We start from the raw sequence: 54,799 nt of genomic DNA on the forward strand, positions 1-54,799 counted from the left end.
GCCTGTTAGGATAATTTAACGCCCCTCAGGCATCGGTGGCGGGTCATCGAGCATACAAAGCCAGGATTGAGCATATCGCGCATCTCCATCCACGGTTTTAACCATCTCAAATCCAGTTAACATAAACCGCTGCTCATTCATCCATAGTACATGGCAATCAAGCAAAACTTGATTGCTGACCATTTGTCCCTCAGGGATGAAATAAGCGCGAATTGAATTTCTATGGGTGCCATTATCCGTGGAATCACCAATCTGCAACGTACCGAACGGCGGGCGATTGAATCGATCATAGAGCATGCTCTTTTTGAGTTCGATTCCATTCCGCATCATTCTTACCAAGTGAACTTTCATTGCTGCCTGCCTACTAATGATCTGTCAGTTCTCGAAGCAACTTTGCGTTGCGTCGCTGTCGAGCCATCGCCAGAGCCTTGAACTCCGCAATATCGTCTGTTCCCAGCCCATCCATAAGCGACAACCACTCACTTTCATCGTCTGAAAGTACCCTTGGCACTTCTGCATCGGGATTGAGCAAGTCTGTCTCACGAAGATCACTCACTGACATACCAAAAAAATCAGCAATGGGCTTTAACGTGCTGCAGCGCGGCTCAGCCGTATCACCTTTCATCAGTCTATGTATGGAAGGTTGAGGTATTCCAGTGGCAATTGCCAGGGCATTCCTGGTCATATTGCGTTTATCAATTAAATATTGAATGTTTGTACGGGTATGCATAACTCACCTCAAAAATACTGTATATGCAATCAGTATAATTTAAGATTTTCAGCATAGACAACCACTTTATCGCTAGGCGCGCTTGTCCAATCAATTATTTAAACAAAAATGTTTAAATAATGCTTGATTGTTTAAACATTTTTGTTTAAACTGTATTCATCGTCAACAACACAAGGAGGTGCGGTGAAACAGAGCGAGTTTGTAAGATGGTTGAAAAACCAAGGTGTAGTAGTTAAGAATGGCACGAAGCATTTAAAACTGTACGCAAATGGAACCCAATCAACCTTAAACAGACATCCATCGGAAGAATTAAAAACTGGAACGGTGGAAGCGATTAAGAAACAACTCAAACTGAAATAGGAGGCAACCCCGAAAGGGGTTGTACTCAACCGCACCTCCATAGATAAGGAATTTTTTATGCAATATCCAGCTACTTTTGCGCCCGATCCATCTGGCGGATTTGTCGTTACTTTTAGAGATATACCGGAAGCGATTACGCAGGGTGAAACAGTTGAAGAGGCACGCCAGGCGGCGCAGGACGCGTTAGTTACAGCGATGGAGTTCTACTTCGAGGACAAGCGCCCTGTTCCGCATCCGTCTGCCGTGGATCCTGGGGACGTTGGTATAGACTTACCACTTTCAATTACTGCCAAAGTGCATTTATTGAATGAAATGTTGGCACAGAAGGTATCCGCATCGGAACTGGCTCGCCGGTTAAACACGTCCCCCCAGGCAGTAAATCGCCTGGTGGACTTGAAGCACGCAACGAAGATTGATGCAATTCAAAGTGCGATGCAAACACTTGGCAGAAAGCTATCTGTGCAAGTACTATAGGACAAACAAGCAAACTGCCAGAAAACCAAATAGATGACTGTCGAAATTGATAAAAGGTTGCTCCCACCACATGAAGTAGAGCAAATGTTGAGTATGTTCTCAGCTGGTCGCCATGAGGAACTGGAAGCGATTTCAAGGACGCGAATCAATGCGTTCCCAAAGTCCGGCTTTTTGTGGAAGATATTAGGTGCAAGCTTGCAACTTCAGGGCAAGGAGTCCTTGTCCGCTCTGCTGAAGGCTGTTGAACTGTCGCCTGGTGATTCCAATGCACATAGTACGCTTGGGAATACCTGGCAGAATCTGGGAGAGTATGCGAAGGCGGCAGCAAGTCACCGGCAAGCGCTCGCGCTCAATCCTGTCGATGCGGGAGCATATTGCAACTTAGGGAATGCACTGAAGGCTCTTGGTCAGCATGACCAGGCCTTGAATGCTTATATGCAAGCTCTGGGAATTAACCCGAACCTGTCACAAGCGCACCAGAATTTAGGAGCAATTTTTCTTGACGCTGGAATGTATAAGGACGCTGCTCTGGCGGCATCCAACGCGATCAAGATCAATCCGAATTATGCAGAGGCGTATGATTGTCTGGCGATTGCATTGGTAGAGGTTGGACAAGTCCAGGAGGCTCTAGACGCTTTAGAGCGTGCACTATGTATCAATCCGGCTTTTGCTGATGCACATTATCATCGAGCATTCACAGCCCTTTATGCCGGCGACCATGCGACTGCTATTGCTGAGTTTATTTGGGTGATTACGAACGGCCCGGACAATCTAAAGTTAGAAGCTTCTGTTTATGCTGCTGTGCTTCGCTATACTGCAGGCGATTTACAAAGCTGCAATCACTTGTTGAATCTGTCGGCATCGATTTTGAATCTGGAAAGCGAACATAAGAATGCCTGCGTCTACTGGCGATATTTGACGCTCTTGCTTTCAGAATTTCCAGGCATCCCAGCTCCAAGTCTCCCGACACTGCATGTTATTGGTGACAGCCACAGCCTCAGCGCTGCGCATACGATTCTCAATTACGAGGGCAAGCAACTCAGAAGCCAAACAGAATGGATAATCGGCTGTAAGGCCTGGCACCTTGGAAATGAGCATGCGAACAGATACAAGTTTCAGTTTGAAGATGCTATGGCTCGTCTGCCTAAAGGCTCAACCGTCTTGCTGATGTTTGGAGAGATCGATTGTAGAGTGGACGAGGGCATTCTTAACACTTGGAGGAAGAATCGTGACCAAGATATCAGTGCCTTAGTCTCCAATACAGTGACCAGGTATTTCGAATACGTGTCATCGGTTGGCGGCAAACATGGGCACAGCCTTATTTTTGCTGGAGTTCCCTGCCCAGCAATTGACCTCGCAACTATACCGCAAGAGGAAGCTGACAAATTGATTTTGACAATTCGTAAATATAACCAGCAATTAAAACATAGGTGCCTAGTCCGTGATTCTACATTTCTTGACTTCCACGGAATGACTGATGCAGGCAATGGCATGTCAAACGGCAAGTGGCACCTTGACCTGTATCATTTAACCCCAGGCATGTTCACATCCATAAAAATTTAAGTAAGAACGGAGAATTAAAATTGAGCAAATCACACTTTTCTTTCGACGCCCCATTCACTGAAGCGATGCATGGTTACATGCGAAACGCAAAAATATCTTTTGCGATAGCAGTCATTGCCTGTCTTGCAGCTATTGCAATTCGCTTTTTGGGATCAGAACATCGTGGCATTTATGGGCCACTTATCGAGCAATTCCAGTCCTTTGTCTCGGTCGGCCTAATGGGAATAACTGCAATATGCACTTTTATCGCGGCGTTTTTTCTTGCATGTATTAAGTACTACCAAACATGGCCAGCTCGATTCTAAATGGACATATCTCACTCAATTTATTAAACCTCTGGCAAGGCTGATGGGCGGTCATTATCCTGTACTGCTGCCCGTGCCATATCATCGGCCACAAAGATTAACTTGCTAAAATTACTGTCGAAATTTGCGTTGAACTTTATGGGATCCCAAATTTCTACGTTGAGCTCCGGGTCTTCAGTGCCATATTCAATACTCACACTAGCGCATTTCGCACCCACTGCTCGGGCTTTCTCAATTGGGCGTTCTGCCGCCTCCAAGACCTTGTAACGAACGACTTTCTTGATGCTATTGATGACATCATTTACTGCCACATCGCTGCCAATAAAATGTTGAATTGAGATAAATACCTTTGCTTGCCGTATCGAAACTATAGGTTTCGACTCGACACACCTGTCCCTTACCACCAAGTTAGTGATAATATTCTTCACGTTACGTCCTTTTTTTGAAATTTAGGATTCGACAGGCCCCGTCCTTGCCGCCACAGCTGTTCGGGGTTTTTTATTGTCCAATACTTTATATTGCCATCTCGGTTTTCTTCTATAAACCACAACTTTTTCAAGAAGTTGTGAATGCCAGTTGACGCCCTGATAAAACTATACAGCAGTTTTTTCGCCGGTCCATATGCAATAAATAGCGAAAAATGGGCTATTTAGTGCAATTTTCAATGTTTTTGTCAGAAAACTTAAACGACACGGATTTGTCGCAAAAAAACATTAGCTTTCGCATCTTCGCAAACCGTCCACAACGCACGTAAATTGTTGATTTCCAAGGAAACACTGATTTGCGTACTTCAAAACTTACAAAACAGTTTCCATAAAAATTTATGTAATGATTTATGGAAACAATTAACGAGTTTCCACAAAACGCAATCGCAATTTCTCGAAATCGTGACATCGATTTTAGGTATTTCGCAATTGCGTTTTGATGCAAAAATTTTTAATTCTTTTTGATTTTTCGTTGCGCTCCTGCCACAAACGCATAAAAATTGTACCAACTCCGCCAGTGAGCCTCGCATCAAAACCTATTCGATTTTTGCTGCGTTTCATTTGTGCCGCCGTACCAAGAACACACTCCTACAGCGCAAGCACTTGTTCTTAAATACAAAAGCAATCGAGGTCTCATTTTCACGCCAAGGGAAAAAGCAATTATTCAGGATTGCAGAATCGGTCTCTACCGCACGCGCAGCACTTGCCTGCGAAACCTCGGTAACAAATCTACTGCTTTATTCAATGGCTACTTAGGCCAGGCTTGCACTACCTTGCGGTGCCTGGCTGCACATTCCCCATACGCCAGCAAGACGCTATTCTGTAGCCAAAGCTGCCAGGCATCGTAATCTGCTACGTCCGGCACGATCAATACTTTGCAGGGTTCCGCGAGGCTACTGTCCAGCAGCGGCACTGTTTGTAGCACTAATGGCGGCTTCGAGACTGCGCACCCGCAGATCATCAGGCTTGCAATCGTGAGGCAGAGGGTTTTTAGTTTGTGCATTTTTTAAGTCCTTTGAGATTCCGTCCAACTTCCCAGACAGGTTGAGTTTGATACCGGTCAACTCAGTGGCAGCCTCGTGCATCTTCTGGCTGCCCTCCTTCATATCCTTGACGGCCTTTTCTGCGACTGCTACCTGGTCGTTAGATTGCTTCAATTCGATAGCAGCAATATCTGCATCTTTACGCCAGCCCTGAACAGTCCACCCCGTGCCGAAACATGCGGCGGCCACGGCCAGGGCAATCCCCCATTTTAAAAAGTCCGTCATGCTGGTCCATTCAGGCAAAGTTGTTGCTCTGCGCCGCGCCTAGTAGTCAGGCCAGGCAATTCCACCAATACGCCAAGAATCGTTGACTTGTTCCAGCGCGGCAGCTGGTTGCAGGCCTCGATCAACTTACCAGCATGCAGGTATCGCGCTGCAGTTGAGTTTTTCAGGTCACAGGCCACCTTTGGCCCGATATTGAATGCTGCGTCACTGAATGCCACAAGGACATTCACCGGCAGACCTGGCTGGCAAGCTTCCACCTGGTTGATTGCTTTGAGCATGTCCTTGCTAAGTAGCCCTTTGCACTCTGGCAGTGAGTACAACCTGCCTTTTTGCACGTCGGGTCCAGTATGGCCGTAGCACACTGTCAAAATGCCTGGCGGGTCGTAATACGCATACTGTCTCAGCCCTTCTGCTGGCACAGCAAGAGCCGTTGCAAGTGCCAAGGCCATTTTCATCCTGTTATCGTCTGCCATTTTTTCGTCCTTTCAACCAACCTTGCACTGTCTTGGTTTCATAAATCCTGATCACTGTCCAGATCAGCGATGCCGCAGCGGCCATAGCAGGTAACCAGCCAGCCAACGTGGCCAGTACTGTACCTATTGAGATTGCATCTACCCATGCTGGCAGGTGATTTTCCGGCATCGCTTTTCCTTTTCTTAAGACGTAAAAAAATCCGCATTTGCGGATCTGTGGTTAATACTGATTTCTTACTTCAAATAGTGACTTAATTAATCTGTTAGACGTGCGCAAATACCGATATCGTTGCCGCTGGCAGTGAAAGCGCCACCACTTTTCAGTGTGATTGTCGCTGTCCAGAAACCACCGCCAAAAGTCGTGTAATCACACTTTGCCTTGCGAATCGCCTTGTAAGATACTTTGCGCTGCGCATTGCTGCCGTATTGCGGTGCCCAATACCAATCAGCACCCTGCGCACGACTGCCAGTAACAAAGTTGTCAAAAACAGCGCTGGCATCGGCCAATACTGTGAAAGTCCAATTTTCCACAGTCACACCATCAGCGTATGTGATAGAAACCGTTTTTGTAGATGGACTGAAGTCTATCAAGGCCACTTCGATAGGATTTACAGAATTGGCTTGTGCCAGGGTGAGATTGTTATAAACAGGTTGATCTGTGACGAACTTGCCATTTTGCGCAAATGCTGATGCGGTCAAAAAGCAGAGTGAAGCCAAAACAAGTTTGATGATTTTCATGGTATTTCCTTTATTAAAATGTGCACAGTTAAATGTATCCAGTTTTGCACACGACTGAATTGATTTGATCGACGCCGCAGCGGCCATAATTAGCTAGTAATTTCCTGGCATCGCTCTTCCTATTCTCAGGACGAGAAAAAAATCCGCACTGCCGGACTTATTTTGAATTTTTACGGTACTACTGTTTTCTTACTTCAAACTTCAATTCCAGCATCTCTGCCATCTCACCTGGCGAAATGATGCGACTGCATCGAGGCCAGCCAGCCTCTTCATAGATTGCGACACACAAACCCGAACAAACCAGGATATTTCTCCAGTTGATTTGCTGCTTGATCTGGAAGAAGTTTCGCAGGCCAATGACTATGAACGCCAGGTAGCCGTAATCGATAGGCAACCGAACCCATTTGATGATTGCCGCCCGGATGTCGACCAGTCCATCTGGCTTGGCGTACACATCAAAGTCCAGGCCTTGAAGTTGTGAGAGCGGAGTGTAATGATTGCGGCCACCATTAAGCTCAGCGATGCAGAGCATGTCACCAATCCAGATCGCGGTACCGGTGTGAATGTATTTTTTACGAGTGAAGAACTTGGTCAAATGACCTAAAAAGCTATGCGGTGTAATAACGTCGATAAGATCGCCGTCGTTGATTTGATTCCGTGCTATTTCGTAGGTCAATGCCATGTCTACTCCTCAATTATGAAAAGTACAGCTTCCTTAAAGCCAGGTTTTCTTCAGGGGCTACAGGTGTCGTCAAGATGCTTGTCTTAAGCAAATTTGTCAGCAATGGGACTTTAGTCATGATGTAGTCGATAGCTGTCGGCACGCTAGGATTCTGAAGGTCAATCCATTTTCTGACCTTTGTATCCTCAATAATGGCTCGCACACCTACATCGGAAGATGTCAGCACTGCCATCTTCGCTGAGCCAAACCGATCAAAGAATGGGCCGACGTCGATGTACCAGTCATGCGCCGCAGGCTGGGAAACCAGTGCGGCGGGCTGAGCAAAAGTACTGCCGTTATACAGCCAACCAGCTGACACTTGCGAGCCATCAGGCAAAGCAACTGGTGTCAGATCCTCTAAGCCTGCGACGAACTCTGCATCTGCGATGATTACATTCTCAACTACGCCATTTTTTACTACTGCATACTTAGTCATTAAATTATCTCCGTAACTATGCAAACGCCATTCCCACCGACACCACCTGCCCCAGATGTCCCTGTAGACACGGCACCACCACCACCGCCGCCAGCCCCCAGTCCTCCGGCACCACCTGAGCCACCAGTCCCCGATGTTACTGACCCTCCACCTCCACCACCGTGACCAGCAATAGAATCCGTCGGCTGCGTCCCGGCAGATCCAGCGACTCCAGACGCGCCGCCAGCACCACCACCACCAGTGTTGTTTGTGAGTGCGGATGCGTTGCGGCCGGTAGCCCCACCAGCTCCTCCAGCATAGGGATTCAGTGCACCGTCAATTGCGCCACCACTACCACCACCACCGCCACCGCGAAGCGATCTATAGCCGGGAATGCCTGTGGTAGAAGAAAGATTGCCACCGAAAGCTCCTGCAGCGTCTGTGCCCACATCAAAATTTGACGATATCGTGCCGTGACCAGTCAGCCAAATTGCGCCCGTTGGTTTCGCACTGGCAATCGTCAGACCTCCACCAAGACCAGGGCTACTGCTTCCTCCGCCGCCTCCTGCCGCAGCTTTAACCAAAGTACCAAAGGTAGTTTGCCCACCGTTAGATCCTGGTGCTGGAGAATTGCTAGATGTTCGTGCAGGCCCGCCTGCGCCACCGGCGCCAATCGTTACCGTGGTTACTGTCCCAGCAGATACCCCTTTGATCCACCCCTCCAAATACTCTCCCCCGCCACCTCCTGGCCCGCCCTGGCCATTTGATCCTGATGTGTAATAACCGCTCGCACCACCACCAGCCCCGCCCAAAGCCTGCACAAAACAGGTCGCAATGCCAGGTGGCCAGGTATGAAAACCTGAACTGGAGAATGTTCTGGCACCCGCGCGCAGTGGAATAGATGTCAGGTTCGTGCCATCACATTGGAACAAACGAACTGCTCCTGGGTACATTACCCAGTTCGATACTCCATCACTTGCGGCGATCGTGATGTCACCAGTACCGTTGTTTGCGTACCAGACGAACCAGCCCGCGCCAAGATTTGCAGCGGAGTCAAATGTCTGCGTGAACGTAGTTGACGCAGTGACATATTTGCCGCTGTCTGCGGCAGCCAGCATCGTATTGGACGTTCGTGTGAGCTTATTCAGAGCTGCCGAGCTCATCAGCAGCGCAATACCTCGCTTATCAGTGAAAGAAGTAATTGCGCCTCCAGAGGTAACCGCTACTCCGATAGGGAAATACCCAGGGGTAAAACCTGTCGTGTTGGCGGAGACGCCAGAAGCATTTACCTGCACATAGTTGGTAGCATTATTCGTTAGCGCCGTTGTCGTCGCGTTGATATGCGTAGTCGTTGCATCTGCACGAAGATCACCAGCCTTGGTACCAATGTTCAGGCCAGATGAAGTTGCTGGGTCATAGGCAAAGTCAGAGACCGTTTGTAACGCGCCAACGGAACCTGTGGGGCCGACCAGCCCACGTGGTCCGCCGACGCTGATCACCCAGCTTGAGCACGAACCACTACCATTGGCGTCCGTAGCGTTGGCTACAGTCATTGACAGCGTAGTGCCTGAATAAGTGCAGTATCCAAATACCCACCGGTTGGCATCGCCACTGTCTGTGGCTTGTACCCAAGTGTTATTGAACTGCTTTCCTGACTGGGTAGTGAACGTCTTTGTACCGGTGCCTATGGTCACCGCAGTAGTGCTTGTGCCCTGTAACCCGCCTGCTGCACTGGCCGCGGCAACAGCTGAAGCGAGGGCTGCACCAGCATAGTTACTTGCATTGTTTTCACTAGTGGCTGCTGCTTGCTGACTACTGTAAGCCGCATTCTTGTATCCCAGAACCGTCGCCACAGTTGCAGCAAGATCTGTGAACAGATTGCCCATCGCCGGAATGTACTCGTAGCCTGCGAATTTATAGCCGTATGGCAGGCCACTTGTCGGATCGTTCGTATAAGTATTGCCATTGATCGTGAAGTTGAAATATGCCATGGCGTCCTAAAATGTTTGAGAAATTTCAAAGTCCATTGAATTGAGGTCAATGCGTGTCTGTGATGGTGGGGTGATGTTTTCGAGTGTGCACATGAACGATTGCTTCATCAGAATCGCAGCATGAGCGTCCGAGTCATAGATAAAAAACAATGGCTTGCTAACGCCGTATTGCCTCATCATTTCGTAAATCTGCCCATACGTCTCAGCGTCACTCAAGTAATCAAGCCGCATCCTGGTCGCCAGATATTTTTTTTGTTTGTCCGAGAATTGCACCCCACCCTTTGAGCGCTGCTTTGTACTTGGGTCTTTCAGGTACGGAACGGCGACACCAAAAGACACGTTATAAACAGGAGAGACGGCAGGAGAAACGACGATCTGCCCTATATCTACAAATCCATCTGTGTTGGTGGAAAAGTTGAGTGATACTTCGACATATCTGCCAAGAACCTCGCCAGGTGCTAGGTACATCCAAGCTGGCACTTGACCAGCGATCTGCTCACTTGTTGGATGACCGTCAACCCAGCACGGGTGACCCCAAAGCAAAGAACCGTATGGGTAGATTTCGCCCCAGAACTCTTTCCAGCCGCTGTCGGCCACAACATCCGTAAAGCCTGAATCAGTCGCAAAGCGGATGCGGCCCATGTCACCGAGTTGGGCATTGTTAAACGGAATTGCAAAGACGCTTGCCCCGCGTATGGTGCCCAGATCGATCACAAATTTAGTGTTGGTCGGATTGACGCCTGGGTACCGTGCCATTTCCGACAGTACATCACCTGACAAGTTGGTAAGACTTAACCAACCTGATCCAGTAACGACTGGGGTAATGGTGGCAGTTGGCAGAGTATGGTTCGGGAAACAAAATTTCGGATTCGCCACACTACCCCCATAATGTTAATTCGGTCTTACCGGTGTATCGATCCACCTGCACACCAGCAACCCGCATCAACTTCCCATTCGCATAATCCCAACGGTCATCTTTTACCGACACTACGGTTCCGCTCCTGACCACATTGATGAGATCTGGCGAAAGCCACTGTGATAATTTCGTCATATCTCTCTGTACTTTAAAAAGCGCCAACTGCATGTCAGCAAAGTTCTGCGCCTGCGTTTGGTCTGCCAGCATTGACCTTAATTTGATTTCTACAGCATTCGGATGCGGTGTTTTGACTGAGGCGTCAGTTGATGATGCCTTGCGGTACTCGCTTGCAAGCCATGCACGCGCCACAACCCAGGCGCGGCCACCAGGAGCTCGGACAGTATCTGTATTTACTGTTTTATCACCGGCAAGAGCACTGTCATCCTGGCGCGTCCAATTGCGCCCCCATTCCAATGTCACCAAGTATGCGGGAGCTACTTCACCATTACCCACAGGGTCTGCAATCTCAATACTGTCTGTACGCAAGTTCGTCAGAGTGGCAACTGGCGAACCTGTCGGTGCGGTCCATTGCAGTATCCTGTGCACACCGCTGGCATCGCCATACCACGCGCAACCCGCGCTTTCAGCTACTTCGCGGATGGCATCAATGGCGGTGACCTCGTCCATGTACACGCATTCGATTTCGCCAGGCATCGCTGTATCAAGAGTGGTAATGTCGCTTGACGATACCGAGCCTCCTGAAACTCCTGCGTAGGCAAGAAGGCGCTGCCAAACCTGAGCATGAGTGCGATGTGCAGTGGTTGTGCCATATACGGCATCGCAGGTAATCTGACCTGCAGGTGGTATGTTCAGCCTGAAAAAGCAGCCATCAGTTGTATTTGACAAAACTCTGTAAGTGCCAGCTCCAGGTGCATTGGCGATCATATCGGCCATGTTCGTGTAAGCAGCGCCCGCAGTAATCGGGACACCTTTATCCCGGACAGCCGATATCGTTACTGCCTGACTGCCGACTGGGATTGAAGCCTGGTAGATCTGCTTGCTGGTATTGACTTGAACCGGCGACATATTCGAGCCCAACGCCAGCACGATTGGCTTCACCTGGCCTTTGATGTCATCGACACCTTCAATACCCAGAGGCAGGGCATTACTTCCAGCATACCGAACCGACTGCAGTGGCTTATCCAGTGATTCTGTCAGGTCAGATGGATGAAAGGTAATCTCTGTCCTGCCGAATACCGGCGAGCCGGCCATGGTGCCATTCAATGTCACCACATATCCGGACGGATAGGCCGCACCACGGTCACCGATACGCTGGATGATGCTACGTCCGTCAAACGCATATCCCTTAAGCAAAGTGCCAAGTGCGCCGCTCTGGTCAAACAGCACTACCTCGCCTGGCGTGTTGTGCCCGTATTGCCCAGGCCTGCTATAGACATCTACCCTCGACCAGCCAGGATCTTTAAGGAATGGTCGATACAAGGTGTTCGCCGGGGATTCAGATGGCCTGGTACGGTAGGCAAGACCATCACAAAACCGCAGAACCTCGACCGTGGATGTAGCGAGGTTGTATGCAGTGATTTCAGTAAGTACGATTTGATCAGGCATTTGCCACCGCCTTTTGACTAATCGCCTTACCCAAGTACTGCTTCAATGACCTTCTTTCTTCAGTGTTCAGATCTTGGCCAGTTAACGTTGCAGCCAGCAAGTCAGCCAAGGCTTTATTCTGCTCCTCTAGAAGCCGATTATTTCGTTCGGCTTCTTGGAGTTGCCGTTTTTGAATTTCGATTTGCTCCTTGTCCTTACCAGCGCTACCGCCATAACTGCGAATTCCAAGGCCTTTAGGTCCTTGTGCCAGAGGCATAATTCCTTCGGGGCCAGCTTCTCCCATCTCGCCAATATCGAAGCGAGTTGGTTGAGACACGATCCCGTTGGTGAACACGCCACCCATCGCGAACTTTGGCAAGCGGGATGCGGTCGGCAAATCCGGATTCGCAAACAAACCCAACTCACGGGCAAATTTTTCAAACGCTGCCTGCGTGTAGTATTTGTCATTGAGACCCATGTAATACTGATTATCCACACCACCACTCTGCGCGGCCTTCAAATCCACTTGAAGCAATTGATCCATGTAGGCTTGGACCTTTGCAGTATTTGCAGCTTCGTCCTGGAGCGCCTTCATCCGTTTTTGCTGATTGTCGCCCTCACCTGCCAAGCCACCATAAATCTGATCTGGAGTAAGACCAGCTTTTGTGCTGATGGTGCCATTCTTTGCAGCGTTCGCTGCATTGGCGGCATTGACATTGCCCAGTGTGACCTGAGTAAGGGCGTTGATCGCGTCCACCACCGCCTGAGCACTGTCAGTTGTAGCGTCTTTGATATCGATCAATCCAGATACAGACTGATTCAGCGCTGTCAACTGTGCTTTTGCTACATCAGCCTGAGACATCGCTGTCTTGTCAGCTTTCTCCAAAATGGACTGGACAGTATCAAACTCCTCAACAAATACGCCATTGCTGGCGTTATATGCTCTGGACAATTCAATAAACTGCTGTAGCTCCGGCAATGCTGAAGAATCTTGCGCATTTGCCCGCGCTGTCAGGTCGCCCAGGCTGCTCTTTGCGCGCAAGTACTTGGCTTCAGTGCCCAATGTGGAGTTGGCACCATAGATAAGGCTGTCGCGCATGTCCAAGGCAGCCTTGCCGAATGCCCCCATTTTATCAATCAGCGATTGGAGCTCGCCAGCGCGCCTCTGATAGGCAGACGAAAGGTTGCTTTGCGCTTTGGACAAGGCAGACTCGTACTCCTGCCTGGCTTTTTCTTGCGCTTGCTGTACTCTTTGCGCTTCAGCCTCGGCGCTCGCCTTGGCTTTGGCAATGGCTTCCTGAGCAGCGTTTGCCGCCCATATTTGCTGCTTCATACCCTTACTGAAATCATCCAAACCGACAAGTGATTCCGCACGCTCGGCAGCAAGTGCACCTTCCTCATTACCCAAAGCACGCATCAATTCAATCTCAAGAGCTCGATGTTGCTTTGCCACTTCCAACGCTGCATTTTCAAGTCCGAGCTGGTAGATGCGCTCTGCCTGTGGCTTGAGGCCATCTTCCGTCGCTGCCATTTCCAACTTGTGTTTCAACGCGGCCGCTTCAGAAGCTTTACCTTCCAGTTGCAAAATCTGAACCATCATTTCAGATTGGCGGGTAGCCAGTTCACGCTCAGCCTTTTCACGCAATGCAACGTCGAGTTTTTCAGACAATGCGCGAGTCTCAGCATCCATCAGCATGAGTTCGGTTTGACGCTTCAGATTCAACGCCTGCTGGCCAAGCCCCTGCGCCTCCATAATCTGCAGCATGATGTCTGACTTTTGAGCGACTTTGTCATCAGCAGGCTTCTTGATATCTTGCAAAGCTGAGAAAGCTCCAGAGAGCTGCATCAACGCTACATACGTTTTATCACCCGCCTCTGTGCCGAGATCCTTTGCAGCCTCGATCCACTTCCGTAATTGCGCCAAGGATTCCGGCAAAACGTAACCAACAGACTTGAATTCGTCTGTCAGATTGCCAGTGACTATGGCTGCTTTCTCCGTGTCGCTGTAATAGTCCTGGTAGTACGCAGCGGACACGGATTTCATATTGTCCAGACCACCGTAGAGGTTCACCAGGCTGTCTGATGCCTTAATACCTGCCTTTGTCAATTCGAGGGAAGTCAGGCCAAGGCTTTTCAGAATCCCATTCACACTCGTGAAATTCAGCGACAGGCGCGCTAACGTGTCAGATGCCGATTCTTCATCTTTTGCCAGGCTGCTTAAGGCTAGGCCTGAGCTGTCACCCAGATTAAGAATCTCTTTGCTGATGTCCCGCATGATGTCGGAAAACAGTTTCTCAACATTCGCCTTGTTTTCCGCATCGTCTTTACCCAGATCAAAACTGATATTTTGGGTGCGGGTCTTCAAATAGTCGGCATTGACACCCAAGGACGTGGCAAATATAGACGTGGCGGCTGTAATAGCTTCGTACTGTTTGGTCAGAGACTTTGTGAAGTCTTTGTCCAGTGCGGCACTTTGTGTGCCTGTTTTGTCGCTTGAGAACCAGCCACCTTTAGACAGCCAATCCGCGTTGTTTTGACCTGAGAATCCGTCGCCACCAAAAGTGCCGGTGACATATCGGCGCGTTACCTCTGGATTCTTGTTGCCGAAGAGGGACGAAATCAACGAGGATCCAGTCAGCAAGGATGCCAACTGCGAACCCATGCCCAGTTTTTGTAACAAGGCATCGGAATTCTTAACCATGCCTATTGGTCCAAGCCAAGAGGCCAGGCCATTCATAGGCATACCCATGTTCACCAGGCGAGATGCAGAGTTATCCTGTAACCCGTTTTTAATATCCCAGCCCTTCTGATACAAGCTGTTGTTGTATGACATGGCCGCTAAGACTGCTGCAGCAATACCACCAGCAAAGGCGTAGTTACCGACCGATCCACCTGCTTGCGCGCTAGTGGTCAAGTTGCCAGCTGTTTCCGCAGATTTGTACATCGCTGCCAGACCGGAATCCATGCCACTCGTCGCGGCGAAACCGCTTGAAAAGCCAGACCAAAGGGTTTTACCCGCTGAGAACAAGTTGCCCATGCTTCCCAGCAAAGAGCTTCCCCCTCCCGAAGCGCCTCCTGCAACAGCATTTACAGCGCCGCCCAAGATGCTGTCACCTGTAGACGTACCAATATTGATAATCCACTTCTTGGCAGTCATCTGCCACAACCACTCGAAGAATCCATTTCTAAAAGTGTCGCGCAAACGTGATACAAAATCCTTGCTGCCGTTGGTGATACTTATAAATGTATCGTGTGCAGTGCTGCCAAATGATTCCCAAAACTTCTTGTTTTCATCCAGTTGCGGCTTCCGGCTCTGGTTCTGGTACCAGATATCGAATTCTTCTTGCAGCTTTTTCTGGGCGTCAGTGCCCTCGCCTGCAAGTTGAATGCGTTGTCGCCACGATTCAGAGTCAATTTCAAGAGTTGCCCTGGCGCGCTCTTTCTCGTCCAGGATGTATTCCAAGCCGAAACGTTTGTTCTGCTCATGCAACTCAGCGGCACCTGACAAAGCCTGACTCTCACCCATGATCGCTGCAATGTTTGCCTTGCGAGCATTCGCCTCGAGTATGAGCAATGCAATCTCATCGGGCATGAGAGTGTGTTTCTTTTTCTTTTCTTCGACGAGGAACGCCTCGAGTTCAGCCTCAATTTTGATTTGTGCAGCGGCGATCTTCCTGGCTTCTCCGACTTTGCCAAACAGCTTGTACTCTTCGTCAAGTAGATCCTGTGCTGATCGCGTAGCAATCTGCCACTTCTCTATCTCGGCAGTAACGTCTGCAGTAGCTGCCGCACGCAGTTTTTCTGCTTTCTCGATTTCCTCGTGCGCCTTCTTGATCGCTGGCTGTTGATTCAGGAGGCGCGCTTGTGCCTCGATCAATCCATCGAGAGTTACAGTTCCAGACTTATACGCACCATTGAGCATGGCCCAGTCGTCAGAAAACGAACGTGTCAGCCCTGACGTTTTCAGCAACAGTTCTGCCAGGCGCTCTTCTTCATTGCCAGCTTCTTTGGAAGATTTGGCAGCCTCCTTACCAGCCTTCGACTTGTTGTAAGTCTCTGTCGCAAGTTGCGATGTGAGCTTGATATACTCCTGTTCGCCTATTGCCCCTTTTTCACGCGCTGCGTTCAGCTTGGTCAGGTCGTCAAGATATTGCTTATTAACACCCAGCAGGCGCTCACGAACTTCAACCAGGTCAGTTGCAACTTTACCGGTTGCATCAAATTTCTTTTGCTCTTCATTTACGCTTTGGATCTTGGCATACAAGGTTCCGTATTGAGCGCCGATTTTTTGCAGCAGTTCCGTGCGGATATCAAGTTGCACATCCTTGTAACTGCCCGTGCCTTTTTCCAAATCGGTCATTTCGGCACGTAGGCGCGCCAGCTCTTTAACCGATTCAGTTTCTTGCTTAGCCATACCACCAAGCTGCGCTGCCAGAGCATTGCGCTCCTTCAACTTTGCAATCTGCTTATCGAGATCAGCGATAATTTCGACGGTACTCTTCCCCACGACGGAAGTGGCCGCTTTCTCAGACTCACGAGAGGCATTGCTCCAAGCCATCCAGGCGGTGACGCCGACACCCAATAGAAGAGATATCGCGCCGATAGGTCCACCAAGCAGGCCCAATGCCTTGCTGGCAAGCCCACCGGCAACGCCGCCTGCAGTCATTGCGCCATTCAATGCGACCTGGGACGCAGTCTGTGCAGCATTGGCTGCGGCAATTTCAGCCGACACCCTCACCTGCTGCTGTCCGAGTATGGCAAGTTCGGCAAGGGCTACGCTGCGAGCCTGTGTGGCCGCAGTCAATGCGACCTCGCCCTGGGTGAGACTTGCCATTGCGAACGATAGTGCGCCTGCCGCGCGGGATGCAGCAATTTGCGCCTCTGCCGAAACCAAAGATGCATTTGCGGACGCGAGTTGCGCCACTGCCTCCTCTCTTGAAACCACAACTGCGGCCTGGGTCATTGCCAGCCGTTCGCCAGTAGCGACTGCCGCTGCGGCTTCTGCTTGTGCAGATGCCAAAGCTGCCGCCCTTTGCGCTGTTTGTGCTTCGGCGTACTGAATAGTGCTGGCAGTACTTTGAATGACCGACGCACCTATACCTGCAACTATTTCCGCAATCTTTGCTGCAGCCATGCCGGAGGCCGCAGCGGCGACCAATCCAAGATTGTCCGCAAGCAGGCCAATACCGCCAGCGATAAGCTTTACTGTTCCATTAGCCTCTGCTTGAGTACCAATGAATTCAAGCACATTGTTCTTCAGAACTGTGAACGCACCACCAATAGTCTGGACAGATTCGGCTTCTTTGCGCAGATCGCCAAGTGCTTTAGGCAGGACATTGGCCATTACTTCAGAGGTGATCTTTCCCTCAGAGGCCATGTTCTTCAGTGCGCCAACCGGCACGCCAATGCCATCGGCCAATGCTTTCATCAGGCGTGGTGCTGCCTCATTGACAGCATTGAACTCTTCACCGCGCAGCGTGCCAGATGCAAAAGACTGCGAAAGTTGCAGTTGTGCAGATGCAGCCTCGGCAGTGGTTGCCCCACTTACCTTCAATGCCAGATTCACTACTTCTGTGATATCTGCGACCTTTTTCTGCGAGATACCAAGTTCACGGGTACCGTTGGCGATACGGGCGTATAAAACACCAGTACCAGCCAGGTCAGCCTGGGCATCCTTGGAAATGCGCCGAACGTCGTTCAAGGCATTCCCCAATTCGGTCTGACTGGTAGTTGCCAGTTTCAGTTGTGCTGTGTACTTCGTGTATTGATCAATCTGGCTAATCAGTTGAGCACCACCAAAAGCAGCAGTGGCCATCCCCATGACCTTGTTCAAGGTCGACGTTGTTTCCGACAGCAACTTTGCCTGGCGCTCGGCAGTTGATGCTGAGTCTCCAAACTGTTTGAAGTTCCGAGACCCGGCGGCACCTACTTTATCCGCAGCGTCGGCTGTTCTATTGGCGGATTGTTCGGTTTCTTTGAGCGCACGCTGGCCTGCCAACATGCCAGAGGTGTCAAACCCGATACCAATCGTTTCAATATCAACAGTCATTTATTTTCTCGTGTGCTTTCAAGCGCGATGATGTCAAGTGCTCTGATGACATCGATTTGCCATAATTCAGGGCGTATTCTTCGGTTTTGAAAGAAACAACCGATTTCACTTTCAGTGATGGGAGACGGTTCCATACCCGTTTGACGACTGGCGTTCAGTGACAGGAACCAGCTCCACTCTTCGGCCAGTACAAGAGGAAACTCAACGGGATTGATGCCTTCTGCTGGCATCCTTCCCGTCATGCGCTCGACTACTTCGAGCGTTTCTCTCAGGCTTTTGCCGTCGCTGTCTCGCTTTGAGAGTCGGTACTCGTGTCTTGCAAATTCGGCGAGTTCGGCAACGGCTTCTTGGTAAAATTTCCAACGTTTTCCGAGAAATTATTGATTTGACTGATCCAATGCGGATTACGTGTCAAAGCACGCTTCAGCGTGTCCTGGGAAAAGTCTTGTTTGACACCTTTCCAGCCAGTGACGCGCACTGCAGCGCCATCGACTTCACTGGCAGTGCTGTTTTCAATCAAGTTTTGAGCAAACTCGATTTCCTTCTTCTGTTTCTTGGCGATTTCGCTGCCTGCAACATATTTCTTTGTCTTGCCCTTAAAGAATGTGACCACCCTTTCGGCATGCGCACCCAGCACCAGGACGCGGATGCCCGTAGAGACAACCATGTCAGCGCTCATCAGCTCCAGTTCTTGTGGGACTTCACAATCAGCAACTGTGTCCAGTGCATCTAAATCAACCAGATTGTTTTGTGTTTGAGTTGTCATAATTTACTTTCGCAGAGAATAAAAAGCCCGTGCTCGCCCGATGCTCCCTGCGAAGGAAGACATCGAACGAGTCGGTGCAAGTGAATGGCTTTCGCCAAAGAGGATTTAGGCGTTATGCCTGGGAGTCTTGAACCATCAGGGTGGTAGCGTGGTTCGCGGTACCGGCGCCGCCGACCCTGTTGCGCTGTGCTGTGTAGTTGTAGGTGCGTTTCAAGCCGGTCTGATTATCGTCAGGCGTGCTGGAAGTGAGCTTTACAGCTGTCAGCGTCAATGTCATTACGTCAGCACTGGCATCGGCACCCGCAGTCAGCGCAGACACGATACTTGTCAGCGTTTCGTTGCGATACAGATCAGGAACGGTGCCGCCTTCGAAATATGCAGTGAACGAACCAGATACCATGACGATGCCCCGGAAAACATCAGGACGGACATCTGAACCAACCACGCCATCGGCGACTGCACCTTTACCGTCAATATTGATGGAAAGGTCAGTGACAGTTGCGATCGCGGTACCATCGACCAGAAGGGCGCCGTTCGCCGCAGCAAGTGCGTCGGTAGTTGTTTCTGCCGTTGGTGCGGTGAAATAAGCAGTCGTATCAGATGTTTGATCCAGCCCCAACGCCGTGAATTTGATCTTAGCGTTGCCAGAACCTGGCAGAGATAAATCTGCTTTGGTATATTTGACATCGAGGTTGCGCTCAGAGACGCCAGCTGTCGGGTACCATTCTTCAACTGTGTAATAAACATCGGTGTGCCCAGAAACAGGCACATAGGTCACTTTACCCGGCACGGAAATAGTTGCCGAAGCAATTGGGCCTTCCGCCGTCAACGAAAGTTTGTTCAGCACAATGCCTGTCAGTACCAGGGCCGTAACTCCCGTCACCAGGATATTCTTGTTCAGATTGCCAGCGGCGAATGCACCGGCAGTCAGTCGAACGACCATACCGATTTTGATACCATCTGTAAGATAGGAACCGGCAGCACGGGTAAGCGTGTAACCAGAGCCACTACTTGCAATAGTAATTGATGCGCCAGTGATCGCAGACACAGCAGCAAAGTCTTTGCGCATGACAGCAGACAGCAAATCGCTGTATGTGCCCGGCGACAAAATGCCATCAATATTTGCATTGATAGTTTTTGGCCCGTGACGGACGCTTGTCAATTGTTGCGAACTGGTTATTTCACTTTCAGTGGTGTACGTTTCCTTGGCCATTTCAGTCTTGGAATTTTCACGGCGCATAATCTGGCCGCCTGAAGGACCTGCCAGAGCACCTTTTGCGGTTTGACGTTTAACTCGCGTTTGTTTAAAGACACCTTGTTCGATTGCCATTTTTTACACCTCAATTAAAAATAGCCCGCAAGGCGAGCCAATAAAAAAGCCCGCTGATTAGGCGGGCTGCTTGTCCGGGTAAGCCGGTTATCCTTTGACGTACACTGACCAGGGTATTGAGACGGGGATTACCCACCTGTCACCATCTGTAAAGCCAGTGGCAATCGTCGCGGTGTTGACAACATCCACTCGAGTGCCACCCTCAGTAATACTCAGCGGTGGTTTGAATAGCGCCTTGATACGCTCTGCGTACAATTCAGCGTCAGCAGTTCCGTCTCCCTGGGGGTAAAAAAGCGACACCTGGCAGATGCCTTGCAGTTGCGTAAGCGTCCGCCCCATCACCAGGTCGGCGGGAGCTGCACGAAGGATGGCTATCCGTTGATAAGGCACTCCAGCCTCTGGCGTGAAAGCGACGTTCTCATATGCAGTAGCCAGTGGCGAAACCATGGCCGCCAGTGTTTTCTCGAACGCTCGCCTTATGTTGATATCGTCGCTCATGTAATCTGCTCTGCAACTTTTTTGATAATTTGTTGATATTCAAGGACGGTCAGTCTGACGACGCCAGCGCTTGCCTGGCGCGACCACGAGTTGTATTCAATTCTTCTGGAGTACGGCAGCGAGTTCGTCAGAAATACCTGCGCGCCCATGGGGAAACCGTTTATTGTTCCCGCGCCTCGAGTCATCGCACTGGCTCCAGACTTATCCGGAGCTGCGCCGGTACCATAATTAATGGAGCCAACGGCCACTTGCCAATTAGCCTTGAACCTGCCGCCAACATATCCCTTTGGCGCTGGCCCTTTCCACATTGACGGATCACCGACTGGTGAGCGCTCAATTACTCGTTTGAGCAGTTCCATGGCGGCAGCGCGCACAACAGTTTCTGACTTTGCACCAGCGCGCTCAAGTACTTTGGCAAAGTTGCGCTTGAATTCCGCGTTGCTCATTTGCGCAGTAAAACTTCATACAGGACTGGAATGCCTGCCGGTGCAAGCGTCTTGGTCGCCACGACATGCCATGTGATTGTCCCGATCACGACGAAAGAACCAGGCTGCGGCTCCGTTATACCGACTGGTGAAAGTAATAGCTGCTTGTCACCGGCAACGATTAGCGTTCCCGGTTGAAACGCGGTACCAGACAGATGCAGAGCAAAATCAAAAACCGCGCCTGTGCCCGGCTGGTCTTGACTGCTGCTACTTGCCTTGCCGGTCGCGGGGTTGTACGTCGGAGCGGTTACCGTTCGTAATGTTACCGGGCCACCAAACTCTTTCAGCGTAGCATCGACATCTTGGGCTGTGCCTGCGTAATCAAATGTCATACAAACACAATTTCCACTGTGCCCTGGACTGTCTCGACAGTGACACCACCAGCACCATCAGGAACTATTCCACCATTGACATCTATTGCGTACCGCACCACTTCCCCCTTCTCATCATCAGCAACAATCGCGTTCTTTTGCACAATTCCATCCAATAGAATCTGAACCGATGCATAGCCCGTGTGGAAAGCGGCATCATTTTTATTGGCTGATATTCTCATTTTCAAGCTCCAAAGTATCAATGCCCATACCGCAATAAACATCCAAAATACAGGCCACTTCAACCGCCTCACGTGCACTCTTGCCTAAGTGCAGTGCAGCTAATGCATAGTCACGACCTGAGCCGCGCGCAAAGTACTTAGATGCAACCTTTTCAGGGAAGGCAATTTTGCTGTCGTAAAGGAGCAATTCGCCGGCATTAGTCACCAGCAGTGAACCGGCACCATCGTCATACGTCGCCTCTGTTGGATAGCTCCTTGGGTCCATATCGCCTTGGAACCAATTCAGCAACGCAGCCGCATGTGTTGAATTCCCACTAAACGCGACGATCCCGCTTGGGACGCGGTGAATTTTAGTTACGGCATATGCATATCCTGCTGCAGTACTTTGCTTATCCGCAGCAAGCGTCTTTCCATCCCATGCTATGACTGTCATGCTCTACTCACCCTCAATGTACTGCTGCCGCCACCATTCAAATACGGTGCCAGCATCCGGTCAACGGCTAGATATTGCGTATGCCGTGGCGATTTGTCGTCATAGACAGTCTCGATAGGGCCGACCTTCTTGCTTTTGACACCTTGGGTAAGATCAGTCACCAGTGGGCCGTTGATTGCTTTCAAGGCCAGTTCAGCGCAAGCATTCTTGACATCGACCGGGACGATATTGCTCGCAAGCCAGTAGTCATTGACCTCAACGTCATAGCGCGGCCAGTCAAGTGCCTGGGTGGATTTGGTCGGCTTCCCCTGCCATGCCATGCGATACAACTGGCGCATGAAATTTGTGGCCTTGCGTAGATTCTGTTCACGCAGCGTGTCACTGGCCAGGCTTGCCCATGCTTGGTTACCTAGAGCCGCGTGATACGCGTTGGCTTCAGCCACAGAGCAATAGCTCTCTGCATCAGCCAGGCCTGTGCCATCTTCGACGATCAGAGACATAGTTATACAGCCGGATTCAGCAATGCCAGCAATTCAGCCTTGTTTGCGCCAGCAGGTATTTCAATGCCTTTGGCTGTCAAAGCATCTTTGATCTGCGGAACAGTCATGTGTGCAGTGACATCGTTACCCTTGGCTTCCAGGCTTGCAGCCAATGCTTCCAAGCGCTGACGCTCTGCCACTTGTTCAATCTGGATGCCATTCTGTTTTTCAGCCTGGTCATTCAGTTCTGCAGCACGGGCATCAAGACGATCGCGTTCTTCAGCAAACGTGATACGCACGCGCTCAACTTCTGCATCGAATTCTGCGCGCATCTGTTCGATCGATAGCACGCCGCCCGGGACCATGTCGATAGCAATTCTGGGCGCGTCCTGTAACGCGGCAATATCTTCTTCTGAAAATGGCTCATGCAGGCCAATGACGAAGTCGGCAACGTCAATAGTGACAAACGGGCCTTGCGAGGCTTGGTCACTTGACACTATTCGGAGAGTTTTCATGTTGTTCCTTGAATGGCCCGGCAACGCCGTAGCGGGCCGGGCTGGTTGCAGGATTAGCCGCCGATCAGATGCCCACCGAGGTGCGGGTTCGGCGCGGCAGTGCCCCATGCGAGATTGACCTCGTAGCGGTTTTGACGCTTTTGGCGATAGATACAGAACTCGTAGGTAATGCCCGAGATCGGATCTGTCACCATCATCACGTCGTCCGCAGAATCGCCGCCTTCTGGCATAGCGGGTGCGCGGGTTGCGAGCTGGATCGCTGCACGCTGGAAGAAAGCATTGCGCACAGTTGCTGCAATCAGTGTGATACCGGTTGCTGCAGCCGGAATGGCTTGGCGCAGTCCTGGCGCTTGCAACGTGATCGAACCGCCGTTGGACGTGTCGCTGTCGCCCGTTGCCAAAACGTATTGGTTCGGGTCAGCGGCAAATTTAACGATGTCACCTGCAATGAACGTGCCGGTACCTGCTGAAGCGAGGTTGATGACAGTCGCGCCTTTTGCGTAACCAGCATTATTGGTAGTCGCGCCTGCAGCTGTACCCGCAGTAATCAGATCGCCAATCGCACCGGAATTGTGCAGATCGAATCCTTGGACCACACTAACTGCGCCGCGACGCAGCAGATCATCGGTACCAGCTTCGTTCACACGGAACAGGCCAGCTTGCTTCCCTTCTACATTCGCCATCGCACCGGAACCCAAGACCATATGCAAGTCAGACAACGGTGCCCCATTGTCTTTCAATATCTTCTTCGGTTGCGCGAAGTCAGACAGGTCGCCAGAAGTGCCGAATGGGACGGTACCGACAGTTCCATAGGCACGGCTCAAATTGCGACTGGTCGTTGCCAGGTCCGATTCGACTTCATTAGTCAGGGTGCGCAAGGCTTGCGCGATGCGTTGCTGATTGATATTAGCGTATGTGCCAGCGTTTTGCAGGCGCATAGTGTCGTCGCCATTAATGCCGAACGGCACCGAGCGCTGCTTCGAGATCGTCATGTCCACGTAGTTGATGGTCTGATTGCCAGGATCAGCAGCATATGCGCCTTGAGTCAGGTCTTCGGCAGCCATCGCGCCGACTACTGGCGAACGAACCGTCTGGTTCAAGGCGGCGCGCTCTGCAGTCGAGTCGCGCGATACAGCAGGAATGAACCCAACCTGTTCGCGTGCGATAACGTTCATCGCGGCATAGATGTCAGGAATGAGCCCGGTGAGGGTAAGAGTAGTCATAGAACAATGCCTTTCAGGAATAAAAAAGCTCGCATTAAGCGAGCCAGTAGGATGATTTGAGTTTTCAGAACGGATAGGCTATCCAGCCCAAAGCACCCTGCCGACATCCATCAGCAAGGCATTAAAATGGCTCATCGAAATAAGCCGGCGAATACGTTACGGGCGCGCTCAGTCTGTAACGACGGCGCCGCCCTTGATGGCCTCGGCCTGGGCTTGCGGTGCCATAGCAAAGAACTGCGAGCGAGGAATTTCCTTTGCGCCGCCGGTACCGCCTTTATTGTTTCCTGCCCCACCACCCGAGGCTCCAGAACCTTTGAGAATCATATTTTTGTTTGGATACTGACCAACCATCACCTGTAGCGCTTCTTCAAAGTCGGCATGTTCTCCATGACGCGTAGCAGAGAAAATTGGGTTGCCCGCCGGGTCCAGAGGAACCAGCTTGCCATCGTCGACCTTAAAGCGATCACCGAATACTTTTTGCGCAATATCAGCTGGGATAGCCAACTTGTCGGCAATGAATTTGGAGCTGCTGAAACTGCCGCCAATGATGTGGTTATTCAGATTTTGGGTGAGTTTTTCGTTTTTTTCTGTCAGTTCGCGTTGCTTTTCTTCGGCGGCACGAGTGGCATTTGCCACTTGCTCCTGCGCTGTACGAGTCGCGGCGTCCTTGATTTCCTGGACTTTACCGGCAGTAACCAAATCACCATCCTTGATGTTTTTTGCCAGCTTGATGGCATCAGCGGCGGCGACAGGATCTTCGATACCTGCGTCCTTGAACGGTTTCAGGGCTGCTTCAGCTGCTTCCTTGGCAATACGATGGGACTTAGCCTCACTATTCAGGCGACTAATTGTCGCAACCGTGGAATCTGCGTCGAACGGTGCCTCTGCACCATCCGTATTGATATAAATCGGTTTTTTGTCGGCATCCAAGACGATATTGCCGTCAGCATTGTATTTGAATGGCATGGTAGTTCTTTCCGGGCATCCGCCCATTGATGAGCCGCCTGGCTCGTTCCGCCCTCTGCAATCCTGCTTTGGGCAATAAAAAAGGCCGTAGCTCGAAAGAGCTACGACCTCAAAACGACTGGGCTGTCACGGGCGGATAAACACCTGGAGTTTCGATCCTTTTGACCTTACCCAAAAAAACAAAAAGCCCGCAATTGGCGGGCCGTAAAATTTTTTTAGCTGTTTCGTTTCCAGTCTATATATGCCCACAAGCATACCAAAACAAGGCTAACGAATATTGTCGAGAGAATCCAATTAGGCAAAGGATCTCCAAACGTACTCCGCAAGAAGTGATTTGTAGCAAGTGCTAATTTACCCATTTCAAGCGTCCTTTACATTTTTCAGTTCAGGCAGCATAGAGACTGATATTCCTCGCCGCCAGCACTCTGCGCACACATCCTTGTCAATGACGGTACCACCCTGCTTTCTGCCATTCTGAACAAAAGCCCCGTTCACCGTGGTTAAACTCGTCTGGCATCCGCAGTTTGGACACCTCAGCCCGCCGTCAGGCCGTACCATTTTACGCACGCGCTGACGTACCCCGGCTTTGCCGACTGGTGGCTGAGAATGGACAAGTTTGATTGGCATCCAGCGATTTTAGCCTAGATGCCGTACTTTTCCTTCAGTTGGGAGAGGTCAAGAAACTCACCCTTTGCAGAGTACATCTGGTCAGCAGAGAGTTTGCCAGCACGTAACAACTTGCCCCTGGTTGGCCCCAGTACTTCGTCCTGCCTGTCAGCAGATTGCTTCCCCAGCCACTCGTTATAGCTTTGATTAGCAGGTATTGCACCATCAAGGCTTGCCCGCGCACCAGGCGGAAACTCGTTCTCGTCGATTCCGATGTCCAGCAGTTCTTTGAAACTCTTCACCATCGGAGCCGCAGAACTGCGGCAGTTCCAATGAAAAGCCCCGGGCCCTGCTCCCCATGGTAACTTGTGCCCAACTGGTTTATGGTCGGTAGTCCATAACTTGTGGTCACGAATCCGGCATGCTGATGTTGTGCGCAAGTCCAGTTTTGCTGACCAGAGCAGCCCCTGCAGCACGTCGGCATTCGCCTCATGAATCTGCCGCTGGGTGAACGCTGCAATATGGCCTATGGCCGTTTGCACGATCGTTTGCAGGCTCCTGCGATCAATCTCAAGCAGTCCATCAGCATACTTCAGCGCCCGGGTACCGCGAATCTGCCGCGTAATCTCTGAATTCGTCTTGCCATCTACAAAACCCTGCGCAATCGTCTGCCTGATTCGTTTGGCTTTGGTCGCTTCCAGATCTTCAAGCGCACCTTTCAGAATTATTCCCTGGAACGGTCTAGCCAGGGCCGCTGCGTACACCTGGTCAGGCGATACATCTGCGACATTAAACTGGGCTGGCAACACATCCTGCAGGGTCATCTGCTGATAAGAGACCTCAAACCTGACGAAATCACGAAGCTCATCCTTCAGCTCGGCTTGCACCTGTGCGTATGCCTGGGCATTAATGCCGCGCACACTGCCGAGCATAGCTTCAAGCCGCTGGATCGTAAATGCTTCAGGATCGAGGCGGTCCAGCACCGCCGAAAGTTCCTTGAACAGTGCGTCGTCAGAGCGATTCAACACCTTCATCATCCGGCGTACGACGCTGTTTGTGTACTTCTGCAGCTCTATCTGGTGCCTGATCGCCGCGTCGAGCAGATCGTCATTGGCTGCCATTACTCAGCGCCCAGGGCTGGTGCCTGTGCATCAATGAGACTCTCTTCTGTTGCGCTGTCGAATTCTGGCGACAGAATGCCGCGACGCTTGCATTCAGCATGTAGTGTCTGCCTGGATAAATCGCCAGATTGTTTCATCTTCAGCAGCAGTTCTGCACTTGCCTCTGCCAGCGTGGCCGCGCCGAAGTCTTTGTATATCTCAACATGCCCGCCTTGCGGTTCCCCAACCCAGTCGGCCATGAACTGCAATGCTTGGTCGATACCGTCTTCCAGATCGCCAGCAATACGCTGCAATGTGCAAGAACCCTGTTCATTGTCAGCAACTGTCTGCACCTCGGTAACGTTCCCGGGCTTGATAACGAGCAGCTCTGCCCCGGCCTGGCGCATCTGGTCTTCCAAGTCCAGAAGGGACTTGCGGCCCGCTTCAATGGCAGCACCTGTGTGTTCGACGTATTTCATTTCGGAATCCAAAGGCAACTTAACAGCCGCCGATGCCCCGACCGTCAACGTCCATTTTTCATCCTCGACACCTGTAACGGAGAGTATGGGCACCCTGGCCACGTGCAGGATATTGTCCTGGTCGCTCTGGCTCTGCCAGTGCTTGACGTTCATGTGCGCCATTTCCATCAAAGGCGGCACTGAGTGCATGAAGCCCTTACGCTTGCCGTAAATCGGCACAAAAGGAATGGCTTGCAGAGATGTAGTGCCAGCCTCGTGCAATATCCATTCGTCCTTAGCGTCTTGTGCCGTGGACTTGCGCCATGTCTGCCAAGCACCTGGCGAGAGTACCCTTACCTGCTCAATCTGCTTCTCACCAAAATCCCCGTCATCTTCAACGATGCACTCCAGCAAGCGCAATTGCGTCAGCGTTTCTACACCATTGATCCGCTTGGAGCGCCAGCCAAGAATGTTGGTTGGATGGATGTGCACAAAGTACGGCCTGACACCTGCGGCAGTTTCCGCAGCCTGGGTCGGATAAAGCAAGTTGCCTTCTTTGTCCTTGGTGACAGGATACTCAACCAGAATTCCGCTCAAACCGAAACCCAGTGCCTCTTCGCAAACAGCAGCGGCAAACGAATGCAGGTTCCTGCCCTGCAGATCTATATTCTCAGTCCAGGCCTTGATTCGCACTGGAGTGTCTTCGCCGATTGAAACCGGTTTAGAGAATGGCTTGCCTGTCAGGACTTCTATCGTTCGCGAGAATGCAGGGAATAGCGTCGCCACCTTCAATTTGGCTTGGTAGCTCTTCTCATCCTCACTTGGCCAGCGTGGCATCAAGTCCGGCTTCTTACGCATTGCTGTGGTGCCACCAATCAAAGCGGCAATCAGCGGCCAGTTCTCGGCCATGGCTGAAACTGCGCTTGATTGGGATCTTACTGTCATATTCTTACATTCTCAATGGTTCAACAGAAGCAATGCGCTTCGTAATTGGATAGCGCTTGACGATGAAGTAACCGCCGCTATCGTTGGTGTGATCGAATCCGCCCTTCTTGTCCGGCTCTCCCTTGTCGTCATATATCTGCCGCTCAAGGCAAAGCGTGAACTTAGGGCACTTGTTCGTATTGACAAGTAATCGCCGCTCTCCGTAGGTGTTACAGAGCATCGCATTCATGCTATTGATGCGGTCTTTTACAGCTGGATTAGTTGAATCAACTACAACTGTGAATCCAGCTTTTTTCAACAACGACAAGTCAGATTCACTTGCATTGCTGGTCTTGCGGTTCTGACCAGATGCATCCGGGTAGACCGTGATTGCATGGCCAGGGTACCGCTCTTTGATTTTTTCAATCATCGCTGGCGTGTCAAAAACTTCCACAAACTCGTCCACTGCGCGAGGCAAGTCAGAGCGCACAACGAAAACAACCGCGGCCATTTTGCCGACGTTAAAGTCCATACCTAAATGCAAAGCATCAGCAGCAATGCCTGGCTTAGCTGGCTGCACCGTGTCATCGGTATGGTTCAGCCTGCGGTCAAAGCAGTAATAAATTACCCCTTGGTAGTTCTCGAAGCTGGCCAGGTATTCCTGCCGGAACGTGCGCGGGTCCATCTTCCGCCGCGCTGCTTCGATCTCTTCCGCTGGGACATTGCCACCGTCAACTGACGTGTATAGCCAGCTTTTATGGTCTGGCTCCTTGCCCTGTCCGTCTAAATAGCTGTCGTAGCAGTGGTTGAAACCCTTTGGCGTTCCAATCCGAAGCGCATGGCCACCAACCCTTTGCTCACCGTTGACAATGAACTTGCACGTCGAGAGCATGGGACGCAAAACTTCTTCCCAAGCCTCATACGGACAGTCTGCCCATTCATCCACAAGGGCGAAGAACAAACCAGAGCCACGTAGATTATCGTAGGCGTCCAAGCCGACAATGCGCACCACATGACCAGCCTTGGTGGTAATGGAGCATTCAGTTTCATTTGGCTTTGTCGCACGCCAACTCGCAGGTATAGCCTGCTTCAGGCGTCGCCAGAAAACGCGCTTTGCCTGCTTAAACGTCGGCGCGCAGTACCATATTTCATCTTCAACACTGACATTCCATAGCGCTGCATACCGCACTGCACGCCGTATCTCGGCTTTACCCAGGAAGGTCTTGCCGAAGCGTCGGCCACACACTGCGTCGCGGAAGCGTGCCTTTTTCTGCCAGCCCCAGACATAAATGTTCGCCTGCTTTGGCGTCAGCGCGACCGGCGGTTCAGAGTATGGGATTGTCTGGGACATCTTCGTCAGGTTTCAGAACATATTCCGGCGCAGCTGGAATGCCGGGAGCGTCTACACCTGGAGTTTTGTTCGAGTCGAGGCGTCGGTTCACATACACGTCACCGACTTCCTTTGCAGCCTGTTCAATAACCTGAACAGCAAGGGCAATATTGCGCATGCCTTCAGCCTGCTGTGCCATTCGCGCCAATGCACGCAAGCGATATGCCCTACTTGCGATGGGGATTTCTGCGACCTCTTCACGAAACTTCTTGCGCGTATCCTCGAAAACCGTTCGCCACTTTTGGCTCAAACGCCTCCCGACAAAGCAATTTGGGTCGTAAGCTGCCACTTGCTGGCGCAGCACATCAAGCCCAAATTCCTCTTTTACTGCTTTCGCCACCTGTGTTGGCGTATCGAAACATGCCAGCGCTTGGACGATGAACAGCTTCACCTCGTCACGTAGTGCTGCCATATGTTGCTATCCTGTAAAAGCCGCGTAAAGCTTATGCGGCTCTAAGCAAACACGTTCCGCATGCCCTCGCAATGTTGGTTTTCGCCACTTCAGGCGATGTCTTGGCGGCATCAATCATCTTTGCCACATCCTTTGAAGGGCCGTAACGCCTAACCACCCCTATGAACTCCTCTACGTCATGTGCACGCATTGAAAGCTTCGGCTGCCCATCCTTGGAGAATGCAGGCTGGCCGAAGTCGTCCAGTGTCTGCCCTATGTGATAAAGCTCATGGTCGACCAATGCACAGAAATCAATGTCTGAACATTGCGCGCAGTGGCTTGCGTCCAAGGTGATCAAGAAGTCCGGCACCAGGCCGAACCAGTCGCGCATCTGCTGCTCTTGCCTTCCCTTCTGCCATGGCCCACAGCGAAAGGTTACGTCTTCGCACTGACCAAGAACTGTTCGCCCATGTTTGTTGAAGCCCTCAACAGCCCATAAGAACACTACCTCGGCAAACTGAAGGTGTGCGTGGTCAGTGTTAAACAGCGCGCCGCCTTCATTGATGATTTGCTCAAAGGCCCATGCTTTGACTTCAGGTGCTGGAACAAACTGGTGCGGCGCCATTGGTTCAAATAGAGAACCCGGCGGTATTGGCCTGTTGAGTGCAGTAGTTGCCTTTGATGTGCGGCCCATGGTACCTACTCTGCCTACACAGCGTCGTAAGTTGCATTGAAGATATCAATCTTGCACGGGTAGATTTCACCCTTCACGCCAGTGATCAACATATCAGCAGGCGTCATGTCCATTGAGCCTTCCAACGTTAGAATAATGTAGCGCTGGTCATTTTCGTGCGTGATCGGGTGACCTGCGTAATTGAACGACCACGGAAAACCCCTGACGATGTTGCTCTCACGGCCTTCTGCTTTACAGACGGCAATGCCATGCTGAACCAACTGATCAAAAGTGATGGCTTCAACTACAACCGGCTTTTTACGATACTGTGCCATTCTATTTCCCCTAATGATTATTGTTCGACTGTCAGCGACACCGGCGGCATGGTGCCACCAATCACCCACAGCGCTACAGGCTGTCCTTGGTTCAAAAGTGCGAGTTCTTCTGCAGTAGGCTTCCAGAAGCTCACAACTGCAGCCTGACCGTCCACCTCAGTGCGAGTAATCGGCAACGCTGAGCACGGCAGTACTTTCTGGTCCCAGCCTGCAGGCGCACCCAGCACTGCGTTATTTGATGGATGTTGAATTTTGTTCATACGAGTACTGGCACTCCCCGCGCCTGGTAAAGTTCCCTTGCGGGCGGAGACACCTGGCTTTTGCTCGTGAGTGTCCGTGCCTGCAACGCGCCACTAAGAGGCACTCTGGCGTCCAGCGAGCATTCTGCTTGATGATATGGAGCATCCTGAGAGTACCGATCTCTCGTCCTTGTGCGTGGAAGGCACTCGCTCCACCATTGAGCTAAGGATGCAATGAAGGTTGTTGGTGCTGTTTGTCAGCAAGTGGGATTCGAACCCACGGCGCCTCGTCTGTAGGCTACAGAGCCAGGCTCAGCACTTATCTGTGTCACTGTTAAACCAGCTCCAGCATTGCTGAGCTACTAGCACCAACACGAATATTCGATACAACGATCAACATTCGTCTTGGAGCTAATGTTTGGGCTTCTTAGGCAACCACATGCGCCACCAGATCAACCACATAGACATGGAGCTCATCGTGATTGTCTTGACCAGTATGGGCCAAGCATACGGCGCACTTGTTCGTTGGTAAGCGGGTCCATTGGTAGCTCCTAAAAACGAAAAAGCCCCGAATTCTCAGTCTTAAGGCCTCAGCTTCACGCTCGTGGTGTGTTACGATAAACGAAACACTTTTTCTCGCGATATAAACTTGATCTCATCTAGAGCGTCGCCACTGTGCATTCCCTTCTTGTCTCAAAATCGAAATCGCTTAACCAAAATGAGTAATGCTATTCTCCTCAATTCACGCCTCGTCAATTCACGGCCAAACCAAGCACTGTTTCGTTTTCAGGCAAAGCTTGGAATTGAGGTAGTTGCCTTAATAGTTTTTATTTTTATAGTTATATTTTGTATTGTGTTCATGAAATTATTCGGTCCGGCTGCATGGTATTTTGCGCCACCGATTCTAATGCTTTTTTCATATCCACTTTTTGCAACAAAATTTAAAGTATTGAACATAGAAAAACAAATTCTATGCAATCTTGCATGCGGTCGGTCTCTCAAATTGCATATAGAAGAAAAAATTCCAAAGCCTGAAGAGGGATTAATACCGCTTTGTGAAGCAGCAACAGAAATCGGGTATCGAATTGTTAGGCTTGAATCACCGCTGCTAGCAATCCTAAAATATGACGACAAATTGGCAAAACTCTGGGTAAGCAAGATAAAGAAAGACCTAGTGCAGGATTTCCCAGGAGTTAAGGTTGAATTTGTACCAGAAAAATTAAGTGACTGGCTTTTGAAACCTGCTTACTTCATTTCGACGCTTCTTTATCTTCCAAAATTTTTTGGGATTCCTTATCTTTTTCATCGCTTAGCGCATACCGGCTCTTTTATGTTTCAGCCTCTTTCTAAGCTTTTCAATGGACGCGAAAAATATGAAAGAAAGGACAGAATATGGAATCGTCTAAGGTTCAAATTCTTGTGTTTGGAGTATGGATATATTTATATACGTCTGTGAAATGAAACTGATTAATTGGGCCGGCTTTGCCGACGTGCAAATATTAATTTTACTAATCTAGAAAGCAAAAAGCCCCGGCTTTTGAGGCTCGGAGCTTTTGTGCGTAATTATCGAACTTATCGAATTAGCCTCTATATTCGACATGTTTCGTCGGTTTGTCAAGAAGGCTCTAAATTATTTTAGTTGGAGAGTTAATCGTTCACATCATCAGGATGAAAGAATCGCCACCCATCAGTTTTCCATTTCCCACCGATCGGCAAAATATTCACAAATGTCATGCTAAGACGTATTAGTACAGCGACCTGTATCGAGTGAACATACACGTTGATATTTTCTGTATAGGCAATCACAAAGAACAAGAACACCGCCATTACGATCTCAGCAAATACCCCTCCTAAAATTACAATCCTCCGTTTAAAAATCGACATTTTCAGCAACGCACCAGGTTGAAATTCAATTGCCATTGCCGGATAGCTCAACCTCTTATTTAAAGGAACCCATTTTGTAACAAGTCTCATTTTTCGTGCGCCAAAACACAAAGACGGCAAACAATGGCCTCCCTCATGAATCAAAGTCCAGGCAATAAAAACAGAAGCAAATATCGGGAAGACGGCAAAGGAGAGAAAGCCATGCCCCAAGAGCATATAGTGCATAATTAAAAATTTGTTCAATATCCAGTCCACGGCACCCTCACATTTTTTTATTAATTTTAACTCAACGCCCCTATTTTTTAAGATCCAACCAAATTGAGTTCTCGTAACTGATCTTCCATCGCACAAAGAGCGTGATGCTCAAGCTCCTTAAGTTCCTTGGCGACTTTGCTGGCATAGGCCCCTATGGTTTGCCTGTTCAGCCCCAATTCTTTCGCCAATGCATCCAGGCTGGCGCGTCGGTTCTTCGTCTCAAAATAGCGTGCAACACATGCCAGCCGAGCCTGGCCATTTGCAGTTGTACCGGCAAGAGCTGTGCTTCTCATGTAGTCTGCAAGCACAGAGATGGCTACAGCCCATTCTTTGTTTTTCTGCCAGCCGGAACAGCAAGACGCCCGGCAGGAACAGGGATTCGCATGCGGTGCAGTCCTGGCGATCATGACTGCCTCGCCAATTTTCCCGAGCTGCGACAGTTCGTTGCGAATCATACCGGCTTGTCCCGCGCCGTCCAGCCCGCCCAGTCCTTTGCCTGGTCCACTTGGTGATGATGCCAGCCTGGCCATCGCTGATTTATCAAATTGCTGCCCCGAATAATTGAACGCAAAAGTAAGCGCTGCGTGTGCGCATGAAAAGAGGGATTCGTTTTGATCTGTCATTTGCACAACTCCAATGCTTGTTGTTCTGTAAAACCCTCGTTGACCAGGCTGAGATATTTTTTTCGTTTTACCTTGGCCTGCAACTCTTCATATTCTATAAATGCAGGCAGGTTTTCCCGCATGCGAACTACTATCTGCGCCAATTCCAGTTGATGATTTTCTGATTTCATTCTCGTTCCTTATAGTTGGTACATTTCTTACCGTGCCGCCTGCCCTTGGCACAAATCTTGATTTTTATATCGAAAACGCGTTCTGTCTTTTCAAACGCGCAGCCCTTGCAAGTCCGCTCTTCACGCTCGATCAGTATTGCCAGTGGGTCCCTTCCGTACTCTCTTTGACTGGTCACCTGGCCTCCCGCAGTTTCTCTGCAGCTTCTTGAATTTGGGTGTCCCGGATCAGTTCGCGAGCATAGCCCAGAGTCATCGTCATCGATGCGCGCCGCATCCGGTCAAAGCATGCCCTGACCTCGTGGGTGTCACTGGCAAAGATTGGCATGTCAACTTCCAGCTTCTTGGCCAGTTTACGCAAAGGATCCAAACCGATCTTGATACCTGATCGCTTTTCGTGGATTTCATAGGCATCAACTACGCCCATAATTGCCACCGAACTGTCATACCAATGACCGTCTACCACGTCCTTAAAAATAGCTATCCCGTTGCTGGCAACATCCTTGGTACCGTCGCGCTCCAATTGGTCCACAATCGCCAGCGACGGGTCAAAAACCGCGTTCAAACGCCATGGCTGGGTTTTGATAAGGCACTTCGCCGGGTCGCGCGGAACATGCCGCATCTTTTCACGTCTTTTGGTTGCCACTGGCATTTCCTTTCTGTATGTTCTTTTGGTGCCACTCTTCGCGCTTTTCAATGACATCCTGGGCGGCGGTAGCAAAACGCATGCAGTTATGCTGCATTCCGTTAAAGCGTCCCGCCACATGGTCATGAGCACATCGCCCAAGACCGACCTTTGCATGCTCCGGATGCCGTTGTAGATTGAGGTGGGTGCAGTGCAGGCATGTCATGCGGCCAACCTCTTCGGCAACGGTGCAGAGAGCGAATCACTGGCTGACTGCATGGCAATCAACGGTTTATCAGTGCCGCCGAGATACACTTGCTTTGCCACTCCGGCATCGCCGATAAAGATCGGCTCTTGCCCTATGTGACCAGAATGAATGTTTTGCGCATTGGCAATACCAATCAGCAGTGGTGGGTATTCCGGACGTTCTGCACGAATGCGGTACCCGCGATAACGGTTCTCGAATTCCTTTGCCACGAACGGCCACTCGTCTTCTGTTTTTGAGCCCAGGCCGATCCAGCCGCCCATATCAGCGATTACGCGATGAATGGTCGCATCGTCGAAAGCCACATCACGGTACGTACCGACCTTACGGATAGCGCTGTCAACCTTCGACCAGGCAAGCGAAGCCTGATCCTGCGTTCGCCCTTGCAAAACCCGCGTAGCATCAGCAATCTTTGGCATGTACTGCCCGGTGTCTGGATTCTGTGTGTGTTCCCAGAGTGCCTTTTCGACTGCAGCAAAGTCGTAATGCTTCAATCCCTCCCAGTACAAGCCAATAGTTCCAGTGGAAAGCGTTCTACCGTAGTAGTCTGCAATACCAGTCAGCAGTGCCACAAACTTTGTTTTCTCGTCATTTCTCATTCGATTCCTCTAACCACCTTTTTGCAGCTTCAGCAGTAGCCATCCCATGTACTCCCAGTCTGCCTGCATGAGGCGAAGCCCTGGCCTCGATCGACCAGTCGGCCTTGTAGTGCTCGCCTGGTCCAAAGAAAGTTGCCGGTTGTTTGATGAACTGTGGTTCGGTTCGCTGATGGCGAACGTAGTTTGCGTACCGAAGCACGCCTGCATGCAGATCTTCTGGACTTACCCCTTCCTTGCATCTTGCAGCCCAAGCCTTGTGCGAATCTTTCTTGCTGGCACCTGGCCGGGATGGGTATGCCCTCCATGCTTCCTCGAATTTTTCGGGATACGCATCGGGAGGCGAAGCCGACAATGTTTTTTTCTGCTCTTGTTCCTGTTCCTGCTCTTGTTCCTGTTCTTGGCTTCGTAGGGGCTTGCAAGGGGCTTCTAAGGGGCTTGCATAAATTCTTTGCGAAATACGCTTTTTTGACATGCAAAAACAAACCCCATATGCCTCGAAGAATGGCTCCAGATAAGGGTTTTCAGGGAGTGAGTCGTATTCATTTTGGACCCCTTTTATACGTAGGTCTTTACCGCTCAATTCTTCGGCAATCTGGTATTTAGCCATTTCAGTGACCCATACCATCTCGGTTGCTTCGTCGTAATGGCAAAATCCGGCTTCAATTGCACTTCGAAGCCCCTTCGAAGCCCCTTCCAAGCCCAATCCAGTCTCGTGTGCAATGGTCACAATCGGTAGGTAATACAGCCCCAGCATGTTGGCGTTTGGTGCTGTCATCAAATACATACCGACAACAAGAGCCTCAAGCCCCTTTTTACGTAGCGACTTACCAGTTTGTCCAAACCAGAACTGAGGGCTGACTTTGGAGTAATCGCGCATCAGCTCTTCCTAAATTCTATTAATTTGGCTTTGTACAAAGCCTTAATTTGTTTCAATTCTTCAACCGTCCATTTATGAATTGCGTTGTTTGCTTCAAGCGCTTCCACACGTTCAAGGCCGATCCTGGCGATAAGGCCGATCCGAAAATCAACGGCACGGCCAGCACCATGGCGATTGCACTGTTTTAATTGCGCATGGCAATTGTCTTCATGAAATCTCAAATGTCCGGCGCTGCCCCGGCTACGGTAGTGGCCAGCGTCCCAAATCCCTCCACTGGAATATGTAGTGCTGGACTTATCGCAGCAGATGCATGGCTTGCCAGCATCTCTGGCACGGATATACGCATTAAATGCGGTCTGAGCCTCTGCAATCCACTTAGCAAGGGGTTTCATCGCTTCTTTGCGTACCGCTATGTCACGGCGCTCCAGAGCCTCTTTGCGCTTGCGCTCCATGCGCTCCTGTTTCGCGCGCTGTGACACTGCCAGAGCACCTGCACAATCTGGACCGCAGACTTTTTGACCTGGTCGTGAACGCTCATACGGTTGTTTGCAGTTTTTGCACTTCGGCGGTTTTTTGCTAATCCCTGTCTTCATTGGGGTGCGCTTCATTTATCACCCCACACCCAGATCCATTTATTTCTGCCAACTCTGCCACTTCGCGAATCAAAACCGGAATGTGAGAAAGCCTGGCGTTGCCAGCCGTCGAATCTGTATGTGTTGCCGTTATGGATGTCAGCGTCCTGGTAACTGATTGCGAACTGGTAACCAGTATTCGGGAACACGAACTCACGCCAAAGCCGCAGCGCTACCCGGCAAAGATGCGGGCGTACAGCGCATAACCGGGAGAGTTCGCATGTGTTATCCCTGGTCAAATGGGTCAACCCACCGCCTACACGTTCGCGGATCAGGGTTGACATCATGGTCAAAGCAACTGGTTCACTATTTTGATACAGGGCGTAATGGCAACCGGCTTGATTCCCGCGTAACAATGGGCCCATTTTATGACCCCATGCTGTGAGCAAGCTATTGGCCGCAGCCAACGGAATTTCATCAAAAGAGGCAATTGGAAACATCGTCACCTCTCAAAGCGCGTCAAAATGGCTTCCACGCCCAGCTCTGCATCCAGAGCAGTTGCATGAGGCCAGAGGTACTTTTGCGCGTGCTGCGTGCGCAAAAACTCTATGACGCCATCGCAATAAATCTGGAAATCGCCCTCGTCGCATTTTGCGAAGCTGATGGACTTCGGCACCGGAAACACGCCCCCCTTTGGTCCAGGGCACCAAGTCACCCAGCCAGAGCCGACCTTCAACCACAAGCGGAAGGCCTCGCGGTCTTTGAATCGCTCTTGATTTTTGAATATCTCGCCTTCCATTTTCATCTGCTTGCGGTGAACGGGGCCCAAGCGCGGCAAAAGCGTGATGATGGAGAACATCTCACCAGAGCCAAGGCGAAGAACGCCATTCCAAAATCTACGCCAAGCCTTCTTGTCCTCGTCAGCATGGCCATCGATCAAGCCAAAAAGATGATTTCGCAGGACTGACTTTTGATCTTCTGTCAGCTCCTGGTCAGACTGTTTTGTCAGTACGATGTCGGTCATAATTCGGCCTCCGAAAACAATCTCGGCTGCACAGCGCCGTTCTGATAGACGACATCCATGACGGTTGTAGCCAGCGGCTCATCGCCATCCCAACCATCCGGCCAGGTCTGCAATTCAATCAATTCGCGAATGCGGGCTTCTTCCTCGGCATTGATCAAGTCAACCAGCGGGCGACCATTAATGGCCGCTGCCGCATTGATTTCAGCCTGAATGCCAAGAATCCGATCAAGCGCCATCAGTCTAGCTTCGAATGTCAGTGGCCCTTTCCTTTGCGGGTTTTTGCCAATGGAGCCGTCCTTGAGGCGTTCAATACCAGCTTTACGCAACCGGTACCGATCTTCTCGGAGCTCACGCCACAATCGCTTAATCCCTTTGAGGGGGGCTAAGTAGGCCCATTGTGGGTTTAAAAGGATGTTATCCAAGGCAGTATCGGTATCCACCAGCGGGCAACCTGTGCAGCCGGTGCGGGCATTAATCTCCTCAGCCTCGTCACCGCCGTATGCATCGGCAATGGCCCGCGTACTCCAGTCCCCGAACTCGGCAGCCGGTGCCCAGTGTTTCAGCCACTCCCAGACGTGGCAGACCCGCCAATGCAGCAATGGCGCCAGCGTAGCAATACGACCGCGCAAGCCTTTGGCATTCGGTAGTACTTCTTGGTACCAGCCTTGACCACACTCGGCACCGTCTTTCCCGCAGCTCATTTCGATGCGCTGATCACGTATGGCGCTTTCACCCTGGCGCACGCCGGTGATCATCAGAATGCCGCCTTGCAGCTGGTCGAGCCGCGCCTCTAAGGCATGCTGCATGGGGTCTATCTTGATTTGCCTGGTGCACCAACGCAGCGTATTGTTATTTGGCGGTGGAACGCCACGGCCAAGGATGTACACCATAAACCGCTTGTCCATAGGAGCCATGACGATCTCAACTGCAATTCCGCGATCGCGCAGCTCATCCATGATCTGGTGTGCAGCGGCCGCCAGCGGAATAAGCTCTTGGCGCGTGTCTGCATAGAAAACCGTAAGTGTCTTTGGTTTGGCAATCTTGCCGGTGTCAATGAGCCAAATAATGAGCGTAAGGGTTGCGCTCGAGTCTTTGCCACCTGACCAGGCAATTCCCCAATGATCATGCTGCGGGCCATAGGCCTGCATAGAGCGGATGGTCAAATCAATTGAGTCAGTCATTTGCAGGCGCTTGGCACCGGCTGCAAACAAGTCAACTTGGTTAATCATGTAGGAGCCTCCTCAGTGGAAACAGGATCAACCGCATCACGAATCGTGGCAGAAGCCTTCGTCAATTGTTCAGCCAAGTTGATTAAATGCCCATAGGCACCCTTGTTGTACCAGCCATTCAGAGATTCAAGTTTGCGCGCAAGCGCTATCATCTCGACTGATGGCCCGGTATATCGGTCGAATTCAATCCCGGTCTCTTGAGCGAATTTCTTTATCTGCTCTTCGCGTTCGCGATATCGACGAGTAACGCTCTCCACTTCCGAGGCCACGCGTTTATCGATGTCATCCCGTGCCAGCTGTACGGCATGGCGCTGTTTGCGCTCTGCGATCTTGTCAATCTGCTCGTGTGCGCGGCGCATAAGCGAAGCAAAGAATTCTCTTGTGACCGGGATCGGGTCGAGTTTTGGGGCCTTCACAACCTGGACAATCCCAGTTTCGCGCAGTTCAAGCAATCCCCACGATGGTGGTAGTTCGCCGTCTTTGACGATGCCTTTCGGTGCCAAAATCCACCAAAAATCGCAGAATCGAAAGACATCTTCCGCTTTCTCTGGTTGTTTCAGCTCGCGAAGCCAGTCAGACCGGCTTACCTTGATTTCAAATCCATGGATGGCGTGGCCACGGCTACTCCAAAGATTGATCGCTACTGCATCTGCATAACGTGTACCGCCACCTGTGGCTGGCGCAACCTCTTCCATCAGCGCCCATTCTGGCGCAGGGTAACGTTTATGGAGCATTTGACGGGCGTGCGCGGTGTTGAGCACAACTGGCGCCGTTGGTACTTCAGCATTGAGTAGGTCAGCTTGTGTCATGCTGCCACCTCGAGCTCTTCGAAGTCGAACAACGACGGCATACTGATTTCACGTTCTGCTGCCTTGCAATACGCCGCACCGTCCAGGAAGTACTGGCCGCTCAACTCAATGCCGTAACCCTTACGACCTTTCATGATCGCGCGGTAAGGCACTGTCATCAAGCCGCCAAACGGGTCCAGGACGATGTCGCCTTTGTTTGACCACTGCTCAATAGCGCGATCAACCAAATCGAACTGAAGAGGACAGAGATGCATTTCCTTGCCCTTCGCTGACTGAGCGCTGTTCAGCGTCAGCATACGCGTCACATCAGACCAGACCTCGCTGGACCAGGACTGCGGCTGCAGCAGCATGAAAGTCACCGGCAACTTGCCTTCAGCATCCAGGGTCTCACCGATTTTGACGTGATGCTCGAAGTTATAGACTGTGGTCAGGCTGTTTGCCTTGAACGCCTTGAAAATCTGATCATGTGGCAAAGACTGCAGCTCTTCCGGTGCCAGCAAACGGTTACCAGACGACCTGGTGAAACCATGGGCATCGATCTGCCAACGTGAGCGGCTGTAACCGTCTTTGCTCTTGACTACTGGTTCATCCGCGTAGCTGTTGCTGGTATCAGTCGGCGGCTTCCTGAAAATCAGCAAGTACTCAGGCATGCCGCAGCTCATCTTGCTGCCGTCCTTGCATTGCTCGGACCAGCCCAGGCGGTAGGTCTGATTGTTTTCTCGGACCACATCGGTGACGATGGTTTTCATGCCCATATACGCGAAACCGTGTTTTACGTAGTGCTCAATGCAGCGGGCGTGGAATGGATAGACTGTCTGGAAGCCCAAGCCAGTGAGCCCGCCAGGAACGATCCTGTCTTTGACATGGATAGCCGCCAGTCGCCCAGGCTTCAAAACGCGCAACAGGTTTGGCGTCAGGAAGTCCATTTGCTTGAAAAAGTGCTCGTTATTGTCCGTGTGCCCAAAGTCTGCATAATTGGGGCTGTACTCATATTGTGTGGAAAAAGGAATCGACGTGACGATCAAGCCGACACTGTTTTCTTCCATGCGTGCCGTTTCCAGGACGCTGTCACTGTTCACGCATGTATAGTTCTCACCAGTGACCTCGATACGCTCTACACCCATGGCGCGGGTCAAGGCCTCGGCCATGGCATCTTCAGACAAGCCATATTCTTTGATTAGTTCTGACATCTTTGCCACCGTTTCATTATGTTGTTTCCACTTGCGTTCCAACTGCCGGCGCACTTCCCGCTCGGCTTCTGTGTAGATCAAGTCTATTCGGACGGTCTTCGTCTGTAAGAATCGCTGGATGCGGTGAATGGCCTGGATCATGTCTTTGAACTTGAAGCCAATACCAAGGAATATCGCCCAGGAGCAGTGCCGCTGAAAGTTGCAACCACTGCCAGCAATGACTGGCTTGGCTGCCAGCTCCTGAATTTTCCCGTCAGAAAAGGCGATGATCGCTTCCTCACGCTCGTCCAGGTCTTGATTGCCATAGACGCTAACTGACGTCGGGATCGCCTTCTCGATCGCGTGACGTTCTGACTCCAGGTCATGCCAGAGCAACCGGTGCGCGTCCGGATCTTCGTCCCGCAGTTCCATCATTTTTTCAATTCGGGCCGTCAATGACTCGCGTTTTTCCCGCGCTGAATCCACCACGCCGATCGCCTGGTTCTTGAACATGCGTGCCTGGCCAGACATCTCATGGCCCGCATTTGTGTGATTTGCCGGGATTTCATGCCAGCGGATATCCATCTCTGGTAAAGAGTAGCCTTCGTCAGAGAATCCCAAGTCAGAGGGGCGCTGCACAAACAGGCCCCAGCTCGCTACCCACATCCAAAATTCACGCTCCTTATGGGCATGAATGGTCAGCTGGTCAGCCTTTTCAGAGTTGCGCTTGAAGAAGCGCGTCTTGGCAGCTGATACATCCATCACGCCCAAAAATGCTGAGTAAGCCAGCAGTTCGATGTATTCATTTGGAGATGGCGTAGCTGTGGCAACAAACCTGTATGGCACGCCACCGGAACGCACCCGGCTATCCATGGTCTTGCGATCACCAGCGAATATGGCCATGAACTCGCGAAATGTTTTAGTGCCACCGAACCCGCGCAGGCAGTCTGCCTCGTCCAGGCAAGCCACGCTGAACAGCTGCGGATCAAGCTTGCCATCCCTCACCGTTTCGTAATTGGTCAGGTATATACCTTCGGGGTCTGTAGCTTCCTCGATGCGACGAATGAACGTGACAGTGATACCCAGCATGGCCGCATCACGCATGAATTCCTGACGAACGCCCAGCGGTAGAACGATCAATGCCATCCCGCCAACATGCTGGCGTACGATTCTGACGATCTCCAGTTCCATGACAGTCTTGCCCAGGCCGAACGCGGCAAAGATCGCTCGGCGACCGCCACGAACTGCCCAGCGCACTATTGCGCGCTGGTGTGGTTTCAAGATCGGATTGATATCTGAATCAAGGATATCAAAGCCAAAGGACTCGGCCTTGACTACTTTCTGTTGCAGAAATTTTGTGTAATCGCTTAAAATATTAGCAGTCACTTCTCATAACCCTATTTGTGTTAATTGACCAGAAGCCTGAGCGGGTGCAACCGCTTGGGCTTTGTTTTTTGTATTTCCGGGTCTGACGTTGAAGTACGTCGCGTGTTGAACCAGGTCACGGATCGTGCTCGCACCTACGTTATAAATGCGCGCAAGAGCACCGTAGCCAGAGCCGCGCTTGTATGGAGAGTACTTGGCTCGTATTTCGAGAACCTGTTCCGGGGTGAACTTGCGGCGCCTGGTCATGCTCTCACCAGATAAGCAAATTTCCACTCTGCAGGATCGCCAGCCAGGCCTGCCCTTGATGGATGCGGGTCAAACTCGATCCGGCCATTTTTTCCGACGACAGCGTGAAAAACACCGTTACCACGTGGCGACGGTCCGCTTATTTCGTGGTACACGTCCCCATCATCGCCCCAGGCATAGGCCGGCGCATCGGTGGACAGGTACACATACCCCTGCGACCGGCAAAATTTCTGTAATTCTTCCCAGAACACAGCCGGGTCATTGTCGGCAACTTGTATGAAGTGCGGAACATCAGACATTGGCAGGTCAAGCAGTGATGCGATGACTGCGCGTTGGCAGTCGCCGTATTGGCCAATTTCTGGCTTATGGAGAAACTCCTGCGTTTGCGGTGTCATGCCGCACCCCTGCACTGTTTACAGAACTTGAAGACGGGCTCATTTTTTGCGTTGCAAAATTGACGAATTGAACGCCATTGGCCGCTGCCTTTGCGGCAGCGACTTCCTTTACAGAACCTGCGGGCGGTTACCGTATTGATAGGCGATTTTGATTGATTGCGGATGTGTTGCTCATCCGTTTTTGCGGGGGATTGATATGTCATCGTTTCCCCTTGAAGATGTCGCGAACTGCACGAAGGCGGCGAATGACCAGGATCTTTGTCCAGATCAATTCAAGCCGCAAGCGCTCAAGAAAAGTTGGTCCGGTCATGGTTCCGCCTTTACCAACGTATCAATTGCTTCGCGCAAGTGACGGGTAGCAATCACCAACCGGCTGTTGCACTCTTCAGCTCGCTGCGTACCACGCGCACCTATTTTTTCCATATCTGCTTCTCGCCAGTTTTTAGCCATTACAAGCACCCTTTCTTTTTTCTGGTCGTTTTGTTCGCTCATTACTGTCCTTCTTGTGTCGCATCGTTATTTGCCCCTGCCGTCAAAGACGCATGTTCCGATTTGGAAACATGGCCTTGTTCAGTGCCAGTCCGGGCCTTTCCGAATGCCTGCGAGCTCGCATAACATTTGCTCCGCGGGCCCAGTGATTGGCCAGGTTGCGCAGAATGCGAGATTGGGGTACATCAGAGGCTTTGCAGCGATTCTGAAAATCGAGGAATTCGTCTGCGTTCAACAATGTTTTGACGACAATGGTGCGAGAGTTCATTTTGTGGTCCTAGTAGTAGTGTTTCAGGATGGGTACTGCAAAAATTAGAAGCACGATCAAATGTCACATCGGGGATGCCTCATGCAACTTGTACAAATCAGCGCAGTCGTTTTGCGTAACTGCTTGCGCGGAGAGCGCGCAGATCTGATTTGCATAATCCAAGGTGATGCGGGTGCGCCCGCTTTCCCATTGACTAATAAGACCTTGAGAAACAGGGGGAATCAAAGCGGCCCCCAGCTCGGCTTGGGACATGCTTTGGCTTTGTCGCCAAGTAGACAGGTTCATTTTTCGCTCTTTTTTATTAGCATTGCTCCTATCATACATTATTAGCAGTGCTTTTCAAGATTTTTTTATCTTTATTAGTAACTCTAATAGAATGGCGGAATGAAACGACGAGAATTGACACTGGAAGAGAACGGGGAAGCTGCACGACTGCAGGCGGCCTGGCTTTCGTATAAACAAGCGAATCCCGGTACGACACAAGAATGGCTTGCAAAAGAAGCAGGGCTTGGAAGCCAAAGCGCCGTTGGTCAATATTTGCGCGCCATCATTCCCCTAAACATGGATGCCCTCTTGGGTATGTGCAGAGCAATTGGCGCAGATCCGATGAAGATTAGCCCACGGTTGGCAGGTAAAATTTCTGGAGTTGTGGCCAATATGGAAGTAACGCCACAAGACCAGGATCTTCGGGAAACACGAAATGTGTTTTCTTCAGAAGATGCTCAAACCGTTGAAATTAAAAGGGTGAAATTAAAGTTGTCTGCCGGCATAAATAAAATACAAATCGATCACTGCATCGAAATTGGCGAGCCTGTTTCATACACGAAAGAATGGTTGCAACGTCGTGGGCTATTTGCCGAGGATCTTCTTGCCTTGGAAGTTACGGGAGAAAGCATGAGCCCAGGCATGCAGGCTGGGGACGTTGTTGTTATAAACATGTCGGAGAAAGTACCAAAGCACAATAAGATCTTTGCTGTGAATTTCGACGGCCAGGCCGTTATCAAAAGAATGATGTTTCAGAACAAGAACTGGTTTCTATATTCTGACAATCCTGACCAGGAGCAATTTTCCCCACATCACTGTAAGAGTGGGGAATGCATACCTATTGGTCTAGTTGTCGATTTACGTAGGGAATTTTAACTGGCGGCAACTAATCATGAAAAACACTACAATTGCATTGACCGCCGCATCAATAAGCGTAGTGGCAGCAGCGGTGCTTTTCGTAAAATATGATGATTGGTTTGTAATTCCAAAGTATCGAGCCGTGATCAGTGCGGACCTCAAGGATCCAGCCAGTGCGCAGTATCGCAATGAAAAGCTTATCCCTGAGGGATGGCTATGTGGCGAATTGAACTCCAAAAATAGTTTGGGCGCCTTTGTCGGTTTCAAGAAATTTGTTGCAAGTACGAACGGCGAAGCTTATCTCGAAGACCAAGGGTATGTCGGCAAAAAAGAGCTTTCGACTGAAAAAATCATTGCCGGTCTGGACGAGAAAGTAAAATTTCTCAATGAGATGAATAGCCTCAATGAGTCAACTGGCCTGACTCTGAAAATCTCTGATTCCGAGATCGATGCGGCAGTAAATCAACGGAAATTCAAAAAGTTATGGGCAGATATCTGTGGCGCTTGACCAGTTTTGGAATGATTTTTCTGGTGCTGACAGCAAATGTCGAGGCCAAGATCCCTCGATCAAAGGCTGCAGTCTCCGAGTTCAAGCGCCAGAACCCCTGCCCGTCCACTGGCTTGCGCAAAGGTAAGTGCCCAGGCTACCAAGTTGATCACATTGTTCCACTCAAATGTGCGGGACCGGACAGACCAGACAATATGCAATGGCTTAGCATTCAAGAACATAAAGCTAAGACAAAGCGTGAGGCACGATTGTGTATGATTGAAAAATAATGCCAATATATCAAAAATACAACACTCCGAATATGTAAGCAGAAGTAAAATCATTTACCCATTCTCATAGCGACTGGCTGATGTAATTGATTGGAAACTGACTTTATTGGAGTCTTTGATGGCGACATTGCCCCCTGAGTTGCAAAAATGTGCAGAATATTTTTTGGAAGCTGATACAGATGTAATTATCTACTCTGGTGAAATAAGTCGAATCGGATATGAGAGATTTTGTAAAACAATTCCCAAGAAAAAGCAAAAGAACTTAGTTCTGGTGCTAACAACGTTCGGCGGGGATGCCAGTGCTGGGTATCGCATTGCAAGAGCTGCGATTCATCATTACACATGTGAAAATTTCAGAATACTGATTCCATCATTCTGCAAAAGTGCTGGCACACTTATTTGCATCGGCGCTAAATCGTTGACTATGGCTGATCAAGCTGAACTCGGTCCACTTGATGTCCAATTGAGGAAACAGGATGAAATGTTTCAACACAATTCCGGACTGGATATTCTTCGTGGCGTAACGTATCTTCAAGATGAAGCTCTTCAGTCATTCAAGGCTTATTTGCTTGATATTAATGTTGGTAGCGGACTAAGCACAAAGATTGCGTCAGAGATTTCCAGTAAGCTCGTTATTGGCCTGTACGAACCATTACTGGCGCAAGTGGATCCTTTAAAATTAGGCGAAATGAATGCGGCACTGCAGATTGCCCATGAATATGGAACACGTTTAAATGAAAAATCAAAGTCGTTAAAGCCAGGCTCACTCAAGCAACTAATTATGGATTACCCGACTCACGGTTTTGTAATCGACAGAGCGGAAGCAAGAACTTTGTTTCAAACTGTAAATCCGCCGAACGAACAAGAGTTAGTATTATCAAAATTCGCAACAGAACAAGTTTGGAGCAAAGTCCAACAAGACAAAGTCGTTGTGTTAGACTTCACCGGCTTTTTTAAACCTCAGCTTACTCAGGAGCAACAAAATGAATCTTCAGACCCTATTCGAAACGACCAGGACGTTAAATCCGACGATAGCGCGCCCGATGGAAGCGACAGTGGAACAGAAGAGCATCATGCAGGATCTGAGGGAGACGCTGTCGCAGAACAATCACCTCTCTGATGTAGGGCAGTCGATCCGAAACCAAATGCAAAAGGTTCGAAACAGTTAATTTGTTGTTAAAAAACCCGCTCAGGCGGGTTTTTTATTGCCTATTGCAAGCGATGCGCAGGATTGATAAAGCGAATACCCACCCCTACTCCAGCTGCCCTGCAAGCCGGCCCTTCCCTCGCAAATCTACCAAACATATAGAGTAGTGCCGCCAACACTGCCACTGCCACTAGCACTTGCACTTGCAAAGCCACAAAACCCCATTTAACATAAAGTTCGCATTTTGTTCCTTTCGTTTGTCCTTACGAGTGAATTCTCGCAGGTCAATTATCGGCTGCAAGCGCCAGCTTGGGGTTCGCGATAAACAGGCAAAAATGGGCTATTTAATACATTTCCTTGTGTTTTTGCATAGTGAGCTCAAGATCGCCGCGTCAAACTCTCCCGCCAGTCCCCACTGAAACCAAAGGTAGGAGCTGGCACGGGCTCTGAAAACCAAAAATCCGTGTGTGGCTTGATGTCCGGCCCCAGGAACCAATTGGCCTGGCCATTCTTGTCCACCGCCCACCACATTGCACCGCGCGGCGCATTGCCCCAGTCCACTTTATCGTGCATGACTGCCACTCCCAATAGTTCAACACTGTCACAAGCGACATATTCTCGCTTATGTCGCACCACCCTATTTTTGTTCCTCTTAACGCGTTTTGCAAAAAATTTTAATGGCGTTGCTAAATGCATCTTCACAGGTCATTGCAAACCTATCTTCACCATTTCACAACACCAAAAAAATAACTTACTTCTTTTTGCTTCTTTTTATTAGCATTACTCTTGACTATATTAAAAGCATAGCTAATAATAGAGTCATCAAGAGCAAACAGCAATTTAGGAGCAACGATGAACACCCAGACCCCTTTCAACTTGCCAGTAGGCCAATTTGCCCAACCAGCAATGGCAACGAAAGCCATGGTCATCAACGGCCAAAACCTGATTGACGCCTTTGCCGAATGCAGCTTGGAACAGTGCGAAAAAATGGCCGCAATGCTCGATCAAGGCAAATACGAAACCTTTGGCCGAATGATGTTCAACACCATACGTGACTGGTCTGAATCCACTTAATACGAATTGGTTGCCGCCACCAAGTATCAAGGCGGTGAGGAAACTCGGATGCCTGAATCTTCTGACCTCGGTAGCGGGTGCTGCCTCTTAAGCTGAGTTGGCTTCGACAGGCCGGAAAGACGGTCAAAGAATTGAAGTAGAGAAGATTGCGAGACTGGCTGAATCGTGACGTCAAGTAGCGCTGTACTGCGCGAAAACCTATGAACGAAACACGCCATGAGCAAGCCGAGGACGGAAGGCACTGCCGTGACAGCCTGGAGAGACAGGCATCAAAACAAAACCGGCTTCACCCGCCTTAGCCAGCGGTGCTCCTGATGTACGAGGCCGGTTCTGTTTTGAGCTTGTCTCGCCTGCAGGGTGACTCTCGCCCACCCTGCCGCCTTCCGTGGTCGATAAATCGGACTGGTAACTCTCTGCCAGCGCAACTTTAAATGAGAGCCAACAGGAAAGAGGGGGTCATTGCAAAACGGACGCCAGGCCTGTCGATGTACCGAGTCGACCGAGAGGGACAAGCTAACAAACTGGGGTATTCCTCTTTTTTCCTGTTGGTGAATAAAAGAGCCAAGCGTGAAGTGCACAAATTGCCGGGTGGTGCCGGTTGCCGCAAACAGAAGCGCCCTTGGTGATTGTTCACCAACATCCAATTTAACCAGGAGATCAGCAGCATGAATACAGCAGATCAGTTTCAAGTAGCGGCGCACACGCCGGGACCGTGGGAAGCGATAGATAGATTGATTCGCTCTCCTATGGTTCAGCCAGAGGGCTCAGGGAGACTTCGCGGCGCAATGTTGGCCGAATGCTTTGATGGCTTCGGGGTGCGATTTGGCAGTGAAACTTACGCCAACGCAAAACTGATCGCTGCAGCTCCTGAACTGCTTGCCGCCCTGCAAGAATTGGTCAATGAAGCCCAACCACTTGGCATTGATCGTCCTACATATCAAGCAGCTCTGGCAGCAATCAGCAAAGCGCTCGGAGAGCCGACATGACCCGCGCCCGCCCAATTCGCGCATTCCGCCACTGGCGCAGGGCAGGCTTCAGTATCAGGAACGCGCTGTACCTGACAGTGAAATGGGGTTGCCCGGCATGGTACTGATCAGAAACATTCTGTTTTACCGCCGCTTTGGATATAGCTGGCGGACAGCCTGGCGCAAAGCCAGAAACACAATTTAGCTTTGAAATTAGCAACTATCGGAGAATCACATGGGTTCAGCATTAGCAAGTATTCGCCAAGATCATGATTTGAACGTCGTGATGCCAACATCAAATGCACTTGTATTTGACGCTGCCAACATGGACAGCATGATGCGCCTGGCTGACATCATGGCGACTGGAAAGGTCACTGTACCTCGGGCGTTTGCAAACTCTCCTGGCGATTGCTTGGCAGTTGTCATGCAAGCGATGCAATGGCAGATGAACCCCTTTGCAGTTGCTCAAAAAACGTACATCGTAAATAACACGCTTGGTTATGAAGCGCAACTGGTTCACGCCGCAATCGTGTCATCACGAGTGATCACCAGCGATGATTTTGATTATGAATTTTACGGCCCATGGGAAAACGTGGTTGGCAAATTCGACATCAAAAAAGGCGATAAGGGCGAGTACCGCGTGCCTGGTTGGTTTCTATCTGATGAAATTGGCTTAGGCGTACGCATCAGAGCAACCATACGTGCAACAGGTAAAGTCAAAGAACTGGATTTGTTACTTGCGCAAGCGAGAACGCGCAATTCAACGATGTGGGCTGACGACCCCAAGCAGCAGCTTGGTTACCTGGCTGTCAAGAAGTGGGCACGCCGCCATGCACCTGGAGTGATCTTAGGAGTTTATACACCCGACGAACTGCAAGAGCAGTCACCAATGCGGGACATGGGCGCAGCAGACGTGATGCCTCCGGCGAAACCTGAAATCACCTATCTCAGCGATGAAAAATTCCAAGCCAATAAGGCGTCTTGGAAGGACTTCGTTCTATCAGGGAAGAAGACCGCCGAAAGCATGATCATCTTCCTCGATTCCAAGGCCACATTGACAGACTCTCAACGGGCAGAAATCCGTAGTTGGGTGGTTATCGAAAATCCTGCTGACACTGACAATAGCGACTTTCTTGCTGGCCTGGACGCCACCTAACTATTGACGAAAGACAGAACCATCATGATTACGCACACACTCACTCAAGGTACCGACGAATGGTGCCAATTTCGATTGTCACATTTTGGTGCCAGTGAAGCTGCTGCCATGCTCGGCCTGTCGAACAAGGTCAAGCGCACCGAGTTGTTACGCATGAAGCAGACCGGCATGGCACGGGAATTCAGCGACTGGTTGCAAAAAAATGTATTGGACTATGGGCATGAAGTCGAAGCCAAAGCCCGTCCAATTATTGAGCGCATCATTGGCGCAGATCTATATCCTGTCACATGCTCATCAGGCAAGCAATCCGCATCATGCGATGGCTTGACCATGTTTGAAGATATCGCCATGGAACACAAGCAGTGGAATGACGCGCTTGCTGAAAGCGTAGCTGCAGGAATTGTTCCGGATGAACACATGCCACAGTGTCAGCAAATATTGATGGTCACAGGCGCAAAGAAGGTTGTTTTCACCGTTTCAGACGGTACAGAGGAAAACTTGGTCTATGTGGATGTGTATCCAAGCCAAGAATGGTTTGACCGCATCCGTGCAGGTTGGGATCAGTTTGCCAAGGATCTGGAAACCTACGTCCCAGCAATAAGCCAACCAAAGCCAACAGGTCACACGCCAGAAACACTCCCTGCCCTTCATCTTGAAGTCACTGGCATGGTCAAGGCTAGCAACCTGGCTGAGTTCAAAACCCACGCAATGACCGTGTTCGCCAATATCAATCGCGAACTCACAACAGACCAACATTTCGCTGACGCTGAGAAAACTGTCAAGTGGTGCGAAGTCGTGGAAGGTCGTCTGGAGGCCGCGAAAGAACATGCACTCAGCCAGACTCAGAGCATCGATCAACTGTTCAAAACAATTGATGACATCAAGGAAGAAGCTCGCAATGTTCGCCTGGAGTTGGACAAACTTGTCACCAGGCGCAAAAGCGAAATCAGAACTGACATCGTGTTAGGTGCGAAAACTAAGTATGACGCACACATTGCTGCGCTCAAGCTCGAAACAGACGGTTGCTGGATTTCGTTGCCGCAGCCAGATTTTGCCAATGCTATCAAGGGCAAACGCAACTTCGACAGCATGCAAGACGCAGTAGACACATTGCTGGCGAATGCAAAGATTGAAGCAGATGCTTCGGCCAAATCCATTCGCGCAAACTTGGCGTACATCAAAGATCACGCCACTGGCTTTGAATTCTTGTTTGCAGACAAAGGACCATTAATCGCCAAGAAGTTAGAAGATTTGCAGTTGGTCGTCAGTACCCGCATTGCTGCACACAAACAAGCAGAAGCAGCTCGTCTTGAGGCGCAACGTGCCAAGATCGCAGGCGAAGAGCAGGCAAAGGCTGAAGCTAAAGTCAGGGCTGAGCAAGTTGCCCTGGCGCTGGCCGCCACGCCTGTGCCTGCGCCCTCGCAGCAGCAAGAAATCCTTGTATTGGGCGCTGGCACGACTTCTATCGGCATAGAGCCCTTACTTGCGGAAGTGAGGCAAGTATCAACTGCCCTGCCCTCATCAGTGCCAACACTCACCCTGGGCAAGATCGGTACCCGGCTCGGATTCGCTCTGACCGCCGACTTCCTGCGCAAATTGGGTTTTGAACCGGCAGCCAAGGAACGCTCTGCGGTTCTGTATCACGAAAGCGACTGGGAGTCGATATGCGCGGCCTTGATACGCCACATCAACCAGGCACGCATCCCACAGCAGCAAGCAGCATAAACACCAACTAACCCAGCAACTATTGGAGTCACGAAATGAACACAGAAACACAGGAATTGCCGGAAATTACTCTGTCCCCAGTTGTTTCATCCCAACTGGCCGCGATCGGCCACTGCCCTTCAACAAACCGCCTGGCCATCCAGTTCAAAGGGAAAGGCGATCAGCCTGGCAGTGTCTATCACTACAGAGATTTTGACGCTGCAGCGTTCGAGGCTTTCCGTAGTGCTGAATCCCAGGGCTCTTATTTTAAGAAGTTCATCAAGCCATTCGATGACCGTTTTCCATTCGTAAAAATCAGCTAAGCCAACTCGACGAACAGATCAATTAGGGCAGACCAAAATGAGCAGACATACATCCGCAAGCCTGGCAAAGGCAAGCGCACAACTCCAAGCAGCATGTGACAAGTTCAATCAAGCACATCCAGTAGGCACGAATGTCAACGTGCTGCTGGATGGCGGTGAGCTCCGTCAGACAGTAACGACTAGCGAGGCACAGGTGCTCAGTGGCCATAGTGCAGTCATCTGGCTGGAAGGCGTAAGGGGTTGCTACATGTTGGACCGCGTTACCCCAATGACAGGAGCAGTAGCATGAGCGCTGCATGCACCAAAGAGCGGTTCTTACGAGACATCGCCTTACATGCAATGAATGTGATTCGTGATGACGGGGTGAACCGGCATGTCCGCTTCAAGCAGCCTGACAGTACCAACATGTATTTCGATCTGGTCACCTGGCCGGGCTTCCTGTGCTACAGCGGCGATATGGGTACATTTGTGTTCCAACGCACGCACGACATGTTTGGATTCTTCCGCAACGGCGGGCGTTTAGACGCCATCGATCACACCTACTGGGCGGAAAAGGTCGAGGCTGCCGATCGCGATGGAGTGCGCAAGTTCAGTCATGCAAAGTTTCAGGCGATGGTGCGCTCTTGGGTAGATGAGATCGAAGAGAGCGAAAAGCCGGACACCGAGGACGCAGACGCAGTTACCAAGCACGCCGCTGCCTATGCTGAGTTGCGAGCTGCGGTCGAGTCCGAAGTTGCTAGCGCGGATGATAACTCGACGCGCTGCTACGACGCGGCGACCGACTTCCGCCACAACGGCGATGCTTGGCAAGAATTCCACGGCCTAAATGCTGAGTTCGAATTTTCCGACGTGTGGGACGGGTTCGACTTCGCGACCAAGGAATACACATTCCGCTTCCTATGGTGCTGCTTTGCGCTGGCGTGGGGAATTCAACAATACGATGCTGCAAAAGAGGCGTCAAAACGTGACGAACCGGTGACGATATGAACGCACTGCAACGGAACTTAAACAGGGCAACAGCTCGCCAACTGGCCGAAGAAATATATGAGGCAAGCCTCCCGAGAGGGCTGTCTCTGCGCAGCGGCACGCTGTACTACAAGTGCCCAAGTTGTGGAGGTGATAGTGAGTGGTACGGCACGCCAGAGGACTTCGAACACCCTGATGCTCCCAAGGCTTGTGGCGGAACGCAATGGTGCATCCCATGAACGGTCCGAGAATCGTTTGCTGCGCATGCGGTAAAGAGTGCGGGATTTTCAGCCCGTTCTGCAAGGCATGCCAAAAGGAATTGCAGGGCAACGATGCTCCCGTGCCTGACACCAAGAAACCAACACCGGCAGAACTTGAGAATGCCGGTCAAACAAGACTGATCCCATAAGGAAATTGCACCATGCCTTGTTATGTCGAACGTATCAAGCCAGCCAGCCGCGAGGAATACGAGCAATGGCAGAAGTTTGGCTATATCGGTACGTGGGAGCAGTACAGCGCAACCAAGAGCAGCAAAGTCGGTGGTGCGATGTTTATTTGCGGTGATCTTGGCGACCACTGTGCAGATTGCATGGGTTTTGGCGAGTTTCTTTGCGATTACCCGGTTGGCGATGGCAAAACTTGCGACCGCCCAATATGCAGGGATCACTCGCATGAAATCGGCCATGAAATTCATTACTGCAACGGACATTACGAGATGTGGCTGGAGTTCAAGAACAAGGGTGGCGTGGATGCGACCTTGCGAAATGTCATAGCGTTCAAATCAGAAAAATAACTTCAAGGAAAATGATATGTGGTTCAAAAACATACAGGTATTTAGACTAACGCAACCGTGGACGGTCAATGCCGACGAGCTGCACGCTCAACTGGCCAAGATTCAGTTTTCAGCCGTGGCATCCAATGAAATGCAAAGCCAGGGCTGGGACTCGCCGCGAAGCAATGATCAGCTTGTGCATGCCGTCAATAAACAAATGCTGATTTGCCTGGCGACTGAGAAGAAACTGTTGCCCTCTTCCGTCATCAACCAGGTGACCACGGCACGCGCACTGGAAATAAAAGAAGAACAAGGTTTCGCACCAGGTCGCAAGGCCATCAAAGACCTGAAAGAACGCATCACTGAAGAACTGCTGCCACGCGCCTTTGGCGTCAAGTCTCGCACTATGGTCTGGATTGACACGGTGAATCGCTGGCTGGTGATCGACTCATCCAGCCCGACCAAGGCTGACGAGGTGGTGAAATTCTTGCTGAAGTGCTGCGACAAGTTGCCG

At 50.7% G+C, this 54,799-nt stretch carries 65 protein-coding genes and 2 tRNA genes (1 of these 67 cut by a window edge); 16 read left to right on the forward strand and 51 right to left on the reverse strand.

What is annotated here, in order from left to right; translation table 11 throughout:
- Positions 1-15: 15 nt before the first annotated feature.
- Positions 16-351 (reverse strand): hypothetical protein, encoded by a 336-nt coding sequence (locus AC07OI_RS22875; protein ID WP_495258812.1) that lies wholly within the window; start codon positions 349-351, stop codon positions 16-18.
- 13 nt (positions 352-364) lie between these two features.
- On the reverse strand, positions 365-730 hold the full coding sequence (locus AC07OI_RS22880) for a helix-turn-helix domain-containing protein (protein WP_495258813.1): 366 nt from the start codon (positions 728-730) through the stop codon (positions 365-367).
- Positions 731-913: 183 nt separating this feature from the next.
- Between AC07OI_RS22880 and AC07OI_RS22885 the strand changes: the two genes are divergently transcribed.
- From AC07OI_RS22885 to AC07OI_RS22895, 3 genes are read left to right on the forward strand one after another with little or no spacing between them, the layout of a single operon-like run.
- Positions 914-1,090, forward strand: coding sequence for a type II toxin-antitoxin system HicA family toxin (locus AC07OI_RS22885; protein WP_492705802.1), 177 nt, complete (start codon positions 914-916; stop codon positions 1,088-1,090).
- A gap of 57 nt (positions 1,091-1,147) precedes the next feature.
- On the forward strand, positions 1,148-1,564 hold the full coding sequence (locus tag AC07OI_RS22890; protein ID WP_495258814.1) for a type II toxin-antitoxin system HicB family antitoxin: 417 nt from the start codon (positions 1,148-1,150) through the stop codon (positions 1,562-1,564).
- Between the two features lie 33 nt (positions 1,565-1,597).
- Positions 1,598-3,127, forward strand: a complete 1,530-nt coding sequence (locus tag AC07OI_RS22895) for a tetratricopeptide repeat protein (RefSeq protein ID WP_495258815.1) — start codon at positions 1,598-1,600, stop codon at positions 3,125-3,127.
- 328 nt (positions 3,128-3,455) lie between these two features.
- Here AC07OI_RS22895 and AC07OI_RS22900 read toward each other — a convergent pair whose 3' ends face one another.
- The 33 genes from AC07OI_RS22900 to AC07OI_RS23060 form a co-directional block, all read right to left on the reverse strand.
- The gene (locus tag AC07OI_RS22900) at positions 3,456-3,860 is read right to left on the reverse strand and encodes a hypothetical protein (protein ID WP_495258816.1); all 405 of its coding nucleotides are present in this window, start codon (positions 3,858-3,860) and stop codon (positions 3,456-3,458) included.
- 471 nt (positions 3,861-4,331) lie between these two features.
- Complete coding sequence (locus AC07OI_RS22905) at positions 4,332-4,478, reverse strand: hypothetical protein (RefSeq protein ID WP_495258817.1); 147 nt, start codon at positions 4,476-4,478, stop codon at positions 4,332-4,334.
- 332 nt (positions 4,479-4,810) lie between these two features.
- Positions 4,811-5,185 (reverse strand): hypothetical protein, encoded by a 375-nt coding sequence (locus AC07OI_RS22910; RefSeq protein WP_495258818.1) that lies wholly within the window; start codon positions 5,183-5,185, stop codon positions 4,811-4,813.
- On the reverse strand, positions 5,182-5,658 hold the full coding sequence (locus AC07OI_RS22915) for a lysozyme (RefSeq protein ID WP_495258819.1): 477 nt from the start codon (positions 5,656-5,658) through the stop codon (positions 5,182-5,184). The genes AC07OI_RS22910 and AC07OI_RS22915 overlap by 4 nt, the downstream gene beginning before the upstream one ends.
- A complete protein-coding gene (locus tag AC07OI_RS22920; protein ID WP_492705790.1) occupies positions 5,645-5,827 on the reverse strand; it encodes a hypothetical protein in 183 nt (60 codons plus the stop codon). The genes AC07OI_RS22915 and AC07OI_RS22920 overlap by 14 nt, the downstream gene beginning before the upstream one ends.
- Positions 5,828-5,913: 86 nt before the next feature.
- A complete protein-coding gene (locus AC07OI_RS22925; protein ID WP_492705788.1) occupies positions 5,914-6,483 on the reverse strand; it encodes a hypothetical protein in 570 nt (189 codons plus the stop codon).
- Between the two features lie 91 nt (positions 6,484-6,574).
- Positions 6,575-7,078 carry a hypothetical protein gene (locus AC07OI_RS22930; RefSeq protein ID WP_495258820.1) on the reverse strand — a complete coding sequence of 168 codons (504 nt, stop codon included), beginning with the start codon at positions 7,076-7,078 and terminating at the stop codon, positions 6,575-6,577.
- Positions 7,079-7,091: 13 nt separating this feature from the next.
- Entirely contained in the window at positions 7,092-7,553 is a 462-nt protein-coding gene (locus AC07OI_RS22935) for a hypothetical protein (RefSeq protein WP_495258821.1), read from the reverse strand.
- The gene (locus tag AC07OI_RS22940) at positions 7,553-9,523 is read right to left on the reverse strand and encodes a hypothetical protein (protein ID WP_495258822.1); all 1,971 of its coding nucleotides are present in this window, start codon (positions 9,521-9,523) and stop codon (positions 7,553-7,555) included. Before AC07OI_RS22940 ends, AC07OI_RS22935 begins: the two co-directional genes overlap by 1 nt.
- 6 nt (positions 9,524-9,529) lie before the next feature.
- Positions 9,530-10,399, reverse strand: a complete 870-nt coding sequence (locus AC07OI_RS22945) for a hypothetical protein (protein ID WP_495258823.1) — start codon at positions 10,397-10,399, stop codon at positions 9,530-9,532.
- A gap of 1 nt (position 10,400) precedes the next feature.
- Positions 10,401-12,005 carry a hypothetical protein gene (locus tag AC07OI_RS22950; protein ID WP_495258824.1) on the reverse strand — a complete coding sequence of 535 codons (1,605 nt, stop codon included), beginning with the start codon at positions 12,003-12,005 and terminating at the stop codon, positions 10,401-10,403.
- On the reverse strand, positions 11,998-18,033 hold the full coding sequence (locus tag AC07OI_RS22955) for a tape measure protein (protein WP_495258825.1): 6,036 nt from the start codon (positions 18,031-18,033) through the stop codon (positions 11,998-12,000). Before AC07OI_RS22955 ends, AC07OI_RS22950 begins: the two co-directional genes overlap by 8 nt.
- Complete coding sequence (locus AC07OI_RS22960; protein ID WP_492705775.1) at positions 18,030-18,275, reverse strand: phage tail assembly chaperone; 246 nt, start codon at positions 18,273-18,275, stop codon at positions 18,030-18,032. Before AC07OI_RS22960 ends, AC07OI_RS22955 begins: the two co-directional genes overlap by 4 nt.
- 26 nt (positions 18,276-18,301) lie before the next feature.
- Complete coding sequence (locus AC07OI_RS22965) at positions 18,302-18,799, reverse strand: hypothetical protein (protein ID WP_492705773.1); 498 nt, start codon at positions 18,797-18,799, stop codon at positions 18,302-18,304.
- A 112-nt stretch (positions 18,800-18,911) separates the two neighbouring features.
- Positions 18,912-20,129, reverse strand: a complete 1,218-nt coding sequence (locus tag AC07OI_RS22970) for a phage tail tube protein (RefSeq protein WP_495258826.1) — start codon at positions 20,127-20,129, stop codon at positions 18,912-18,914.
- 87 nt (positions 20,130-20,216) lie between these two features.
- The gene (locus tag AC07OI_RS22975) at positions 20,217-20,627 is read right to left on the reverse strand and encodes a phage tail terminator-like protein (protein WP_495258827.1); all 411 of its coding nucleotides are present in this window, start codon (positions 20,625-20,627) and stop codon (positions 20,217-20,219) included.
- Positions 20,624-21,073: an HK97 gp10 family phage protein gene (locus AC07OI_RS22980; RefSeq protein WP_495258828.1), complete on the reverse strand. Its 450-nt coding sequence runs from the start codon at positions 21,071-21,073 to the stop codon at positions 20,624-20,626. The genes AC07OI_RS22975 and AC07OI_RS22980 overlap by 4 nt, the downstream gene beginning before the upstream one ends.
- Positions 21,070-21,444, reverse strand: coding sequence for a hypothetical protein (locus AC07OI_RS22985; RefSeq protein WP_495258829.1), 375 nt, complete (start codon positions 21,442-21,444; stop codon positions 21,070-21,072). The genes AC07OI_RS22980 and AC07OI_RS22985 overlap by 4 nt, the downstream gene beginning before the upstream one ends.
- Positions 21,441-21,665, reverse strand: coding sequence for a hypothetical protein (locus tag AC07OI_RS22990; protein WP_495258830.1), 225 nt, complete (start codon positions 21,663-21,665; stop codon positions 21,441-21,443). Before AC07OI_RS22990 ends, AC07OI_RS22985 begins: the two co-directional genes overlap by 4 nt.
- A complete protein-coding gene (locus tag AC07OI_RS22995; RefSeq protein ID WP_495258831.1) occupies positions 21,646-22,098 on the reverse strand; it encodes a hypothetical protein in 453 nt (150 codons plus the stop codon). The genes AC07OI_RS22990 and AC07OI_RS22995 overlap by 20 nt, the downstream gene beginning before the upstream one ends.
- On the reverse strand, positions 22,095-22,598 hold the full coding sequence (locus AC07OI_RS23000) for a DnaT-like ssDNA-binding protein (RefSeq protein WP_495258832.1): 504 nt from the start codon (positions 22,596-22,598) through the stop codon (positions 22,095-22,097). The genes AC07OI_RS22995 and AC07OI_RS23000 overlap by 4 nt, the downstream gene beginning before the upstream one ends.
- 2 nt (positions 22,599-22,600) lie before the next feature.
- On the reverse strand, positions 22,601-23,092 hold the full coding sequence (locus AC07OI_RS23005) for a HeH/LEM domain-containing protein (protein ID WP_495258833.1): 492 nt from the start codon (positions 23,090-23,092) through the stop codon (positions 22,601-22,603).
- Between the two features lie 53 nt (positions 23,093-23,145).
- On the reverse strand, positions 23,146-24,267 hold the full coding sequence (locus AC07OI_RS23010) for a major capsid protein (RefSeq protein WP_495258834.1): 1,122 nt from the start codon (positions 24,265-24,267) through the stop codon (positions 23,146-23,148).
- Positions 24,268-24,483: 216 nt separating this feature from the next.
- Positions 24,484-25,245, reverse strand: coding sequence for a DUF6651 domain-containing protein (locus AC07OI_RS23015; protein WP_495258835.1), 762 nt, complete (start codon positions 25,243-25,245; stop codon positions 24,484-24,486).
- A 677-nt stretch (positions 25,246-25,922) separates the two neighbouring features.
- Complete coding sequence (locus tag AC07OI_RS23020) at positions 25,923-27,008, reverse strand: phage minor head protein (protein WP_495258836.1); 1,086 nt, start codon at positions 27,006-27,008, stop codon at positions 25,923-25,925.
- Positions 27,008-28,354, reverse strand: a complete 1,347-nt coding sequence (locus AC07OI_RS23025) for a DUF4055 domain-containing protein (protein ID WP_495258837.1) — start codon at positions 28,352-28,354, stop codon at positions 27,008-27,010. Before AC07OI_RS23025 ends, AC07OI_RS23020 begins: the two co-directional genes overlap by 1 nt.
- A gap of 40 nt (positions 28,355-28,394) precedes the next feature.
- Positions 28,395-29,720 carry a phage terminase large subunit family protein gene (locus AC07OI_RS23030; RefSeq protein ID WP_495258838.1) on the reverse strand — a complete coding sequence of 442 codons (1,326 nt, stop codon included), beginning with the start codon at positions 29,718-29,720 and terminating at the stop codon, positions 28,395-28,397.
- Positions 29,695-30,171, reverse strand: a complete 477-nt coding sequence (locus AC07OI_RS23035; RefSeq protein ID WP_495258839.1) for a DUF2280 domain-containing protein — start codon at positions 30,169-30,171, stop codon at positions 29,695-29,697. The genes AC07OI_RS23030 and AC07OI_RS23035 overlap by 26 nt, the downstream gene beginning before the upstream one ends.
- A 31-nt stretch (positions 30,172-30,202) precedes the next feature.
- Positions 30,203-30,844, reverse strand: coding sequence for a putative metallopeptidase (locus AC07OI_RS23040; protein WP_495258840.1), 642 nt, complete (start codon positions 30,842-30,844; stop codon positions 30,203-30,205).
- Between the two features lie 14 nt (positions 30,845-30,858).
- Positions 30,859-31,158, reverse strand: coding sequence for a hypothetical protein (locus AC07OI_RS23045; protein WP_492705747.1), 300 nt, complete (start codon positions 31,156-31,158; stop codon positions 30,859-30,861).
- Between the two features lie 17 nt (positions 31,159-31,175).
- The gene (locus AC07OI_RS23050) at positions 31,176-31,418 is read right to left on the reverse strand and encodes a hypothetical protein (RefSeq protein ID WP_495258841.1); all 243 of its coding nucleotides are present in this window, start codon (positions 31,416-31,418) and stop codon (positions 31,176-31,178) included.
- A 137-nt stretch (positions 31,419-31,555) separates the two neighbouring features.
- Positions 31,556-31,630 (reverse strand) — tRNA-Gly (locus AC07OI_RS23055).
- A gap of 23 nt (positions 31,631-31,653) precedes the next feature.
- Positions 31,654-31,755, reverse strand: a tRNA-Tyr gene (locus tag AC07OI_RS23060).
- 360 nt (positions 31,756-32,115) lie between these two features.
- On the opposite strand from AC07OI_RS23060, the gene AC07OI_RS23065 reads away from it, so the two are divergent.
- On the forward strand, positions 32,116-32,853 hold the full coding sequence (locus tag AC07OI_RS23065) for a hypothetical protein (RefSeq protein WP_495258842.1): 738 nt from the start codon (positions 32,116-32,118) through the stop codon (positions 32,851-32,853).
- A 191-nt stretch (positions 32,854-33,044) separates the two neighbouring features.
- On the opposite strand, the gene AC07OI_RS23070 is transcribed toward AC07OI_RS23065, so the two are convergent.
- The 15 genes from AC07OI_RS23070 to AC07OI_RS23140 form a co-directional block, all read right to left on the reverse strand.
- A complete protein-coding gene (locus AC07OI_RS23070; protein ID WP_495258843.1) occupies positions 33,045-33,524 on the reverse strand; it encodes a hypothetical protein in 480 nt (159 codons plus the stop codon).
- A 59-nt stretch (positions 33,525-33,583) separates the two neighbouring features.
- On the reverse strand, positions 33,584-34,159 hold the full coding sequence (locus tag AC07OI_RS23075) for a hypothetical protein (RefSeq protein WP_495258844.1): 576 nt from the start codon (positions 34,157-34,159) through the stop codon (positions 33,584-33,586).
- Positions 34,156-34,329, reverse strand: coding sequence for a hypothetical protein (locus AC07OI_RS23080; RefSeq protein ID WP_495258845.1), 174 nt, complete (start codon positions 34,327-34,329; stop codon positions 34,156-34,158). The genes AC07OI_RS23075 and AC07OI_RS23080 overlap by 4 nt, the downstream gene beginning before the upstream one ends.
- A gap of 172 nt (positions 34,330-34,501) precedes the next feature.
- Positions 34,502-34,972 carry a hypothetical protein gene (locus AC07OI_RS23085; protein ID WP_495258846.1) on the reverse strand — a complete coding sequence of 157 codons (471 nt, stop codon included), beginning with the start codon at positions 34,970-34,972 and terminating at the stop codon, positions 34,502-34,504.
- 201 nt (positions 34,973-35,173) lie between these two features.
- The gene (locus tag AC07OI_RS23090; protein ID WP_495258847.1) at positions 35,174-35,815 is read right to left on the reverse strand and encodes a DUF6475 domain-containing protein; all 642 of its coding nucleotides are present in this window, start codon (positions 35,813-35,815) and stop codon (positions 35,174-35,176) included.
- Positions 35,805-36,692, reverse strand: coding sequence for a hypothetical protein (locus AC07OI_RS23095; protein ID WP_495258848.1), 888 nt, complete (start codon positions 36,690-36,692; stop codon positions 35,805-35,807). Before AC07OI_RS23095 ends, AC07OI_RS23090 begins: the two co-directional genes overlap by 11 nt.
- Positions 36,692-37,300 carry a recombination protein NinG gene (locus AC07OI_RS23100; protein ID WP_495258849.1) on the reverse strand — a complete coding sequence of 203 codons (609 nt, stop codon included), beginning with the start codon at positions 37,298-37,300 and terminating at the stop codon, positions 36,692-36,694. Before AC07OI_RS23100 ends, AC07OI_RS23095 begins: the two co-directional genes overlap by 1 nt.
- Positions 37,297-37,764 (reverse strand): hypothetical protein, encoded by a 468-nt coding sequence (locus tag AC07OI_RS23105; protein ID WP_495258850.1) that lies wholly within the window; start codon positions 37,762-37,764, stop codon positions 37,297-37,299. Before AC07OI_RS23105 ends, AC07OI_RS23100 begins: the two co-directional genes overlap by 4 nt.
- A gap of 2 nt (positions 37,765-37,766) precedes the next feature.
- A complete protein-coding gene (locus AC07OI_RS23110; RefSeq protein ID WP_495258851.1) occupies positions 37,767-38,288 on the reverse strand; it encodes a DUF1367 family protein in 522 nt (173 codons plus the stop codon).
- Positions 38,285-39,517: a phosphoadenosine phosphosulfate reductase domain-containing protein gene (locus AC07OI_RS23115; protein ID WP_495258852.1), complete on the reverse strand. Its 1,233-nt coding sequence runs from the start codon at positions 39,515-39,517 to the stop codon at positions 38,285-38,287. Before AC07OI_RS23115 ends, AC07OI_RS23110 begins: the two co-directional genes overlap by 4 nt.
- Positions 39,514-40,326: a hypothetical protein gene (locus AC07OI_RS23120; RefSeq protein WP_495258853.1), complete on the reverse strand. Its 813-nt coding sequence runs from the start codon at positions 40,324-40,326 to the stop codon at positions 39,514-39,516. Before AC07OI_RS23120 ends, AC07OI_RS23115 begins: the two co-directional genes overlap by 4 nt.
- Positions 40,323-42,881, reverse strand: coding sequence for a DNA methyltransferase (locus AC07OI_RS23125; protein ID WP_495258854.1), 2,559 nt, complete (start codon positions 42,879-42,881; stop codon positions 40,323-40,325). The genes AC07OI_RS23120 and AC07OI_RS23125 overlap by 4 nt, the downstream gene beginning before the upstream one ends.
- A gap of 242 nt (positions 42,882-43,123) precedes the next feature.
- The gene (locus tag AC07OI_RS23130) at positions 43,124-43,522 is read right to left on the reverse strand and encodes a hypothetical protein (protein WP_495258855.1); all 399 of its coding nucleotides are present in this window, start codon (positions 43,520-43,522) and stop codon (positions 43,124-43,126) included.
- Positions 43,523-43,828: 306 nt separating this feature from the next.
- Positions 43,829-44,014: a hypothetical protein gene (locus AC07OI_RS23135; protein WP_495258856.1), complete on the reverse strand. Its 186-nt coding sequence runs from the start codon at positions 44,012-44,014 to the stop codon at positions 43,829-43,831.
- A gap of 328 nt (positions 44,015-44,342) precedes the next feature.
- On the reverse strand, positions 44,343-44,564 hold the full coding sequence (locus AC07OI_RS23140; RefSeq protein WP_495258857.1) for a helix-turn-helix domain-containing protein: 222 nt from the start codon (positions 44,562-44,564) through the stop codon (positions 44,343-44,345).
- A gap of 99 nt (positions 44,565-44,663) precedes the next feature.
- Here AC07OI_RS23140 and AC07OI_RS23145 point away from each other — a divergent pair, with 99 nt between their 5' ends.
- From AC07OI_RS23145 to AC07OI_RS23155, 3 genes are all read left to right on the forward strand, one after another.
- A complete protein-coding gene (locus tag AC07OI_RS23145) occupies positions 44,664-45,419 on the forward strand; it encodes a S24 family peptidase (RefSeq protein ID WP_495258858.1) in 756 nt (251 codons plus the stop codon).
- A 16-nt stretch (positions 45,420-45,435) separates the two neighbouring features.
- The gene (locus tag AC07OI_RS23150) at positions 45,436-45,909 is read left to right on the forward strand and encodes a hypothetical protein (protein ID WP_495258859.1); all 474 of its coding nucleotides are present in this window, start codon (positions 45,436-45,438) and stop codon (positions 45,907-45,909) included.
- A 387-nt stretch (positions 45,910-46,296) separates the two neighbouring features.
- The gene (locus tag AC07OI_RS23155) at positions 46,297-47,298 is read left to right on the forward strand and encodes an SDH family Clp fold serine proteinase (protein ID WP_495258860.1); all 1,002 of its coding nucleotides are present in this window, start codon (positions 46,297-46,299) and stop codon (positions 47,296-47,298) included.
- Positions 47,299-47,703: 405 nt separating this feature from the next.
- On the opposite strand, the gene AC07OI_RS23160 is transcribed toward AC07OI_RS23155, so the two are convergent.
- Positions 47,704-47,898 (reverse strand): hypothetical protein, encoded by a 195-nt coding sequence (locus tag AC07OI_RS23160; protein ID WP_495258861.1) that lies wholly within the window; start codon positions 47,896-47,898, stop codon positions 47,704-47,706.
- 279 nt (positions 47,899-48,177) lie between these two features.
- On the opposite strand from AC07OI_RS23160, the gene AC07OI_RS23165 reads away from it, so the two are divergent.
- From AC07OI_RS23165 to AC07OI_RS23205, 9 genes are all read left to right on the forward strand, one after another.
- Complete coding sequence (locus AC07OI_RS23165; RefSeq protein WP_495258862.1) at positions 48,178-48,399, forward strand: hypothetical protein; 222 nt, start codon at positions 48,178-48,180, stop codon at positions 48,397-48,399.
- Positions 48,400-49,064: 665 nt separating this feature from the next.
- Positions 49,065-49,385 (forward strand): XkdD/Y8K6 family phage-associated protein, encoded by a 321-nt coding sequence (locus AC07OI_RS23170; RefSeq protein WP_495258863.1) that lies wholly within the window; start codon positions 49,065-49,067, stop codon positions 49,383-49,385.
- 214 nt (positions 49,386-49,599) lie between these two features.
- Complete coding sequence (locus tag AC07OI_RS23175; RefSeq protein ID WP_495258864.1) at positions 49,600-50,520, forward strand: RecT family recombinase; 921 nt, start codon at positions 49,600-49,602, stop codon at positions 50,518-50,520.
- A 24-nt stretch (positions 50,521-50,544) separates the two neighbouring features.
- A complete protein-coding gene (locus tag AC07OI_RS23180; RefSeq protein ID WP_495258865.1) occupies positions 50,545-52,245 on the forward strand; it encodes a YqaJ viral recombinase family protein in 1,701 nt (566 codons plus the stop codon).
- A gap of 35 nt (positions 52,246-52,280) precedes the next feature.
- Positions 52,281-52,547: a KTSC domain-containing protein gene (locus tag AC07OI_RS23185; RefSeq protein WP_495258866.1), complete on the forward strand. Its 267-nt coding sequence runs from the start codon at positions 52,281-52,283 to the stop codon at positions 52,545-52,547.
- A gap of 37 nt (positions 52,548-52,584) precedes the next feature.
- Positions 52,585-52,836 carry a hypothetical protein gene (locus tag AC07OI_RS23190; RefSeq protein WP_495258867.1) on the forward strand — a complete coding sequence of 84 codons (252 nt, stop codon included), beginning with the start codon at positions 52,585-52,587 and terminating at the stop codon, positions 52,834-52,836.
- Positions 52,833-53,534 carry a hypothetical protein gene (locus AC07OI_RS23195; RefSeq protein WP_495258868.1) on the forward strand — a complete coding sequence of 234 codons (702 nt, stop codon included), beginning with the start codon at positions 52,833-52,835 and terminating at the stop codon, positions 53,532-53,534. Before AC07OI_RS23190 ends, AC07OI_RS23195 begins: the two co-directional genes overlap by 4 nt.
- 400 nt (positions 53,535-53,934) lie before the next feature.
- Positions 53,935-54,306 carry a hypothetical protein gene (locus AC07OI_RS23200; protein WP_495258869.1) on the forward strand — a complete coding sequence of 124 codons (372 nt, stop codon included), beginning with the start codon at positions 53,935-53,937 and terminating at the stop codon, positions 54,304-54,306.
- A 16-nt stretch (positions 54,307-54,322) separates the two neighbouring features.
- On the forward strand, positions 54,323-54,799 hold the 5' portion of the coding sequence (locus tag AC07OI_RS23205; protein WP_495258870.1) for a recombination-associated protein RdgC. 423 nt of this gene lie beyond the right edge of the window; the window shows 477 of its 900 coding nt (coding positions 1-477); its start codon is at positions 54,323-54,325; its stop codon lies off the right edge, out of view.

It is taken from the genome of Undibacterium sp. GW821-FHT07F11, from assembly GCF_059418665.1.

What these genes read in the sequence shown, in the direction of transcription:
- AC07OI_RS22875 (WP_495258812.1), bottom strand. Translation starts at nt 351, where the DNA reads ATGAAAGTTCACTTGGTAAGAATGATGCGGAATGGAATCGAACTCAAA.
- AC07OI_RS22880 (WP_495258813.1), bottom strand. Translation starts at nt 730, where the DNA reads ATGCATACCCGTACAAACATTCAATATTTAATTGATAAACGCAATATG.
- AC07OI_RS22890 (WP_495258814.1), top strand. Translation starts at nt 1,148, where the DNA reads ATGCAATATCCAGCTACTTTTGCGCCCGATCCATCTGGCGGATTTGTC.
- AC07OI_RS22895 (WP_495258815.1), top strand. Translation starts at nt 1,598, where the DNA reads ATGACTGTCGAAATTGATAAAAGGTTGCTCCCACCACATGAAGTAGAG.
- AC07OI_RS22905 (WP_495258817.1), bottom strand. Translation starts at nt 4,478, where the DNA reads ATGAAACGCAGCAAAAATCGAATAGGTTTTGATGCGAGGCTCACTGGC.
- AC07OI_RS22910 (WP_495258818.1), bottom strand. Translation starts at nt 5,185, where the DNA reads ATGACGGACTTTTTAAAATGGGGGATTGCCCTGGCCGTGGCCGCCGCA.
- AC07OI_RS22915 (WP_495258819.1), bottom strand. Translation starts at nt 5,658, where the DNA reads ATGGCAGACGATAACAGGATGAAAATGGCCTTGGCACTTGCAACGGCT.
- AC07OI_RS22920 (WP_492705790.1), bottom strand. Translation starts at nt 5,827, where the DNA reads ATGCCGGAAAATCACCTGCCAGCATGGGTAGATGCAATCTCAATAGGT.
- AC07OI_RS22925 (WP_492705788.1), bottom strand. Translation starts at nt 6,483, where the DNA reads ATGGCCGCTGCGGCGTCGATCAAATCAATTCAGTCGTGTGCAAAACTG.
- AC07OI_RS22930 (WP_495258820.1), bottom strand. Translation starts at nt 7,078, where the DNA reads ATGGCATTGACCTACGAAATAGCACGGAATCAAATCAACGACGGCGAT.
- AC07OI_RS22935 (WP_495258821.1), bottom strand. Translation starts at nt 7,553, where the DNA reads ATGACTAAGTATGCAGTAGTAAAAAATGGCGTAGTTGAGAATGTAATC.
- AC07OI_RS22940 (WP_495258822.1), bottom strand. Translation starts at nt 9,523, where the DNA reads ATGGCATATTTCAACTTCACGATCAATGGCAATACTTATACGAACGAT.
- AC07OI_RS22950 (WP_495258824.1), bottom strand. Translation starts at nt 12,005, where the DNA reads ATGCCTGATCAAATCGTACTTACTGAAATCACTGCATACAACCTCGCT.
- AC07OI_RS22955 (WP_495258825.1), bottom strand. Translation starts at nt 18,033, where the DNA reads ATGACTGTTGATATTGAAACGATTGGTATCGGGTTTGACACCTCTGGC.
- AC07OI_RS22960 (WP_492705775.1), bottom strand. Translation starts at nt 18,275, where the DNA reads ATGACGGGAAGGATGCCAGCAGAAGGCATCAATCCCGTTGAGTTTCCT.
- AC07OI_RS22965 (WP_492705773.1), bottom strand. Translation starts at nt 18,799, where the DNA reads ATGACAACTCAAACACAAAACAATCTGGTTGATTTAGATGCACTGGAC.
- AC07OI_RS22970 (WP_495258826.1), bottom strand. Translation starts at nt 20,129, where the DNA reads ATGGCAATCGAACAAGGTGTCTTTAAACAAACGCGAGTTAAACGTCAA.
- AC07OI_RS22975 (WP_495258827.1), bottom strand. Translation starts at nt 20,627, where the DNA reads ATGAGCGACGATATCAACATAAGGCGAGCGTTCGAGAAAACACTGGCG.
- AC07OI_RS22980 (WP_495258828.1), bottom strand. Translation starts at nt 21,073, where the DNA reads ATGAGCAACGCGGAATTCAAGCGCAACTTTGCCAAAGTACTTGAGCGC.
- AC07OI_RS22985 (WP_495258829.1), bottom strand. Translation starts at nt 21,444, where the DNA reads ATGACATTTGATTACGCAGGCACAGCCCAAGATGTCGATGCTACGCTG.
- AC07OI_RS22990 (WP_495258830.1), bottom strand. Translation starts at nt 21,665, where the DNA reads ATGAGAATATCAGCCAATAAAAATGATGCCGCTTTCCACACGGGCTAT.
- AC07OI_RS22995 (WP_495258831.1), bottom strand. Translation starts at nt 22,098, where the DNA reads ATGACAGTCATAGCATGGGATGGAAAGACGCTTGCTGCGGATAAGCAA.
- AC07OI_RS23000 (WP_495258832.1), bottom strand. Translation starts at nt 22,598, where the DNA reads ATGTCTCTGATCGTCGAAGATGGCACAGGCCTGGCTGATGCAGAGAGC.
- AC07OI_RS23005 (WP_495258833.1), bottom strand. Translation starts at nt 23,092, where the DNA reads ATGAAAACTCTCCGAATAGTGTCAAGTGACCAAGCCTCGCAAGGCCCG.
- AC07OI_RS23010 (WP_495258834.1), bottom strand. Translation starts at nt 24,267, where the DNA reads ATGAACGTTATCGCACGCGAACAGGTTGGGTTCATTCCTGCTGTATCG.
- AC07OI_RS23020 (WP_495258836.1), bottom strand. Translation starts at nt 27,008, where the DNA reads ATGGCAGCCAATGACGATCTGCTCGACGCGGCGATCAGGCACCAGATA.
- AC07OI_RS23025 (WP_495258837.1), bottom strand. Translation starts at nt 28,354, where the DNA reads ATGGCCGAGAACTGGCCGCTGATTGCCGCTTTGATTGGTGGCACCACA.
- AC07OI_RS23030 (WP_495258838.1), bottom strand. Translation starts at nt 29,720, where the DNA reads ATGTCCCAGACAATCCCATACTCTGAACCGCCGGTCGCGCTGACGCCA.
- AC07OI_RS23035 (WP_495258839.1), bottom strand. Translation starts at nt 30,171, where the DNA reads ATGGCAGCACTACGTGACGAGGTGAAGCTGTTCATCGTCCAAGCGCTG.
- AC07OI_RS23040 (WP_495258840.1), bottom strand. Translation starts at nt 30,844, where the DNA reads ATGGGCCGCACATCAAAGGCAACTACTGCACTCAACAGGCCAATACCG.
- AC07OI_RS23045 (WP_492705747.1), bottom strand. Translation starts at nt 31,158, where the DNA reads ATGGCACAGTATCGTAAAAAGCCGGTTGTAGTTGAAGCCATCACTTTT.
- AC07OI_RS23050 (WP_495258841.1), bottom strand. Translation starts at nt 31,418, where the DNA reads ATGAACAAAATTCAACATCCATCAAATAACGCAGTGCTGGGTGCGCCT.
- AC07OI_RS23065 (WP_495258842.1), top strand. Translation starts at nt 32,116, where the DNA reads ATGAGTAATGCTATTCTCCTCAATTCACGCCTCGTCAATTCACGGCCA.
- AC07OI_RS23075 (WP_495258844.1), bottom strand. Translation starts at nt 34,159, where the DNA reads ATGACAGATCAAAACGAATCCCTCTTTTCATGCGCACACGCAGCGCTT.
- AC07OI_RS23080 (WP_495258845.1), bottom strand. Translation starts at nt 34,329, where the DNA reads ATGAAATCAGAAAATCATCAACTGGAATTGGCGCAGATAGTAGTTCGC.
- AC07OI_RS23090 (WP_495258847.1), bottom strand. Translation starts at nt 35,815, where the DNA reads ATGAGAAATGACGAGAAAACAAAGTTTGTGGCACTGCTGACTGGTATT.
- AC07OI_RS23095 (WP_495258848.1), bottom strand. Translation starts at nt 36,692, where the DNA reads ATGCGCGATTACTCCAAAGTCAGCCCTCAGTTCTGGTTTGGACAAACT.
- AC07OI_RS23100 (WP_495258849.1), bottom strand. Translation starts at nt 37,300, where the DNA reads ATGAAGCGCACCCCAATGAAGACAGGGATTAGCAAAAAACCGCCGAAG.
- AC07OI_RS23105 (WP_495258850.1), bottom strand. Translation starts at nt 37,764, where the DNA reads ATGTTTCCAATTGCCTCTTTTGATGAAATTCCGTTGGCTGCGGCCAAT.
- AC07OI_RS23110 (WP_495258851.1), bottom strand. Translation starts at nt 38,288, where the DNA reads ATGACCGACATCGTACTGACAAAACAGTCTGACCAGGAGCTGACAGAA.
- AC07OI_RS23115 (WP_495258852.1), bottom strand. Translation starts at nt 39,517, where the DNA reads ATGATTAACCAAGTTGACTTGTTTGCAGCCGGTGCCAAGCGCCTGCAA.
- AC07OI_RS23120 (WP_495258853.1), bottom strand. Translation starts at nt 40,326, where the DNA reads ATGACACAAGCTGACCTACTCAATGCTGAAGTACCAACGGCGCCAGTT.
- AC07OI_RS23130 (WP_495258855.1), bottom strand. Translation starts at nt 43,522, where the DNA reads ATGACACCGCAAACGCAGGAGTTTCTCCATAAGCCAGAAATTGGCCAA.
- AC07OI_RS23135 (WP_495258856.1), bottom strand. Translation starts at nt 44,014, where the DNA reads ATGAGCGAACAAAACGACCAGAAAAAAGAAAGGGTGCTTGTAATGGCT.
- AC07OI_RS23140 (WP_495258857.1), bottom strand. Translation starts at nt 44,564, where the DNA reads ATGAACCTGTCTACTTGGCGACAAAGCCAAAGCATGTCCCAAGCCGAG.
- AC07OI_RS23145 (WP_495258858.1), top strand. Translation starts at nt 44,664, where the DNA reads ATGAAACGACGAGAATTGACACTGGAAGAGAACGGGGAAGCTGCACGA.
- AC07OI_RS23150 (WP_495258859.1), top strand. Translation starts at nt 45,436, where the DNA reads ATGAAAAACACTACAATTGCATTGACCGCCGCATCAATAAGCGTAGTG.
- AC07OI_RS23155 (WP_495258860.1), top strand. Translation starts at nt 46,297, where the DNA reads ATGGCGACATTGCCCCCTGAGTTGCAAAAATGTGCAGAATATTTTTTG.
- AC07OI_RS23160 (WP_495258861.1), bottom strand. Translation starts at nt 47,898, where the DNA reads ATGCACGATAAAGTGGACTGGGGCAATGCGCCGCGCGGTGCAATGTGG.
- AC07OI_RS23165 (WP_495258862.1), top strand. Translation starts at nt 48,178, where the DNA reads ATGAACACCCAGACCCCTTTCAACTTGCCAGTAGGCCAATTTGCCCAA.
- AC07OI_RS23170 (WP_495258863.1), top strand. Translation starts at nt 49,065, where the DNA reads ATGAATACAGCAGATCAGTTTCAAGTAGCGGCGCACACGCCGGGACCG.
- AC07OI_RS23175 (WP_495258864.1), top strand. Translation starts at nt 49,600, where the DNA reads ATGGGTTCAGCATTAGCAAGTATTCGCCAAGATCATGATTTGAACGTC.
- AC07OI_RS23180 (WP_495258865.1), top strand. Translation starts at nt 50,545, where the DNA reads ATGATTACGCACACACTCACTCAAGGTACCGACGAATGGTGCCAATTT.
- AC07OI_RS23185 (WP_495258866.1), top strand. Translation starts at nt 52,281, where the DNA reads ATGAACACAGAAACACAGGAATTGCCGGAAATTACTCTGTCCCCAGTT.
- AC07OI_RS23190 (WP_495258867.1), top strand. Translation starts at nt 52,585, where the DNA reads ATGAGCAGACATACATCCGCAAGCCTGGCAAAGGCAAGCGCACAACTC.
- AC07OI_RS23195 (WP_495258868.1), top strand. Translation starts at nt 52,833, where the DNA reads ATGAGCGCTGCATGCACCAAAGAGCGGTTCTTACGAGACATCGCCTTA.
- AC07OI_RS23200 (WP_495258869.1), top strand. Translation starts at nt 53,935, where the DNA reads ATGCCTTGTTATGTCGAACGTATCAAGCCAGCCAGCCGCGAGGAATAC.